Source organism: Shewanella sp. SG44-6 (assembly GCF_014164185.1).
Lineage (GTDB): Bacteria > Pseudomonadota > Gammaproteobacteria > Enterobacterales > Shewanellaceae > Shewanella > Shewanella vesiculosa.
This window is the reverse complement of sequence record NZ_JACJER010000010.1, coordinates 1-57,671: the sequence shown is the minus strand read 5'-3', so window position 1 is coordinate 57,671 and position 57,671 is coordinate 1. Positions and strand designations below refer to the sequence as shown.

Below are 57,671 nucleotides of genomic sequence, written 5' to 3'. Positions count from 1 at the left end.
GGGGCCGCTTTTAAACGGTCAAGGTGGCAATGTGAATCAATTAGCATGGGAATTCTTTCGCAACTACATTAAAAATAAAACAGATGCGCAAGAATACCTAGCTACATAGTGCAGGTCAAATCGCTAGAGGAAAGTTCGCTCGATAATAACTTTTCGATATGGTGTTTATGGCTTTCAACATCTGTTTTAATTTTAACCCCAATACCAGCAGGACGCCCACCGGATGCCCCTAATGGATTAATCCATACCACAGTGCCTTTAAATTCTGTGGCCTGGGTTGCATCAGGTAATCGATAAGCAATCGTAAGCTCTTGGCCTAAAAAATGACTTTCTGTAGTCGCAATAAATAAACCAGCAGGCTTAATAAACGGCATATAAGCACGATAGAGTTTATGTAATGTATCGTAGTGAACAACAAGATCGACCATAAGTAATTATTTTCATTCCATAAATAGGTTAGATGTTAGTATAACCAAATAGCGTTAATTGGTTAGCTTCCTAAATGCGAGAACATATTGTTGACACAATGCTTGAGTATTCACGCTGGGCATAGTTTCAAGCTTATGACACATCTTCATCACTTGCCCGCCAAGATCAATCACTTTAGCTTGAACTAACGGATTTAATGGCTGACGATCCGCTTTTACTTTACTACTTTTTAACACATATTGACGTAAGTACAAATACAAAACATTAAGTGCATCAACAATTTGTTGTTCCGACACCTTGAGTAAACTAGCACTTAAATGACCCGTTTTTAAACTGTGAGCCCAATCTTGGCGAAATGTTAGCAATTGTTGATAATGCTGACTGGTTAAACTGTTTGCTAACGCCAAAGGACCACCCACAACACTAAGACACCAAGTCACATCGTGAGTTTTACCCTCGGCATTGGCTGCAGGCAACAGCTGCTGCGCAGCTAGCCAGTGTTGGATATCTAACTTAGTCGGTTCAATAAATTTAAGAGTTTGGCAACGGCTAGTAATAGTCGCGAGTAACTGAGCTGATGTATTGGTTTGCAAAATGAGCACAACATCATCACCAGGTTCTTCAAGTGTTTTGAGTAATGCGTTTGCTGCGGCTAAATTTAAGCGCTCAGCATCAACGATTATCGCCACGCGCGCCCCACCTTGCTGAGCCGTTTGCGTTAATTTTTGACATAGCTGACGAATTTGATCAACTTTAATTTGGTTACCATCTGGCTCAATAATATACAGATCTGGATGATTACCAGCAGCCAATAGCAAACAGCTTTTACATTGACCACAAGCACCCACTGGGGTCAGTTGTTGGCAAAGTATTGTTTGTGCCGCAGCTTTAGCGAGCTTATCCCCCCCAAGCGCTCTATCAATATTGAACAAGTGGGCATGGCTAGTTTTACCGCGATAATGTTGATCAACAAAGCGCTGATGCGGCTCGGCTAACCATGGTAATTGGTCAATCTGATAATCACTCATATCGCCACATTATCCTTTTTTATAACAATCACAGCTCTGCCATAAGAACGGGCAAATGATGTTGTAATTGCATCTGTATATCATGATGAACCTGCGCCATAGATTGACTTGCATCGATAACCACTATGCTGTCATCCTCATGGGCTAATTGTAAGTAGGTACGCCTGGCTCGTTCGAAAAAATCAATCGCTTGCTGCTCAATTCTATCAAGTTTGCCGCGACTTGCCGCACGACTTAAGCCGAGTGTTGGATCGATATCTAAATACAAGGTGAGATGAGGTTTAAAGCCTCTCAAACAAGCATCACTGACCGCTTTGACTAAGGGCATTAATCCTCGGCCACCACCTTGGTAAGCCAGTGAAGATAAGTTATGCCTATCACCCAGCACCCACTTACCTGCAGCTAATGCCGGTTTGATAACATTAGCGATTAACTGTGATCGGGCAGCATAAATAAGCAAACACTCTGCTTCGTCACACAAGGGGTCAGTCTCATCAGCAATTTTAACTAAATCGCGCATTTTTTCTGCTAATGGCGTGCCGCCTGGCTCACGGGTACACACAGGAGCCTGACCAATATGGCGCTGAATAATATCATTAACCAGGGCTATCGCGCTTGATTTACCCGCACCTTCTAATCCTTCAATGACAATAAACTTGCCTTGCTGTTGACTCATTTTCTTTTTCTCTGAAATTCATTTACGGCATTGTTATGTGCTTTTAACGTGGATGAAAACACATGGCTACCATCATTACGTGACACAAAATATAAATAATTTACGTTAGCAGGATTGGCCGCTGCAAAGAGTGATGCTCGGCTAGGGGCAGCAATTGGCGTTGGTGGTAAACCATCAATAGTATAAGTATTAAATGCAGTCGCTTGGCGTAAATCTTTACGGGTAATATTGCCTTTATAACGCTCACCCATACCATAAATAACCGTCGGGTCGGTTTGCAAGCGCATGCCTTTTTTGAGTCGATTATTAAACACTGCGGAAACCCAATCACGTTCTTCAGGTTTACCAGTTTCTTTTTCAATAATAGAAGCAATAATCAATAGCTCATAGGGTGACGATAAAGCTAAATCAGGATCACGCCCTTCCCATGCTTGGGCTAAGCTCTCCTGCATCATGTTGTAACTACGATTTAATATGGTCTGTAAATTATCATCCGCATGATAATGGAATGTTTCCGGATAAAACTTACCTTCAGGCAAGCCAGATGTATCACCATGTTGTAATAACACTTGGTTAAAGTCATCTGCGTTTTTTGCTAAATGTTCAGTCGTTGCCAGAGTTTGTTGCCACTCAGCAATGGTTTTGCCTTCGATTAGGGTCACACTGAAAACCACTTGTTGGCCTAAATACAAACGTTTTAATAATGCTTCTAACGTATCGCCGGGGATCAATTGGTATAAGCCCGTCTTAATATTGGCAAACTTTGGTTCAAGTTTAACCAGGTATTTAACTTTCCAACTATCAGTAATCAATGATTGTTGCTCAAGCTGTTGCGCAAGCTTAATCACCGATGTGCCGGGCTCTACTGTCAGCGTCTGGCTTTCAGTTAACTGCAATGGCTGTTTTTGATAAGTCATTAGGCCAGATACTAGCCAATAGCCACCAATACAAGTCAAGGTGAATAAAGGAATTAAACTAGCTAATATAAATGTTTTTATTTTTTTAATCATATTATAAATTCACACTTAGAATTTGCCTGAATCGCGGTGTTTGCGTCCAACGGCTAAATTGAAAATCGTCAATGGCGGTAACATCAATCATGCCAAATAAACTGTTGGTTATAAATATATGCTCAGCAGCTTGAACATCGCTTAACGTAAGTCGTGTTGCCATCACAGCAATACCATGACAAAGCAGCGTATCAATGATGATTTCGCGCATCACGCCGCTGACACCCGCATGCGTTATTGCAGGGGTAAGTACTTGATTATTTTTGACGATAAAAAGATTAGCCATTGATGACTCAATCACATAACCATCACAATCAAACACCAACCAATCTTGATAAGTGTCAACTAGAGGTTGAGACTTAATTAGCACCTGTTCCAACCGATTAAGATGTTTTATGCCCGCTAAAAGTGGTTGTCTGCCTAGACATATCGATGATGATGCTAACGAAATGCCACTTTGCTGCCAATCAAGATAATGATCTGGAATGGCATTAACGGACACAACTTCAGTCACGTTTGAGCTTGACGGTGCTTGATAACCACGGCCGCCGACTCCGCGCGTGAGCAAAAGCTTAATACAATGTTGTGGGTATTGCCTTGCGAGTTGCTGCAGTTGCTCTATTAATAAATCACTGGCATGCCACTCAATACCCAAGCGTTCACAGCCCTGCTGCAAACGACAAATATGACCATCAAGGAATAAAATCCCTGCCGGCATATCAGCTGATGCGGTGCGCATAGTTGCAAACACACCATCACCATAAGCAACAGCACGATCAAATGGATTTATCGTGCCGTTCTCGTGATGATTAACCCAAACTGGCGCCATTATTTATCCTGGCTGATCCGGCTTGCGACAGCCTCTTGTTGATCTTTATATTTCGAACTTTTACGAGTGTTATAAGGGCGAGCGACCGCTGAACTTAAGCGCTCAAAATTAAGCGCGCCGATGGTCATGCCTGGGCGTAATGCTAATGGCAACTTGCCACTATTAAAGAACTCAAGCACGATTTTCCCTTGCCAACCAGGATCAATACGATGCGCAGTCACATGCACCATTAAACCTAAGCGTGCAAGCGATGAGCGACCATCTAACCAGCCGACAACGTCTGCAGGTAAAGTGACACTTTCATAGGTCACAGCCAAAGCTAACTCGCCAGGATGGAGGAAAAAAGCTTGGTCGTCAGCGATTTCAATTTTATCGCTCATAATTCGATCAAGGGCGATTTGCATTTCTGCACTGGGGCCACTTAAATCAATAAAAGGTGCCGTATGGTCTTTAAATACCCGAAATTGGCTGCCTAAACGGACATCGACACTGACACCTGAAATAGCTTCTATACCAGGGCGAGGATCGATGATAATGCTACCATTATCTAAACATTGCTCAATTTCTATATCGGTTAAACGCATGCGGCACTCTCTTAAATAAGGCTATCTAGCCAATAAATGCTGGATTCTAGTTTTTAAAATATCCGTTGCGATGCGGTTTTTACCACCACGAGGCACGATAATATCGGCATATTGCTTTGACGGTTCGATAAACTGTAAAAACATTGGACGTACTGTTCGTTTATATTGCGCAATAACGGTTTCCATTGTGCGGCCGCGCTCAGCAACATCACGGGTTAACCGACGTAAAAAACAAATGTCTAATGGCGTGTCCATAAACACACTGGCATCCATTAACTCACGAAGCTTAGGGTCGGTTAATAACAAAATACCTTCAAGGATAATGACTTTTTTAGGCTGCATGTTAAGCGTTTCACTGGTACGCGTATGCTCAGTATAGCTATAACAAGGAATACTAACGGCTTCACCTCGTTTTAGCTGAGTTAAATGAGTCGCTAATAATTGATGATCCAATGCTTTTGGATGATCGTAATTGGTTTTGACTCGATCTTCCATGGTCAAATGACTTTGATCCCGATAATAGGCATCCTCATTGATCACACCAATCTGATTGGTTCCTAAATCACGACACAATTCTTCAAAAATTGTTTTAGCAATTAAACTTTTACCTGAAGCCGACGCACCGGCAATCCCAATAATGACACACTGCTGAGAATTCATCTCTTAACCTTACTCGTCTTCTGATATGCTAATTTTTACGGTTGATTGTACTTGTTGAAGTGATAACTCAGCCCCAAGCTTGCGGGCAATTTCGCGATATATCCCTGACACTTCACTTTCTGGTTCGCTCATTACGCTCGGCGTACCATTGTCCATTGATTCACGAATATTGATATGCAGTGGCAGTGCGCCTAACAACGGCACGTTATAGCGTTTAGCTATTTCACTACCACCATGAGTACCAAATGGGTGTTCTTTATGACCACATTCAGGACAAAGATGGAAACTCATGTTCTCGATAATCCCAAGTACTGGGATATTGACCTTGTTAAACATGGTAATGCCTTTTTTAGCATCCGCTAAGGCAATGTCTTGTGGCGTGGTAACAATGACGGCACCGCTTACTGGCACTTTTTGCGACAAGGTTAATTGAATGTCACCGGTTCCAGGTGGCATATCGATAATCAAATAGTCTAATTCAGGCCATTGGGTTTCATTGAGTAACTGCGCTAATGCACCAGCCGCCATAGGACCACGCCATACCGCGGCTTCATCACCACTTAACATAAAACCAATTGATTGCGCAGAAATACCATGAACTAGCGCTGGCGTCATGTGCTTGCCATCTGGCGATTGTGGACGAAAATTAGGAATACCTAACATCAATGGAATAGACGGGCCATAAATGTCGGCATCCAAAATACCCACTTCAGCGCCTTCAGCTTTTAAGGCTAATGCAAGATTCACTGCGGTAGTTGATTTACCCACACCACCTTTACCTGATGCCACGGCAATAACTTGCTTTACGTTAGGAATAGGTGCAATAGCAGGCAGTGCTGAATAAACTCGAGGCTGAAAATCAATTTCACACTCCACTTCATCAATCGCGTCAAGTACAGCCAATTTATTGGTCACAGCCATCACAGTATCGCGATATTGTGTCATACACGGATAAGGATAAACTAAGCCTAATTGTAGGCGTTTTCCTTCTATCGACAGTGCGGTTACACATCCTGCACTCACTAAGCCTTTACGCAAATAAGGGTCTTCAAATGCTTCTAAAATATCTAACACTGGTGACAATAATTCATCACTTAATTGATAATTTGTATGTGTATTGACCAAAACGGCAACTCCGAAGTAGAAATTTGCTCAAGTGTATCAGAACTTGGTAAAAAAATAGCGACTATTAAGCTTTTTTAAGTCATGTTTTGGTGAAAAAAGTCTGCAAATCAGTTAGTATCAGGCAATATTTTTGGTGTAATTTGATATCGAGACAAAATGACAAAATCACAGCGTAAAATACTGGTCACAAGTGCCCTACCTTATGCCAATGGCCCGATCCACCTAGGCCACATGCTTGAGTACATCCAAACGGATATCTGGTCACGTTTTCAAAAATTACGTGGTCATGAATGCCACTACATTTGCGCCGACGATGCTCACGGCACACCGATCATGCTCAAAGCGCAACAAATGGGTATTACACCAGAAGAAATGATTGCTCAGGTTCAAAAGGAACATCAGCAAGATTTCGCCGACTTCAATATCCAGTTTGATAATTTCCACAGCACTCATAGCGAAGAAAATCGCGCCTTAGCCTGTGATATTTACCTAAAACTGCGTGATGGTGGTTACATCAAAACCAAAACCATTTCACAATTATATGACCCTGAAAAATTAATGTTCTTACCAGACCGTTTTGTTAAAGGCACCTGCCCAAAATGTAAGTCTGAAGATCAATACGGCGATAACTGTGATAATTGTGGCGCAACCTACAGCACTACCGATTTAATCAATCCTAAGTCAGCCGTATCTGGTGCAACACCGATAATGAAAGACACCGAACATTTCTTTTTTGACCTGCCTGCATTTGAAGGCATGTTAAAAGAGTGGATCCAATCAGGTTCCTTGCAACAAGAAATGGCCAACAAGCTTAATGAATGGTTTGATCAAGGCCTAAAGCAATGGGATATCTCCCGTGATGCACCTTACTTTGGATTTGAAATTCCTGACGCTCCAGGTAAGTTTTTCTATGTCTGGTTAGATGCACCTATTGGTTATATGGGGTCATTTAAAAACTTATGTAATAAGCGTGATGACTTAAACTTTGACGATTTCTGGGGCCTAGACTCAACCGCAGAGGTGTATCACTTCATCGGTAAAGACATTGTCTATTTCCACAGTTTATTCTGGCCTGCCATGCTTGAAGGCGCTGGTATTCGTAAACCAACTAGCGTGTATGCCCACGGCTATGTCACGGTTAATGGTTCAAAAATGTCGAAATCAAAAGGCACGTTTATCAAAGCGCGCACTTATCTAGACAATTTGGATCCTGAATACCTACGTTATTATTACGCCGCTAAATTAAACAGCCGCATCGATGATTTGGATTTAAACTTAGAAGATTTTGCCCAACGCGTGAACTCTGACTTGGTCGGAAAATTAGTTAACCTTGCCTCTCGTACCGCTGGTTTTATCAGTAAACGTTTTGACGGTAAATTAGCCAAGGTTACTGACAGCAGCCTGAGCGACATATTCTTAGCCAAAAGCGAGATTATTGCTGAATTATATGAAACCCGCGAATTTGGTAAAGCGATGCGTGAAATCATGGCGCTAGCAGATATTGCTAATGCTTATGTTGCTGACGCCGCACCTTGGCAATTAGTTAAGCATGAAGATAAACAACAAGAAGCACATCAGGTTTGCAGTAATGCATTAAATCTGTTCAGAATTTTGGTGACTTATCTTAAGCCTGTATTACCTAAGCTTGCCGAAAATGTTGAAGGATTTTTACAGTTAACCTTAACATGGGATAATTTGGCCCAAGATTTATCAGGCCATGAAATTGCACCATTTAAAGCCTTAATGCAACGTATCGAACCTAAGAGTATTGAAGCTATCATCGATGCCTCTAAAGAAAACTTGCAAGCCACTAATACGGACGCACCTAACACCGATGCGCCGACACAAGCCGTTAATCAATTAGAGCAAGATCCTATCAGCCCAGAAATAAGCTTTGAAGATTTTGCAAAAATTGACTTACGAATTGCTCGTATCAGCAAAGCGGAACATATCGAGAAAGCCAATAAACTACTGCGTCTAGAATTAGATTTAGGCGGCGAAACTAAGCAAGTATTTGCGGGTATAAAATCGGCTTATGCGCCTGAAGACTTAGTGGGTAAACTCACCGTAATGGTGGCAAACCTTGCCCCACGCACGATGAAGTTTGGTGATTCAGAAGGTATGGTATTAGCGGCTGGCCCGGGTGGTAAAGATTTATTTATACTTGAACCTCATGAAGGTGCGCAGCCAGGTATGCGAGTTAAATAACACTTAACTTCATAAAAAAAGACCGCTGCGGCGGTCTTTTTTTTAGTTTGCACGTTCATCAAATCAATAAGCAATTATTAATCATCAAAGCCATTGCAGCCAGTTAGCAGGTTCATCGACAATAATAAAATCATCCATTAATCATTAACGCTAACATCACCGTCAGATTTTTGGGTTAGCTTAATAGCATGCTGAAGATCAACATCTGCATGATGAGCGGCATTATCTTCATCCATTGCTTGTTTCAATCGCTCTTCATACAACATAAACAGTTTAATAAAATCGTTACTGTAGCGCTCACCTGCTGATTCTTTCAACCAAAAATCATATAAACGCTTTGAGGCTTCTTTTTCAACACGCTTATAGGTTGCCTTTCGTCTTAAAACATATTCTTCACTGTTACCAAGCAACTGTAACGAGGACACACTCAGTTCAAGTGCTGAATGATGGGTTTCTGATTCGACGATGTCAGCCCCGGCATCTTTTAACAAATGACCATGGCCTCGATCGAAGGCTCTGGCGACAATTTTCAGTTTTGGGTAAGTTTGATGCAAATATTTGACTAATTCAACGCTGCTTTCGCGATTATCGATAGCCACCACAAAAAGCGATGCTTGTTCTATACCGGCTGTTTTTAATAAGTCAGGTCGAGTGGCGTCACCATAATAGGCTTTAGTATTAATACGCCTAATAGTGTCCACTTGTGATACCTGATAATCGAGTACGACTGTTTTAATATTATTTGATATTAAAAAGCGATTGACCACTTGGCCAAAACGGCCAATACCCGCAATAATAACAGTGCCCTCATCATCGATATTATCTTGCTCACGTTGATTAGTTTTCACTTGAAAGCGCGGGTAAATGACTTTATCAAATAAAATGAATAGTCCAGGGGTTAAAAACATCGATAGTGCTACTACGATAGACAAGGTCTGAGCTAAGTCAGTTGGAATAACATGTTGTTGCACGCTAAAATTTAGCAATACAAAGCCAAACTCACCCGCTTGAGCTAGACATAAGGTGAATAACCAACGATCGCTGCCTTTAATCCTGAAAATCAATGCTAGCACGTACAACACCATCGCTTTTATCAACATCACACTTAAGGTGATGGCAATGATTTCAGCAAAATCAGCAAACAACACCGAAAAATCTATCCCGGCACCCACGGTGATAAAAAACAAGCCTAACAACAAGCCTTTAAACGGACCTATATTTGCTTCAAGCTCATGCTTAAACTCACTGTTTGCTAGCACCACGCCCGCTAAAAAGGTACCTAATGCAGGCGAGATCCCCACCAAACTCATTAATGCGGCAATGCCTATGACTAACATAAGTGCTGCAGCTGTTGATATTTCACGCGCACCAGACTCAGCAACGATTTTAAATAAAGGTCGGCTTAAATAATGGCCGCCCAACACCACGACACTAATGGCTAACAACAATACAATCGCATACGCCCACCCAGGTAGAGATGCCACTAAACTTAGCTGCTCGTGTTGTTCACTCATACTGCTTACAGCAGCTTGGGCTTGCTCAACTAATTCAGGTAAAGCCAATAACGGAATAAAGGCCAACATGGGAATAACGGCAATGTCTTGAAACAACAATACCGAAAAGGCATTTTTACCTGCATGAGTCTTATTGAGACGTTTTTCAGATAACGTTTGTAATACAATTGCGGTAGAAGACAGAGAAAAAATTAACCCGATAGTTAATGCAATACTCAATTGATAGCCAGCATAAATAGCACAGGCCATAACCGCCACAACCGACCCCACAACTTGCAGACCACCCAGTCCGAGTAAACGATTTCGCATCGCCCACAACATTTTTGGTTCAAGTTCTAAGCCAACCAAAAAGAGCATCATCACAACACCAAATTCAGCAAAATGTTGGATAGTGTTGGTTTCACTGCCCACTAAACCAATAATAGGTCCAATAACAACCCCAGCAATGAGGTATCCGAGTACCGACCCCAATCCCAATTTATTTGCTAAAGGGACGGCGATAACGGCAGCGGTTAAATAAATAAAGGCTTGTAAAAAATACTCGGTCATTTACTCAATCTCAAAGAAAGCAATATCATCCGCACACGCTCTATCATCAATGATACCGGCCACATTCAACATCAATGACCCAGTAACCTTGCCAGAGCGTCGCTACAACCATTTGTTATCTACACGATAGCAAAGTCTTTAAAACCATGCAGAACACAGTCAACACCGCTAAGCGCCAAGTTATTAATCCAGCTATACCGGATTTACAATATCAATAAAATGATGCTCTATATTGTATTTTTCCGCTAAGTGATTGCCTAACGCTTGAATGCCAAATAACTCAGTCGCATGGTGACCAGCAGCAAAATAATGTAAACCTTGCTCGATTGCGGTGTGAAATGTGCGCTCTGATACTTCGCCGCTAATAAACGCATCAACGCCCATTTGTGCAGCTTGATCAATATAGTCTTGCGCGCCGCCAGTACACCAAGCCAAGGTCGAAATCATTTTCGTTTCATCCCCTATGTGCAAAGGTTTACGGTTTAATACTGTATTAAGTAACTCGCTAAACTCTGCAACCGTCATTGGGTGTTCCAAATGACCATGCCATAATAAATCTTGAGCTACCTGCTCATAAACTCTTGGGCTAATAATGCCTAACTGTTGGGCTAATTGAGCATTGTTACCAACACCATGATGAGCATCTAACGGTAAGTGATAACCAAATAAACTGATATCATTTTCTATTAAGGCCTTGATCCGTCGATATTTCATGCCGGTGATCACTTCGGGCTCATTTTTCCAAAAAAAACCATGATGAACCAAAATAGCATCAGCGTTGACCTTTATCGCCGCATCAATTAATGCTTGGCATGCAGTGACACCGGTGACAATGGTGCGAATATCCGACTTGCCTTCGACCTGTAACCCATTTGGTGCATAGTCTTTAAAGGCAGAAACATTTAAAAAACTATCAAGATAAGACGCTAATGCTTGGCGAGAAACAACTGATGTCTGATGATGTGTGGACATAAAACCCCTAGAAATTAACTAATCTTAAGCAACAAAGATATAAACTTATTCGTATAAACCATGCGGACTTAACCGATATTCACTCAGACGATAGCGATCCATACTGTACACCATGGCGATATCATCAGTTTAACCGAATACTGTCGCTCTCGCGAAGAATATCCAAGCTAAAAATTAATTTAAAAAACAAAAATAACCACCAAATAAATTAGGCTTGAGCCGCCAATAAGTACAGTCGATTGTCAAATTCAATCAATATTAAATCCAGATTAAATCGAAACCTAATGATGCTGAAATATCACTCTACTCGCTGATAAAATCAACTTCCGGATGGAAAATCCGCCAATTTATAGCTCAATTGGACTTTTGATGCATTAACACTTTAAAATTAGCGACAACCTTAATTTAACATGACAACCAATAGGTTATTTACTATGACAACATTGAATAAAGAAGAGGTCATCAGCCAACTACAAACGGCACTAGAACGACAATCTGGTAACACAGTATCAATTGAGCAAGCAGGCAGTTGGTACAAAATTGACGGCCAGAAATCTGTGCGCTTTAGCGAACTTGAAACAATGCTTACACAACTTACTGCCTCGACGACAAATAAACAGCCTGCGGCAGAGATGCACAAACCTATCGCTAAACCTGCAGCCAAGCCAATCAACAATGCGGCAGCAAAAAAATCACCCAATCGCCAAGCTCAAATAACTTCAGGCGGTTTAACGCCTAAGCAGTTATGGCGTCAAAAGCTCGAGCACACTTCAGGTAAGCAAACATTACCTCGTGGGTTTTAATCACTTTAGCAAAGTAGCCAATGTACTGTTGCAAATGGATTTTGCCCTTGTAATACACAAAAGGAGCCTAGGCTCCTTTTTGTTTTATTGCGTATGTCATCACATCGCCAAATCAACCCTGACATAACCGCTTAAATAAACCACTCTCACTTCATCACCGGCAGCAAAACGCATCCCCGGATCTGCATCTTGGATAACCATAACTTGGCTTCCGTCTTCTTGTTTTATCATGAGTTCAACTAATTTAGTTTCAAGATAATACTGTTGGTTTCCATGCTGACTGCCTATACCGCCACCAATTAATGCCCCTAAAACGGTAGCTACATCTTGGCCTGAACCGCCACCGAACTGATGCCCTATAACTCCACCGACTAAGGCGCCACCAAAAGTTTTCCAGCCGCTATGGCTGTCTTCAACGAGCTGTTTTTCAGTGATGTTTTTGACCGATTCAATCTGACCATAGATGACTTTTTCCACGGGTACGGCTTGATTTCGCTCATAAGCAGCTTGGCTTTGACCACAAAACAAGCACATAGTCAGTAAAACTACAAAAATACTCTTCACATTGACAGTTATGATTTTAAACATGATCAATATCCGCTAAGTTAACGATAAGGTATGCCAAATAATATACTCATTTTGAACTCACTGTCTTATTTAAATCAATCCATCGACTTCCCGCCACCAGAGCTGGCGCTTATCGATCCCAATGGCTTATTAGCCATTGGGGGAGATTTACGTCCAGAGCGCTTAGCAGAAGCCTATTATCAAGGTATTTTCCCTTGGTTTAATGTCAGTGATCCCATTTTATGGTGGTCACCAGATCCTCGAGCGGTATTTGAACCTCGTCATCCATTTGGCAGCAAAAGCTTGATTAAGTTTCTTAAAAAATCCACCTGGCGATACACTATCAATCATGCCTTTTTAGATGTCTTAGCCGGTTGCGCTCAGCCACGAAGTTCACAGGATGGCACGTGGATTTCTGCCGAAATCCAAATGGCTTATTATGAACTTCATCTGCAAGGTCTTGCGCATTCTATTGAAGTCTGGGATGGCGACGATTTAGTGGGTGGGCTTTACGGTATTCCAGTGGGCAGTGTTTTTTGCGGTGAATCGATGTTTCATCGGCAAACTAATGCATCAAAAGCTGCATTTGCTATACTGAATCAACACTTGGTGAAACATGATTTTCAACTAATTGACGCGCAAGTAATGAATCCACATTTATTAAGTCTTGGGGCTATGGCGATACCAAGAAGTGAGTTTTTATCCATACTTCACTGCGGCCGCGATCAAACAAAGTCAGCATCCATATGGATCAAACAAGAGGTGTTTATTGAATTCTAAATCGGTTAGTGTCGGCATAAGCCAACCTTTTGATTGCAACTATATTGAAGGCAATAAAGAGCAATTATTGGTAATCCAAGAACCACAAATAGACCCATCGCTGTTTGAACAACTTCTTGCGATGGGGTTTCGTCGCAACGGTAACGCAATTTATAAACCACGCTGCCCGAGTTGCCAATCTTGCCAATCTATTCGACTGAATGTGAATGATTTTGTGTTGTCCAAACGCCAAAAAAGAACCTTAAAAAACAACCGAGACTTGCATTGGAAGATCAGTCATACATCACGGCCAGAGCACTATGACTTATACCAACGCTATATCAATGAACGCCATAGTGATGGCCCTATGTACCCGGCATCACAAGCTCAATATGATGATTTTTTACTATCAGATTGGTTACCGCCAATGTTTATTGAACTGTTTGATAAAGACCAATTAATTGGCGTGGCGGTGACCGATGAGATGGCGCAAAGTTTCTCGGCCATATACAGCTATTTCGACCCAGACTACGCAGAACGATCACTGGGTTCGTTGATGATTTTAATTCAATGCCAATTGGCTAAGTCGTTAGGTAAACGATTTTTGTATTTGGGCTATCAAATTGATCAAAATAGAAAAATGAGTTACAAACGCCAATATCGTCCATATCAAATTTTAACGGCTCTTGGTTGGCAAGTTGGCGAAAATCTTACGCCTCTTTCTTGTTAACGGCCTTTACAGTTCGGCGTTTTTGGGGCATGATACGCCCGATTTTTTCATATTTGAAGGCTAATGGGATAACTAATTAATGGCGAAAGAAGACAACATTGAAATGCAGGGCACTATCCTTGAGACCTTGCCAAATACAATGTTCCGCGTAGAGCTTGAAAATGGACATGTGGTGATAGCCCACATCTCTGGCAAAATGCGCAAAAACTACATCCGTATTTTAACGGGTGACAAAGTCACTGTACAGTTGACACCTTATGACTTATCTAAAGGTCGTATCGTCTTCCGCGCACGTTAATCGCTAGCCTCAACAATGTAAAAACCGACTGCCTGTCGGTTTTTTTGTTGTTATACCAAACTGCATAAATACAGTGTATTCAACGTAACGCAACACGCATCAAACAAGACGAATGTTCAACGTAATGGGTAACCCTTTTATCAGACATTCAACCAAGCATCGCGATGGTTGTAATCCGTTTTGCAGAAGCACCTCATACGATCCACTGCTATGTTTATTGATTTAAAAGGGGATACCCATTTTGTTATCAATACCCATTGAATTGAACAGTAAGAAATGCTTTACCTTGATGACTGATTTATTGAAGCAACGGTAATAGGCGCAATTAACACGCATAAAAAAAGATGACCCATGGGTCATCTTTTTTAATAGCATATTGTGAATCAAATTGATTATTACGAGACTTTTTCCAACGACTCGCAATCGATGTTGATCTCACCATCTTTGACGTCAATATGCGCAATACCACCTCGTTCAAGCACACCGAACAAGATTTCATCGGCTAACGGACGTTTAATCAATTCTGTCACCACACGTGACATTGGGCGCGCACCCATTGATTTATCATAGCCCTTCTCAGCCAGCAAGGTTCGCGCTTCATCACTGACATCCAGGGTGACACGTTTATCATCTAGCTGTGCCTGCAATTCCACTAAGAACTTATCCACCACTTTGGCAATAACTGTCATGTCTAAATGGTTAAACCAGACGATTGAATCTAAACGGTTACGGAACTCAGGTGAAAACATCTTATTGATTTCAGCTAACGCATCTTGGGTGTGATCTTGCTGTCTAAAACCAATCGATTTACGAATAGTTTCTTGTACACCAGCATTGGTGGTCATCACTAAGGTGACATTTCTAAAATCAGCTTTGCGACCGTTGTTGTCGGTCAATGTCCCGTGATCCATGACTTGCAATAGTAAATTGAATACATCCGGGTGTGCCTTTTCAATCTCATCAAGCAACACCACACAATGCGGATTTTTAATCACAGCGTCGGTGAGCATGCCACCTTGATCATAACCAACGTAGCCAGGAGGCGCACCGATTAAGCGTGACACGGTATGACGTTCCATGTACTCAGACATATCAAAGCGGATCAGTTTAAGGTTAAGACAATTGGCCAATTGATTGGTCACTTCTGTTTTACCTACCCCTGTTGGGCCTGCAAACATAAAGCTTCCTACTGGCTTTTTCTCAGAACCTAAACCACTGCGCGATAAGCGTATGGCAGCGCTAAGGCTCTCAATCGCTTTGTCTTGACCAAATACAACCATCTTAAGGTTACGTTCAAGGTTGCGCAGCATATCCTTGTCAGTCGACGATACCGACTTCTCAGGAATACGGGCTAACTTAGCAATGATGGCTTCAATTTCAGCTTGGCCAATGGTCTTTTTACGTTTGCTTTGCGGCATCATCACCATACGAGCACCGGCTTCATCAATCACATCAATCGCTTTGTCAGGTAAATGACGATCGTTGATGTGCTTCGCCGATAAAATAGCCGCACTGCTGATAGCTGCTTGGGTATAACGCACACCATGATATTCTTCGTACTTGGATTTAAGCCCCATCAATATTTTGGTGGTTTCGGCCACAGAAGGCTCATTGATATCAATTTTTTGGAAGCGACGAGCTAAAGCGCGGTCTTTCTCAAAAATACTTTGATACTCTTGGAATGTAGTCGATCCCATGCAGCGTAACTTACCACTAGACAATAATGGCTTGAGTAAGTTAGAGGCATCCATGACACCACCAGACGCGGCGCCAGCACCAATAATGGTATGGATTTCATCAATAAATAAAATCGCATGTTCATCTGCAGCCAATTCTTTCAACAAGCTTTTAAAACGCTTTTCAAAATCACCACGATATTTAGTGCCCGCTAATAACGAGCCTAAATCTAGCGAGTACACGGTGGCATTAGCCATCACATCTGGCACTTGTTTATTGACAATCCGATAAGCCAAACCTTCTGCAATAGCCGTCTTACCGACGCCAGCTTCACCCACAAGCAAGGGATTATTCTTGCGGCGACGACACAGGGTTTGAATTGCACGCTCAATTTCAGCATCACGCCCAATAAGTGGATCGATAATACCGTCTTGCGCAAGTTGGTTTAAATTGGCGGCAAATTGCGCCAACATGCTGCGATCTTCGGCAGTTTCAGATTGGTCTTCAACACGTTCTTGATCTGGTGATTCACCAGAATCATCTTCTTTAGCCATGCCATGAGAAATAAAATTCACTACATCTAGGCGAGTAATATCACAACGGCGCAACAAATAAACCGCTTGTGATTCTTGCTCACTAAAAATAGCCACCAGCACATTGGCACCGGAGACTTCGTTGCGACCAGATGATTGCACATGGAACACCGCACGCTGCAGAACACGTTGAAATCCCAAGGTAGGTTGAGTTTCACGTTCTTCAGTCGATTCAGCAATAATCGGCGTGGTTTGTTGAATGAAATTAGCCACTTCTTCACGTAAACGATTCACATCCGCACCACAAGCAATTAATGCTTCGTAGGCAGAGGGATTGTCGATCAGCGCTAATAATAAATGTTCTACCGTCATGTATTCATGACGTGAATCTCTAGCTTGCTGAAACGCTAGGTTCAAGGTGACTTCCAGGTCTTTGTTCAGCATAAGCACCTCTTAAATTTAACCACAGACTATGAGAAATCGATATTATGCTTTCTCTAACGTACACAGTAACGGATGTTGGTTTTCTCTTGCAAACTGATTTACTTGAAAAACTTTTGTTTCTGCTATTCCAAATGGAAATACACCACACAATCCTTTACCTTGATTATGAATAGCTAACATTATATCAACAGCTTGCTGTTCATTTTTCTCAAAGAATCGTTGTAATACTTCTACCACAAAATCCATTGGGGTGTAATCATCATTATTTAACACCACTTTATACATATTGGGCGGTTGTAGTTCAGATTCAACCTTTTCCGCAATATGTTCTACGTTGCCTAATTTAGCCATTGTTTAATACTAGCCTCTCGTTTGGTTCCCGACCACTTGATATTGTTAAATTAATTAAATGTTGCCTTTTTGTTAATTAGCTCTTGACTTCTTTTCGTACAAATTTCATTCTGTTTGCTAGGCGGCGAATACTAGACCGCTGGATAATAAGTTTTACTATCTTACTGGTAAGTAGACAACAGAAGGAAGTGGAAGTATGGCAAACGGAACTGTTAAATGGTTCAACAACGCCAAAGGATTCGGGTTTATTTGCCCTGATCAGGGTGGTGAAGATGTATTTGCGCACTATTCAACTATCGAAATGGAAGGTTATCGTACCTTAAAAGCAGGTCAACCTGTATGCTTCGAAGTTGAAGAAGGCCCTAAAGGAATGCATGCTTCAGCCATCTCGCCAACAATTTAATTGGTGAGACTATAAAACAAAAAGACAGGGATTTTAATCCCTGTCTTTTTTTATTATCTAAAAAACGTCAAATTTATCAATTTAACACCTTGATACCAAGATGGATTCATTAAACAAAAATCACGTTTAGTGAGCGGTTATGCCCTTAACCAATAACAAATTGGTTTAATGTTGCACTAGGACGCATGGCGTGTTCGGCTTTAGTTGCATCTAAACGGTAATAACCACCTAAATCAACTGCAGGACCTTGTGAACCATTCAACTCAGCAAGGATAACCGTTTCATTTATAGCCAATGATTGGGCGAGTGGAGCAAAATGCGCTGCCAGCTCTGCATCCTCAGTTTGCTCTGTTAATGCTTGTGCCCAATACATCGCTAGGTAGAAGTGACTACCACGGTTATCGAGTTCGCCTACGCGACGAGAAGGTGATTTATTGGTGTCAAGGAACACGCCAATAGCCACATCTAAGGTATCTGCTAGCACTTGCGCTTTAGCATTGTTTGTTGTTTGGCTTAAGTGCTCTAAAGAAGCCGCTAGTGCCAAAAACTCACCTAATGAATCCCAACGTAAGTGACCTTCTTTCTCGACTTGTTGCACGTGCTTAGGCGCTGAACCACCGGCACCTGTTTCAAATAAGCCACCGCCACTCATCAATGGAACGATAGACAACATCTTTGCACTGGTACCCAGCTCAAGAATTGGGAATAAGTCTGTTAAGTAGTCACGTAATACGTTACCCGTTACAGAAATAGTATCTTCACCTTTAATAATGCGCTCTAAAGTAAAACGAGTCGCATCTTCTGGAGTCATGATTTGGATGTCTAAACCTGCGGTATCTTGCTCGGCAAGATATACAGTCACTTTCTTAATTAACTCAGCATCGTGAGCACGATTGCTGTCCAACCAGAATACTGCAGGTGTGTTGCTTAAACGCGAGCGCTTAACGGCTAGCTTAACCCAGTCGCGAATAGGCGCATCTTTCACTTGGCACATACGGTAAATATCGCCAGCTTCAACGTTATGACTCATTAATACATCGCCAGCTTGATTAATTACATTAACCGTACCTGCAGCTTTAATTTCAAACGTTTTATCATGGCTACCGTATTCTTCTGCTTTTTGAGCCATTAAGCCCACGTTAGGCACGCTGCCCATAGTGGTCGGGTCAAATGCACCGTGCTTTTTACAGAACGAAATAGTTTCTTGATAAACACCGGCGTAACTACGATCTGGGATCATTGCTTTGGTGTCTTGCAACTGGCCATCTGGGCCCCACATTTTACCAGAAGAGCGAATCGCTGCTGGCATTGAAGCATCAATAATGATGTCGCTTGGTACGTGTAAGTTGGTGATACCTTTGTCTGAATCTACCATTGCAAGTGCTGGACGAGCAGCATAAACAGCAGCAATATCAGCTTCAATTTCGTTGCGCTTAGCTTCTGGTAAAGTACTGATTTTGGCATAGACATCACCAAAGCCATTGTTTACATCTACGCCGAGCTCAGCAAATAATGCGCCATGCTTATCAAATACATCTTTAAAGAACACTTTCACTGCCAAACCGAATAATATTGGGTCAGATACTTTCATCATGGTGGCTTTAAGGTGTAAAGATAATAAAATATCTTCAGATTTTGCCGCTTCAATTTCACGAGTATAAAATTCTACAAGGGCTTTTTTACTCATTACTGAAGAATCAATCACTTCGTCAGCCAATAGTGCTAAACCACTTTTCAGAACAACGTCTTTACCGTCTTGCTGAGTCAATACGATATTGACTTTATCTGCTGTTGCTAAGGTTACAGACTGTTCGCTACCGTAGAAGTCACCTTCGCTCATATGAGCAACGTGAGACTTAGAATCACTGGCCCATTTACCCATTGAATGAGGGTTTTTCTTGGCGTAGTTTTTCACTGAGGTTGGTGCACGACGGTCAGAGTTACCTTCACGTAATACTGGGTTTACTGCACTGCCTTTAATTTTGTCGTAACGTGACTGCGCTTCAACTTCAGCGTCATTTTTAGGCTCATCAGTATAATTAGGAATGTCATAGCCTTTTGCTTGAAGTTCAGCAATACATGCTTTTAACTGAGGCACTGACGCACTGATGTTAGGTAACTTAATGATGTTGGCTTCTGGCTTGTTAGCCAATTCACCTAATTCTGTTAACGCATCGGCAATTTTTTGCTCTGCGGTTAATTTTTCAGGGAAGTTAGCAATAACACGACCCGACAAAGAAATATCACGCGTTTCAACTTTCACACCTGCTGCGTCAGTAAAAGTACGGATAATAGGCAATAAAGATAGCGTAGCAAGTGCCGGCGCTTCATCAGTTTCTGTGTATATGATCGTTGGAGTGTTATCTTTCATTTTATTTCCTACATTATTGTAAATTAATAATTTATTAGAATAAATTGCGTAAGCATTTGACGGGCTTTGATGGATAACACTCGCATAAGTAAGCCAAGATCAGCGATCTAGGTCCACTTGTTATCAGCCAAGTATGTGAAATCCCCTATCCCATTTTTTATTATATTTTGTTCTCAAACCTCTGAGATTTGACGGTTAAATTCGCCAGCTCAGAATGATAAATTAGGCACAGATCACAATTTTTAGGCGGACATCATAGATCATTCTTAATAATTTTCAAATTCCACTAAGGGCGAATACGCAGTAAACTAACATAAATTGATTTATATTCGCTTACTTATCACTCACTCGTATTAGCAAAGGATGTTAACCATACCTTTATGGCAAAAATCGGTAAATTGAGTCCATTCAAAAAAACATCTCCCTACAAAGCAGACATGTCGACAAAAGCTGGCAATCGCAGCAGGGTGAAATCGCGTCCGCCGCAAAAACCTCGACCTGAAAATCCACTCATTGTGTTATTTAATAAACCTTTTGATGTGTTGTGCCAATTTACCGATGAAGCAGGCCGGCAAACATTAAAAGACTTTATTCCAGTTGCAGATGTTTATGCTGCCGGGCGTTTAGACCGTGACAGTGAAGGTTTATTGTTACTCACCAACGACGGGCAATTGCAGGCAAAGTTGACTCATCCAGCTAAAAAAACCTTCAAAACCTATTGGGTCCAAGTTGAAGGTGAGCCGTCAATTGACACCATTAACGCACTTTGTAATGGCGTAGAATTAAAAGATGGTATGACCTTACCTGCAAAAGTCAGTCTGATGGACTCACCCGCGGTTTGGCCCAGAAACCCACCAGTGCGTGAGCGCAAAGCCATTCCAACAAGCTGGCTAGAAGTACAGATTTGTGAAGGTCGAAATCGCCAAGTAAGGCGCATGACGGCACATGTCGGCCATCCAACCTTAAGACTAATCCGTTATAAAATAGGCCAATGGTGTCTAGATGATTTACCAAATGGTGAATATAAACTGATCAACACACCAAAGTAATCGCTGGCAGACACTGTATACAAGAGGACAAGATGACTGAACGTTATAAACCTAATACCACTGTCGCTTGCGTGATCCACTGCCAAGGTAAATTTTTATTGGTTGAAGAACGCATTAACGGTGCCATTAAATTTAATCAACCGGCTGGGCATTTAGAGGCAAATGAATCGATAATTGAAGCATGTGCTCGTGAAATAGTCGAGGAAACCGGACTCGCGTTATCACCTCAAGCCATTGTCGGCATCTACCAATTTAGCGCCTCGGACGAGTTAGCCTTTGTGCGCTATACATTTTGTATCGAACTGTCTGAGCAACGCCAAGCGCTTCCTCTGGACAGTGCCATTATAACCACGCACTGGCTAAGCCTAGCTGAAATCATTGCCCTTGGTAGCCAGCTTCGTAGCCCGCTAGTGGTAAAAAGTATTGCAGACTTTGTGCAGCAAGCCGATAAAAACCACCCATCACAGCACACCCCTCTGTCACTGCTGAATGTCGATTACTTTTAATGACTGGTGTCAGGCAATTTGCCTGCACCTCAAGATAGCCCATTAAGCGAATGCGTGATAGAATATGCGCCGCACAAATGTCATGTTTACTCAGCATTATCGGAATCAATCGGTTCAATACGTGCAAGCAACAATATCCAACATCTCGACCAACAAAAATCGAGTGCAATTGCCTTGAAACATTGGCATTGCGGCACCATATACACACTATCTATCTTCAAGGTTTTTAGGATTTATGACATCAATCAACCCAGCATCAAACGGTAAAAAAGTCATTGTCGGTATGTCCGGCGGCGTAGACTCTTCAGTATCAGCTTACTTGTTAATGCAGCAAGGCTACGAGGTTGAAGGTCTGTTTATGAAAAACTGGGAAGAAGACGACACTGATGAATATTGCGCAGCGGCCGATGATTTAAAAGATGCACAATCGGTATGTGACAAGCTCGGAATTAAAATGCATACCGTTAATTTTGCTGCAGAATACTGGGACAATGTATTTGAATACTTTTTAGCAGAATACAAAGCGGGCCGTACACCGAACCCTGACATTATGTGCAATAAAGAAATCAAATTTAAAGCCTTTCTTGAGTTTGCCGACGACATTTTAGACGCCGATTACATCGCCATGGGCCATTATGTCCGCCGTCGAGACAACAGTGATGGCAGCGTTGAAATGCTCCGCGGTGTTGATGGTAATAAAGATCAGAGCTATTTTTTATACACCTTAAGTCATGAACAAGTCAGTCGCAGCTTATTCCCGGTTGGCGAACTTGAAAAACATCAAGTTCGCGAAATAGCACAAAAACTGGGATTAATTACTCACGACAAAAAAGACAGCACTGGCATATGCTTTATCGGTGAACGCAAATTTACCGACTTTTTAGCCACCTATTTACCTGCACAGCCTGGAGATATTGAAACCTCTGAAGGCGAAGTCATTGGAACTCACCAAGGTTTGATGTACCACACGCTTGGACAACGCAAAGGCCTTGGCATTGGTGGACTTAAAAACAGTAATGAAGACCCATGGTATGTGGTTGAAAAAGATTTAGTCCGTAATGTGTTGATTGTAGCGCAAGGGGGCAACCACCCTCGCCTGATGTCCAACGGCATGACAGTTAATCAACTGCATTGGGTCGATCGAAAAGGTCCCGCCAATCATTGCCATATCACAGTTAAAACTCGTTATCGTCAACGTGATGTCGGCTGCACACTCTCTTATGATGACGCCGAAAACATTACCGTGATGTTTGATGAACCCGTTGCCGCTGTGACCCCAGGGCAATCAGCAGTATTTTATGATGGTGACATCTGTTTAGGTGGCGGCATAATCGATACCTTAATCCGAGGATAATCCGTGAGCCAAACTCCAGACAACATCTTGTTTGAACGCACTATGGCTTTTGCCGGTATTTTACAAGCTATCGGTCAAGTGCAGTATTTAGCCCGCCACGGTGAAAGTGACAAAGACGCCTTAGCGGCAACTCTTAACACTATTTTAGTCACCGAACCAGAATCCACGGCAGATGTGTATCAGGATAAAACCATTTTAGATAATGGTTACCAATTGATCCAAAATCAGCTTGGGGATGGCAGCAACAAAGATGTCGAAACCACTCGTTACCTTGTTGGGGTGTTAACCCTGGAACGAAAGCTTGCACGCTCGCCAAATGGTTTGGGCATGCTTGCCGAGCGCATCAATCAAGTGCATCGCCAATTAGCACACTTTGCCATTACCGATGAGCAAGTCCTGGCCAATTTTGCCAGTATTTATAGTGATGTCATCAGCGAATTAGGGCCTAAATTACAAATATCGGGTAATCCCGATTGCCTAAAACAACCTCAGGTGCAACATAAAATTCGTGCATTGCTGCTTGCAGCAATGCGCAGTGCAGTATTATGGCGTCAATTAGGTGGCAAACGCCGCCATCTGGTGTTTGCTCGCAAGGCAATATTTGACACAGCAAAACAAAGCCAAAATAACAATTAATCGAATCACCCTACAACTAAGTTCATCAAGGAGCTTCAAATGGATCTTTCCGCACTAACTGCTATCTCTCCGATAGACGGTCGTTATGGTAGCAAAACCGCCTCATTACGAGGGATTTTCAGCGAGTTCGGTCTTACTAAGTACCGTGTTCAAGTTGAAATCAATTGGTTAAAGCTATTATCTAGCTGCCCAGAGATTGAAGAAGTTCCCCCTTTTAGCGAAACCGCCCTCGCCTTGTTAGACAGCATCAAAGACAATTTTAGCGAACAAGACGCCCTGCGTATTAAGGCGATTGAAAGCACCACTAATCACGATGTAAAAGCGGTTGAGTATTTCATTAAAGAGCAAATTGCCGACAACGCCGAGCTAGTTGCTATCGATGAATTTGTGCACTTTGCCTGTACTTCTGAAGACATCAACAACTTATCTCATGGCTTAATGTTAAAAGAAGCGCGCGAGCAAGTGTTAGTACCACAGTGTCAGCAAATTATTGATGCTATCAAAAAATTAGCGCATGACAATAAAAGCGTACCGCTAATGTCGCGAACCCATGGCCAGCCAGCATCGCCATCAACACTTGGTAAAGAAATGGCTAACGTTGCTGTGCGTTTAGACCGTCAATTAAACCAAATCAACGCAGTTGAAATCATGGGTAAAATTAACGGTGCTGTGGGTAACTATAATGCCCACATTTCAGCCTACCCTGAAGTTAACTGGCATGAGCTGTCGCAACGTTTTGTAACCAGTCTTGGTATTAATTGGAACGCGTATACCACCCAAATTGAGCCGCATGATTACATTGCTGAATTGTTCGATGCCATTGCTCGTTTCAACACCATCCTAATCGATTTTGATCGTGATATTTGGGGTTATGTTGCACTAGGCCACTTTAAGCAGCGCACTATCGCTGGCGAAATTGGTTCATCAACCATGCCGCACAAAGTCAATCCAATTGATTTTGAAAACTCCGAAGGTAACTTAGGTATCGCTAACGCGCTAATGCAACACTTAGCGGCTAAATTACCGGTATCAAGATGGCAACGTGACCTAACTGACTCAACCGTATTACGTAACTTAGGCGTAGGTATGGCTCACTCGTTAATAGCTTATCAGGCGACCTTAAAAGGCATTAGCAAGTTAGAAGTCAATGAAGCACAACTTTTAGCTGAATTAGACAAAAACTGGGAAGTTCTGGCAGAACCAGTACAAACCGTTATGCGTCGTTACGGCATTGAAAAACCGTATGAGAAACTAAAAGAACTGACACGTGGTAAGCGTATTGATGCGGCACAACTTGCAGTATTTATTGATGGTCTTGAATTACCAGAACACGTAAAAGTTGAATTGAAAAAAATGACCCCAGCAAACTATATTGGCCGCGCAGAAGCCTTTGTTGATGAGCTAAAATAGTCTTACACGCTTTATGCATAACATGAGCGGTCGCATATGTGGCCGCTTTTTTATTGTATGAAATACCTGTTATTATTCTGCTGAAAATACGTTATTGTTCATTAAGACTCACTAATCTCAACTCGGATTAAGAAATGGGCTAAGTAAGCTAAATCAGAATATTGCACCTATTTATTATCCCGATCTGAGATTAACCATGTACACATTAAATATTGATACCCAAGCCTTTATTAAACAGCATTGGCAACAAAAACCACTTGTGATCAAACAGGCTTTTGTCGACTTTGACGACCCTATCGCAGCAGATGAACTTGCTGGACTTGCCTGTGAAGAAGAAATATCGTCACGTGTTGTGGTGACCAAAGGTGATGACTGGGACGTTGTTCAAGGTCCATTTGAAGACTACGACCAATTTGGTGAAGACAACTGGCAATTATTAGTCCAAGCCGTCAATCATTGGTACCCAGATTCGCAAGCTTTAGTCGAAGCGTTCCGATTTTTACCAGACTGGCGCTTTGACGACTTAATGGCATCATTTGCCACACCTGGTGGTGGTGTTGGCCCGCATATCGATAATTACGATGTGTTTATCATTCAAGGAGACGGGGAACGTCGTTGGAAAGTGGGCGATAAAGGGCAACATAAGCGCCGCGGCGATAATCCAAACTCGCCTTTGGTTGACGATTTTGAGCCGATTATTGATGTGATTTTACAAAAAGGTGATGTACTTTATATTCCACCAGGATACCCACATTGCGGCGAAACATTATCACTGGCTATGTCGTATTCCATTGGATTTAGAGCCCCAAGTCAGCAAGAGCTATTAACTGAATTAGCTGACGCGTTAATTGACAGCAACCAGGGGCAGAAGCGTTTCACGTCATCTGACGAGCCAGCAGAACCCGGCCTTATCAGCCAAACTCATCAACAAGGCATCATGGATTTATTGACGCAGTTGGCACAAGATCCTGCCAGCTACCAGACTATGTTAGGTAAATTACTCAGTCAAAATCGTTTTGAACTGGATATTTGTGAAGGCGAAGAGCCATTAACGGCTGATGATTTATTAGAAGCCATTGAACAAGGTGCGGTTATTCAACGTATCGGTGGTCTAAAAGTCTTGCGCTTAGAAAATGATAACCTACCACGTTTGTTTATTAACGGTGAAGTGTACACCTTTGCTGATGCGCCGAATGACATGCTACAACTTTTGGCCAATCAAGTGAGCATTCCCCCTAATGAGGCTCATTTATTCACTGACAATGTGGCAGCGCTAGATGTCATCACGGGATTACTCAATCAAGGATTATTCTACTTAGCAGAAGACGATTGCGAATAAGCGTCTGAGCAATAGCGTATAAGCGACTAAGCTGAGTGATGGTCATTAATCTCGCTTAGCTAAAATAATAAAAAAGGCACTAACAGTGCCTTTTTTGTGTCTGTTACGTTAGTTTGGTGACTCAGGCTGTTACGCCCACAATTTTTCATCTTGATGCATTTTATATAGACTTTCTGCACGCGACACCAATAACTGCGCAAATTTCAGTTGGGTAGCATCTTTGGTGACACCTGACTTATGCAAGTTTTCCGCTTTAAGTTGCCACATCATCGAAAAATGTCTAATCGCGTCACGAGCCGTTGCGGCCACTTTCACATCAACATAGTCCGACGGTAAATCGCCTGACATCACCCAAAAGGTTTGTTTTTTAGGTTGTTTCGATTCCATCTTCCAAATAGCTAAATAAGGTGCAAGATAACGACTTTCGTCAGCAAGGACTTTGCTTGGGATCACCCCTTTTTCAGCCAAAAAACGATTCGCCTTTTGGAATTGAGTTCGCACCCATTCTTGTCTTAATGCTTCTGGCTCTGGTGTTGGCTGTGCAACCTGTTCTGCAACTTCTTCAGTCATAATACTTCCTATCTTATTGTTATAATGCAGATTAGAACAAAAAACTTACCTGCGATTTAATCAAAAAACAATTACGTAACACAAAATACTTTACGTTTACGTAAAGTGGCAAGCTAAATTGCCACACTAATCACAAAAATAACTAAATCATGCTTTGTTGAGAGTATCTCTAAATGCTATCTTGCTGCAATAAATATAACAAGCAGTCGTTAGCACCTTATGTACTCAATTGCGTCAGGTGCCAAAACTTTACTTTAACAAGCTAGTAAACGGAGATGTCACGTGGCAGTTTTTAATCATGTTTCGTTCGATGAACACGAACAGGTGGTCTTTTGTCATGATAAGCAAAGTGGTTTAAAAGCCATCATTGCCGTACACAACACTAACCTCGGCCCAGCGGTAGGTGGTTGTCGTATGTGGAATTATCAATCGGATGATGAAGCTTTAACAGACGTATTACGCCTTTCTCGCGGTATGACTTATAAGAATGCATTGGCCGGTCTTACTATGGGTGGTGGTAAAGCGGTTATTATTGCCGATCCGAAAACCACCGACCGCGAAGCGTTATTTCTTGCATTCGGACGCTTTGTGAACAGTTTAGGCGGAAAATATTACTCAGCTGAAGATGTTGGTGTTTCAACGTCAGACATGATGATAGCCAATCGTGAAACTGAATTCGTAGCAGGTCTGGAAGGTAAATCAGGTGATCCATCACCTCTGACCGCCTTAGGCACTTACCTTGGTATTAAAGCTGCGATAAAACATCAACGAGGTATCGACAGCCTACAAGGCATTAAAGTGTCAGTGCAAGGAGTCGGTCACGTGGGTTACTACTTGTGTAAGCATTTACACGAAGCAGGCGCTGAGCTGATTGTAACCGACATTCATCAAGCTTCACTTGACCGTGTTGCTAGCGAATTTGGTGCAACTCTTGTCGCACCGCAAGATATCTATACCCAAGATGTTGATGTATATGCGCCATGCGCATTAGGTGCAACACTTAACGATACGACCTTACCATTACTCAAAGCCACCATAGTTGCCGGTTGTGCCAACAACCAGTTAGCTGAAGTTCGCCATGGTGAAAAACTCAAGCAAATGGGTATTTTGTACGCACCAGATTATGTGATAAACGCTGGCGGTATTATCAATGTGTCGTTCGAGAAAAACTATGATGCTATAGCGTCAACCGCCAAAGTAGAACAGATTTACAATACGCTACTGACCATTTTTGAGCGTGCTGATGCTGAAGATCGCACCACAGGCTCAGTTGCAGATGAAATGGCTAAAGCGATTATCGACGCGGCTCGTTAATATCAATCATTAATATGCTTGATTAAGAGTGATTTTTACTCTGATGTACAAGGAAATGCTCAGGCATTTCCTTTTTTTATGACCCAACTTAAGCAGCAAGCTTAATCAAGTTGCAACAAATCGTTCACCTTAGCGTCAAATAACTGCCCTACTCTAAGTTAACACTGACGCAATCTGTGTATTAGGGTGAAGGCAGATGAACTCCCACAGCAATAAGAGTAACCAGCAACGCCAACCGTTATCTCATTTAACTACGTCTGGGAAAATCCAGCATTTTCATGCACTGTGGATTTCTGATGTGCATTTAGGCAGCATAGATTGCAAAGCAGAATTTTTATTACATTTTCTAAATCATAGCCAGTGCCAATATTTGTATCTGGTGGGCGATATTATTGATATTTGGGCATTAAAAAAACGGGTCTTTTGGCCTGAAAGTCATAACAACGTCATCCAGAAAATCCTCGAACTGGCCAGTAATGGCACTCAAGTTATCTATATCCCCGGTAATCACGATGAAGCGTTTAAAAGCTACGCAGATAGTCACTTTAGAGGCATTACCCTCGCCAAACAGTATGTCCATCAGTCCATTAATGGCAAACGCTTTTTAATTCTTCATGGTGATCAATTTGACGCCCAAGTTTGTGTCAGCAGGATCTACGCTAAATTAGGTGACCATTTATATGATGTTTTACTTTGGTCAAACCGCCAATTACACAGTGTTAGAAGCTGTTTAGGATATCCGTATTGGTCATTAGCCAGCTATATAAAGCTGCGGGTCAATAAAGCCCAACAAGCCATTAATCAGTATCGAGATGCAGTACTTCGCTATTGTGCTAAACAACAGGTCGACATGGTTATCTGTGGTCATATCCATCAACCAGAGTTATCACAGCACACTATCAATAATCGCACTATCACCTATGCCAATGATGGCGACTGGGTCGAAAATTGTACCTTAATTGCTGAAACCCTGACGGGTAACGTGGAGTTGCTCAAGTGGGATGAGCAAACGTTACAAGCAAAAGTTGTCAACACGATTTATTTCGGCGCTTCACAAACCGAGTTAATCATTACGCCTCAGCCCCAACACGTTGCATAAATAAGGCTAAAATATGATATTTTCTGTCGATAATGTAGTAGAAAAAAACCTGCCCAATGTGCATAACAAGCCTTGGTTAGCCGTGCCAACAAGAGCAATGTTGCGCTATTTACTGCATGAAAAGCAGTGTAACGACATGGCCAATGAACACGCGCATTTATCCGGCGTCGATTTTGTTGAACAAATTCTTGCATGTTTAAATTTCAGTTACAGTGTGCCTAATAACGAAATTGAAAATATTCCTATCGAAGGCCGTGTGGTGATCTATGCTAATCACCCTATTGGTTCGTTAGACGCATTAGCGTTAATCAAATTAATTAGCCAAGTTAGACCAGACATCAAAGTCGTTGCCAATGAATTACTCATGGCCATTAAGCCACTGCATTCAATTTTATTGCCAGTACGCAATATGACTGGCGGTACGCCGAAACAGCACTTAAATGAAATCCATCATCACCTTAACAACGAAGGTGCGGTGTTAATTTTCCCCTCAGGTGAAGTATCACGCTTGCGCCCTACAGGCGTAACAGACTTACATTGGCACAGTGGTTTTTTGAAAATGGCCCGCGCGTGTAATGCACCGCTTTTACCTATATTTGTTGATGCAAAAAACTCAGCCACATTTTATGGTGCATCAATGATCTACAAACCATTAGCCACCTTGCTGCTGGTTAAAGAAATGTTTAAGCAGATGGACCATGTGATGCCGGTGAGAATTGGGCAATTAATTGCCAAGGAAGTGGTCGGCAGCCAAGACTTCCCCCTTAAAACCAAAGTAAAACTGCTTAAAAATCATTTATACCGCATTGGTAAAAATCGCAGCCCATTATTTATAACTCAGAATGCCATTGCCCATCCAGAAAAACGCAGTGAGCTTCAACAAGCGCTACAACAATGTGAATTACTGGGGCAGACCCAAGACAACAAACAAATCTATTTATACAAGCATAGTCAAAGCAGTGCGATTATGCGTGAGATTGGCAGGCTTCGTGAAATTGCATTTAGAGCGGTGGGCGAAGGTACAGGTAAGCGACGTGATACCGACAAATATGATAATCATTACTATCATTTAGTGTTATGGGACAAGGATGAGTTAGAGATTGTTGGCTCTTACCGTTTTGCCAGTGCCAAAATGCTACATGAAACCATTGGTAAAAACAGCCTCTATAGTCAGTCATTATTTGAATACCACGATGCGTTTGCTCCCTATTTTGACCAAGGACTCGAGCTAGGTCGCAGTTTTGTGCAACCTAAATATTGGGGGCGTCGTAGCTTAGAATATTTATGGCAAGGTATTGGGGCATTTTTAATTAACAATCCCCAGTATCGTTTCCTCTTTGGTCCAGTATCATTAAGCGACAATTTACCCGTACAAGCCAAAGAAATGTTGGTGTTTTTTTATAAACATCAATTTGCTACCCAAGATGTTTTAGCCAGCTCATTTAATTCATATCAATTCACTGACGAACGTCAGCATCAATTACACCAGCTATTTAATGGCAGTGACTATGCTGAAAACTTTAAAATACTCAAACGGACACTTGCAAATATGGCTGTATCAGTACCGACACTATTTAAGCAATATGGTGAACTGTGTGATAACCAAGGCGTTCAGTTTTTAGACTTTGGTATTGATGCAGAGTTTGGTGACTGTATCGATGGTTTAGTGTTAGTCGATATCCATCAATTAAAACCGATTAAATATCAAAAATATTTAGCGGGGCATTTACCCGAAAACAAAATTGCATCGTGAGCCAATCGCGCACTAACCTGAGTAAGCAACTGTCATTGGCCGTTAAATGATTGTTACACTGATATTTATCTGATATAAAAGAATAAATATGTGGAGAATCGCTTATGACAACTTCTACCGAAATGCTGACAGAGACATTATCAGATAGCACGACTAACCGTATCAGTGTCTCGGACATCATGACAACTCGAGTGGTTACCATAGAAATGGATGATCGCCTGGTACTTGCCAAAGAAATTTTTGACAATGTCAGCTTTCATCATTTGCTCGTGGTTGATAACGAGAAATTGAGTGGCATCTTGTCTCATCGGGACTTTTTACGGGCGCTTAGTCCTAATATTGGTACCGCAGCTGAGCTCATTCGAGACACAGAAACCCTGCAAAAAAGGGTTCATCAAGTCATGACTCACAACCCGATCACTATTGCCCCTCATTGCGATATTAACCAAGCAACTAAAATGATTCTAGACAATGATATAGGCTGCTTACCAGTATTAGAAAACAACATCATTGTCGGTATTATTACTTGGAAAGATCTATTAAATGCCTATTGCGTTCGATAAATTCTGATGACCATCTCGCTGAAGCGATGGCTAATATTAGCAATCAACGTCATAGCAAAATCTAATTAACCCTCCAGATATACTACTCGTAATGCTGCTGTTTGAATTATGCTTGTCGTCGCTTTTTTACCCGCTAACTTAATTGCTTATTGTGCCACTCCCGGCACGCTTAATTCATCATAGATAGCTAATATTAAGGCGTACATAAAACCCATTTTTGCAACCGAATCTGTAAAAAATAAATATTATTAAGCTGGCCAACTAGATAGCTACATTTCGTAAATTGTTCATATTTATATGCTGGAAAATGTCACATTACTCTGCTTTTATTGTACACAGGGCTCGCGAGTATCATGTGATAAGGACGGCATTATGATTAAGTTTACTTACCATCTCAATCAAGACAATATTGAGCTACAAGCAAGTAATTGGTGTGGACTAGAGCGGGTATTTATTAACGGCAAAGTCGTGTCACGAAAATTCAACTTTGGCCTACAAAGTATGCATGACGTGCTGCTTAATAATGGTAAAAAATGCCGATTCCAATTAATTGTTGATCCACAGACAGAATTAGTCTCGTGCCGTATTTATAAACAAAACCAACTCGTTACTATTTTAAAGCAAGGTAAAAAACAGCTACAAAAAAGCCAGTTTCTGATTGAAACTAGCTTTGTTGTCTTGTGCATTGCCATGTTGAGCGTGTATTGGCTGAGTTAACTAAACATATCTAATGGGATTAGTATAAAACCAGCTGATTGAGCTATTAACCTATAGTGAACTCAAGCTGGACAGTAGACTTTGCTTCTGTTGGCTTGCCATCAACAAATTTAGGTGCATAACGCCACTGGCTAAGTGCTTCTATCGATTCTTTTTCAAACTGGACACCACCTTTAGAGTCAATAATCTCCGGCGATTTAACAAAGCCATTTGCATCAACCGTAAACTCAACTTGCACCCAACCAGATTTTCTTCTTTGGGCATATGATTGAGGGTAATTAGGTGGTTTTCTAAATAACGGGGTTTGTTCTTGTTGGTCATTCCATGGAGTCATTTTACCAATTGCAACGCAATGCTCAGTAGCTTTATCGCCAAGGCCTTTTTGTTCATACAGTTTCACTAACAAGGCATGCGCACGAAGCTCATAGGGATGACTATAAGGCAATGCCTGATATTGTTTGATAACTTCAACTAAATTGTCGATAGCTTGAGTTGGCTTACCCATAGCTTCATATAACGCACCAGCTAGGTAAGTAGCATCAACTCGTTTTATGGCATCTTCTGGTAATTTACGGCTATAAATATCATAAGCATCAAACGCAAAATCTCTCACTTTACGAGTATAATACTCGGTGCGTGATAAGCGATGAAACGCGATGAGTTTCACTTCGGCAACCGTCAACTGATTGTCAGCTTTATCAGCAATCTCAATTGCTTCAAATAATAACGTTTTCGCGTATTTATCATCTGTTGTCGATTCAGCTAACCCAACCAAAGGATCAATTAACTCGATGCCATTATCCGTCACGTTTTCTCGGTATACGGCTAATGCAGATGTAAATAATTGATGCGCCTTAAGTGTCGCTTCATCTTCAATAACACGACCCTGATTGTTGTTCTTTGGTTCAACCATTAACGCATTTGCATAATTGATGGCTAACTTAGCGCTATCAAAGCTATCTTGACCAAACTTGATTTGGCCTAACTCATAGGCTTGTTGCGCATATTTCAGCGTATCTTGGTTATTGTGGCTTTCAAGAGAAACATTGTATTGCTGGTAAGCTTGAGAAAAGCTGTCTATGTCGGCAGGTTCTGCATAAGCAAACTGACTCACAAACGCCGCGGCTATTGATATACGTAAAAGTGTTTTCATTACTGTCTAAATCCTTTTTATTTTTTATCCTTGGCCCTTCGTCATTCTTTGCACAATGTGAGCCATTATCGATATCTTAAACAGTTTGGATCATTTTTATGACTCACGTCAACTTAATGAAAACTTTTGTAAACAATATGTTGTTTAATCTCTCTTAATTGCCAAACTGAATGACGCCGCCTACGATGGTATAGGCCCATATAATAACACCGGCACCAATGATAATAATGACCAAAAACTACAGGAGCCAAGATGTCAGCCATCATGAAATTGCTCCACGCCATGCTAAGCAGTTTTAAAGATCTTATTCCGATTATCTTAGTGGTCAGTTTTTTTGAACTATTTGTACTTCATCAAGCACCGGCAGAACTTGGCTCTATTCTTGTGGGGATAGTGTTTGTTGTATTAGGCTTGACCTTTTTTGTCTTTGGTTTAGAAATGGGCTTATTTCCTATAGGCGAATCACTTGCAGAAGCCCTGGCCCGAAAAGGCAGTGTATTTTGGTTAATTATTTTCTCTTTCTCATTAGGTTTTGGGACCACATTAGCAGAGCCAGCACTGACTGCCGTGGCAAACGAAGCCGCACAGGTTGCCGCTGATGCTGGCGCCATAGAATCCAATGGACAAGCAATGAGCTCATATTCCATGGGATTAAGGTTAACTGTTGCCGTTTCGGTTGGGCTCGCGATTTTACTGGGGGTGATCCGTATCCTTAAAGGTTGGCCAATTCATTATCTTATTATTGGCGGTTACGTATTGGTGATGATCCTTACCAGCTTTGCTCCAGCTAATATCATAGGTATTGCTTACGACTCTGGCGGCGTCACTACATCGACCATTACGGTTCCGTTAGTCACCGCTCTGGGCGTTGGCTTAGCCAGCGTCATTAAAGGCCGTAATCCGATGATTGATGGCTTTGGTTTGATTGCTTTTGCCAGCCTTAGTCCGATGATTTTTGTATTGCTGTACGGCATGGTATTTTTAAATTAAGTAGTATCATCAAAAGAAGAAGGCGTATATTTGTTTAATGAACTGATGTCCACTCTGTTACTGACCGCTCGCGATGTGATCCCCATTGCGGTGATTTTGTTTGGCTTTCAATTAGGCGTACTAAAACGTCCCGTTAGCCAATGGCGCAAAGTACTACTCGGCTTTGTGTATGTCATTATTGGGCTAACATTTTTCTTAGTAGGCTTACAACTTGCGCTATTCCCTATTGGTGAAAGCATGGCCAATCAACTCACCACCAGCGCATTTTTACATCCTGACGGTAATAATACGCCGTTCATTTGGCAAGACTATTTTTGGGTGTATGTATTTGCTGCAGCAATAGGTTTTAGTACCACAATTGCTGAACCCTCACTCATAGCTGTGGCCATTAAAGCTAACCAAGTGTCCGGTGGCACCATAGGCATTCAAGGTTTGCGAATGTCAGTGGCACTTGGAGTCGCTATCGGCATCACTTTAGGCTGTTTTCGCATTGTGGTTGGCGACCCCATTCATTACTACATTATGGCCGGCTACGTGGTGGTGGTGATCCAAACATTTTACGCCCCTAAAATGATTGTGCCATTAGCCTATGACTCCGGAGGCGTAACAACCTCTACTGTGACTGTTCCGCTTGTCGCCGCATTAGGCCTTGGGCTTGCTACTAATGTTGAAGGGCGTAATCCATTGATTGATGGGTTTGGTTTAATCGCCTTTGCCAGCTTATTTCCGATGATCACTGTGATGGGCTATGCCCAAGTGGTTGATTACTTATCAAAACGAAAAGCCATTAAGGAGTAACCTATGCGCTTTAAATTAATTGTCGCCTTTGTCGATGATGACTGTACCGACAAGGTACTCGATGCAGCGCGTATCGCTGGCGCAACTGGCGCTACGGTAATTAATCATGCCCGAGGTGAAGGATTAGAAAAAAAGAAAACCTTTATGGGACTGACCTTAGATGTGCAGCGGGATGTGATCTTATGGCTGGTAGAAGAACACATGAGTCGGCATATTCTAGAAACTATTGCAAAAGTAGGTGAATTTGACACCAATTCTGGTAAAGGTATTGCGATTCAAATTGATGTTGAAGACGCCGTTGGTGTGGCGCATCAAGTTGAAAAGCTAAGTAAAGACATTGAGGATCAAATATGAGTAGCACAATCCCGACTCGCAATCGCGATGTAATGAATAACCATTACGCTATGATCGATGGAATGCATACGGTAGCAGAAGCCATTGAAGTTGCCGTCAGTAAAAAAGTGAACATTTTAGTGGTCAATAAGCGCAATGAACATGACGAATATGGCATGGTATTAATGAGTGATATTGCCCGAAAAGTTTTAGCCAGGGACAAATCACCTGAGCGCACCAACATTTATGAAATCATGATTAAACCGGTATTTGCTGTTTCTGCAGACATGGATGTGCGCTATACCGCACGCTTATTTGAACGTTTCAATATAAACAAAGCTCCAGTGATTGAATCTGGTAATATTTTAGGCTTTGTCGCTTACGATGACATAGTATTAAAAGGAATGTTCAACCCATAATCTTATGCCAATGTATTGTTAATTGATTGACGATAAAGATAACCACTGTTGTGAGCCTTAGCGGTATTAGAAGGCAGCACTAGTCACCACACCACTAAAAGCTAAACACTCATTGATTCGCTGTTGTTGCACTGCAGGTAGATCGGCAACAGCGAAATAAGCATATTCACTGTGTTCATCACTTAAGATAATTTGAGCCGACTCTGGTAGCTGGCAACGAAATATAAACGCTTGAGATTGATAAGCACTGTGAAAGTACACCCCAGAGAGATAATTTATCGTCACAGCATAACCCAGCTCTTCCATACATTCACGCTGCAGCGCCTGATGTATGGTTTCATTAGGATCAAGCCCACCACCAGGCAGACCCCAATGTTTATTACCATAATTGGCTTTTAACAACAGCACTTGTCCATCGTCATTGGTGATCACCGCATGGGAACTGAGTCTAAATAAATCGTTAAAAGCCATGATGGTTTTCTCATTAGAAATAGATATGGTTACTGGCTAACTTCCATTCAATAAATGAATAAATGAGCATCGCGATAAATGATGTACAAAAATGCGGGGGGCTGCAAAAAACCTTGGTTGATCCTTGTTGCTCGCCCTTTAGCTATTGCAGGATAGAAACTGGCAAGCTTCATTTTGCCTCGGTGAAGCCCTATGGTCTTAGTAACCAAAAACAATATGTTATTGGTTAAATTTATTCACTTTATTCAACAAACGCATAAACTCGTACTGCTCAGAATCTGTCAGCGCTTCTAAAAATCGTTCATTAACCCACGCAGCCTCGTGAAGTAAATCTTGTTGCAACGCTTTACCGTTGTCGGTTAGAAATATTTGAAATGCACGGCGGTTGTCCGCTTCTTGATGACGGGTAATGAACCCCTGAACTTGCAGATGGTCGAGCAGACGGGTCATGGTGTAATTTGCCACATCACAACGTTTAGAAAGCTCAGTTTGGCTTAAGCCCTCTTCTTGCCACAAGGTAAACAATACCGGCCAAAGTTTACTGTCTAAATCGTAGCGCTTTAAGCGCGTATCGATTTCTTGCTGCAAAGCAATATTCAGATGAGAAATCAGGTAACTTAAACTTTCAAAGCGTTTCAAATGAAACCTCCTACATCGTCAGTGGGATGTTTTGGCCCTATTACCATATTGGCCTATACAGCAGCTAACCACACTTGAACATGTTTACATTACCATCTCTATACGTTAAAAAAAGCGCTTTTAGTCAAAAGATAAATATTCATTAATATAACGATAGTAGCAGGCTCGATTCAATTGCCCGACCAAGCCGCGAACTAATGGTACATATATACCATCATCGGTGACTATGATATCAGCACGATCAACAACGGAATGCTGTTTACCTATGCTATTGGTAAATATCAGCTTAATACTGTCATTAACATCAACAGAATTAGCTTGATAGTCCACCAGCAGTAAAGGATATGCCTCAACAGAGACTCTCACCTTCTCCACCGGAGTCATTAAGAAATACTCGCCATCGATACAATGTAAAATACTGCTGAATAAAGCCGCAAATTTTGCGGGCAACGGACTGTCTAAATATAACCAATCGCCATTAGCTTGGATGTGAAACAGTGCATCATCATTGCACAGCGCCACTCCATCAGGCTGGGTAAACGAAGCTAATGCTGCTGTTTCATCTGTCATTATGCTGATACCTTTATGCCATTAACTTGAGCAAGGCTTCAATTGGGTGCTGAGGTTTAAAGCCTGCAAAGCGCTTAACTTGACTACGACAAGAATAGCCCGACACCAAAACTTGACTTTGTTCAGCTATTTTTTCAATGCTAGATTGCCAAGACATTTCAAACAGTTTTTCAGAGCGTTCAAGGTTTTCAAGTTCATGGCCGTAGGTGCCAGCCATCCCACAACAGCCTAAATTAACACTGCTCAAGTTTGCGCCAAAATGATTAAAAATGGCTTTCCATTCATTAGCGGTATTAGGCTTTGCGGTAGATTCTGTACAATGACTAAACCAGGTATATTGTGGCGCATCATTGGCTAACGTTGTCGCTTCTTTTCGATTTGCAACAACATCCATTAACCATTCATTGGCTAATAGCACCTCAAAGGGACCACGGCGCATGCCGAGGGCTTCTTTATACTCATCGCGATAACACAATACCAAAGCAGGGTCTAAGCCGACCATCGGCATACCAAGGGCATGTACACGGTTTAAGAAATCAGCACTGTTTTGCGCTGTTTTGGCAAACTTGTCTAAAAAGCCTTTTATATGGGTCGGTTTACCATTGGGTTTAAATGGCAGTAAAACCGGCTTAAAGCCGAGCTTTTCGATTAATTGAATAAAGCGATAAACTAAGTCAGCATCATAAAAGCTGTTAAACGGGTCTTGTACAACTAGCACATACTGATTGCGCTGGTCTTCTGGGATGGTGTACAAAGAATCCAAATCATAACCACGACTAGAATGCCCGTCTAAACGCTGTTTAAGTGTCGGCACAGATAGTTGGGGGGCATCAACATACCCAATCGTTTTTTTAATCACCCATTTACTCAACGGATTTTGCGAAGCTAAATTAGTCAATTTAGGCATAGCTGCCATTAACGGCAATGAATCTTCGATTCCTGCAACCAGATAATCTTTAGCCGGACGCAAATAACGTTTGTAGTAAATATTGAAAAACTGCGCCCTAAACTTTGGTACATCGACCTTAACCGGACACTGACCTGAACAAGCTTTACAGGCTAAACAGCCTTTAAGAGATTCCATGACTTCGTGCGAATAGTCATAATCACGTTGGTTATTTAAGGTATTTTGAGTACGTTGCATCCAGCCAAGTGGCTTCGACTTTGCCAGCGCGTCAACATCAACGCCTTCAGCTTCAAGCAAACGTAACCATTCACGCATTAACCCGGCACGCCCTTTTGGTGATTGTACTCGATCACCAGTGACCTTAAACGACGGACACATAGGCGAATAGCTGCTGTAGTTAAAACACAATCCATTACCATTACAGTTCATCACGTCAGGAAAAGCATTACGCACTTGCACTGGGATTTGTCTATCGAAACTGCCACGTTTGGCACTGTCAACATTAAACAGTAGTGGGCCAGATTGAGGTGGCGCGACTAATTTACCAGGGTTTAAGCGATTGTCAGGGTCAAATAATCCTTTAATCTGTTCAAGTACTCCGTAGAGTTCTTCGCCAAACACCGCGGGGCCATATTCACCGCGAACCCCTTTGCCGTGTTCGCCCCACATTAAACCGCCATATTTTAGCGTTAATGCAGCCACTTGATCAGATATCACTTTGAGTAATTGTTCATCGGCGACATCGCACATATCAAGCGCCGGACGCACATGAAGTACGCCTGCATCGACATGACCAAACATGCCGTACTGCAAATTATGGCTATCAAGCAGTGCCCGAAACTCCATAATATAGTCGGCTAAGTGTTCTGGAGGCACCGCGGTATCTTCAGCAAAGGCTAGCGGCTTACGGGTGCCTTTGGTGGCACCTAATAAGCCAACGGCCTTTTTACGCATGGCGTAAATACTGTCAATATCACTTCTGTGGGTAATGATTTGAAAACCGACTAAACCAAACTGAGGTTGACTGAGTTGTCCGCTGAGCATTTCTTCTAATAGGGAAACTTTATGTTTAACTTCATCATCTTCACCAGCAAATTCAACCATGTTAAGACCTTCGATGATCTTATTCGGTACGGCTTTAATGTGATCGGCCACCGAGTGCCAAATAATGTCTTCGCGAGCAAGGTTAAGTACCTTGGAATCAACAGTCTCAACAACTGTGGCACTGGCTTTAACTAATGATGGGGCATGACGTAACGCTGACTCAAAGGAGTCATACTTAATATTCACCATCATGCGCGTTTTCGGTAATGGCGTTAGATTAAGCTTGGTTTCGGTGAGCACCGCCAGCGTCCCTTCGGAGCCAGCTAAAATGCGCGATAAATCAAACTGGCTTAGGTCGTCATTCCACACGTGCTTTAAATCATAACCAGTTAAAAATCGGTTCAATTTAGGGAAACGTTCAATAATGGTGTCACGTTTTTGTAAGCATAAAGCTGCTACTTGGCTAGCAATGGCATTGCCAAGTTGATTAGCAGCAAAAGGGTGTTGATCAACTTTGTCATGATCTATCGGCGTAGTAGTGAGTACACTGCCATCAATGAGAACACTGGTTAGTCCTAAGACATGATCCGATGTTTTACCGTAAACCAGTGACCCCGCACCAGAGGCATCGGTGTTAACCATGCCGCCAACTGTCGCGCGGTTTGACGTAGATAAATCTGGACTAAAAAAGAAGCCGTGCGGGCGCAAAGCATCATTTAACGCATCTTTGACTACGCCTGCTTGTACCCTAGCCCAACCCTCTTTGACATTAATCTCGAGTACTTGGTTCATGTGCCGCGACACATCTAAAATCAAGCCGTGGGTTAATGACTGGCCATTAGTTCCCGTTCCACCGCCGCGCGCACTGAAAGTCACAGCTTTGTATTGAGGTTGCGCCGCTAACGATAATACCAACTCGACATCTTGTTGATGTAAAGGATAAATCACCGCTTGTGGCAAAAATTGATACACAGAATTATCGGTTGCCTGAATAAGCCGCGCACTGTAGCGCTTGTCTATTTCACCTTCAAACTCGCTTTGCTCCAGCGCGTCAAGATACTCAAGATAGATAGGTTCTAATGTTTGTTTATGTGATAGTAAAGGTAACATAGAGGACTTATTATTTATTGGCATATTGCAGCCATTATAAACAAAAAAAAGCCGCTAAAAAGCGGCTTTTCTAACAACTTGATAAAATTGCATGTTAGGCAGACAATCCACCAGCAATTTTTAGCATAATTTAGCCATGAGCTTCAGCTAAATATAACCAAGTATCGATAACGGTATCAGGATTAAGCGATACAGAATCAATACCTTGCTCAACTAACCATGCAGCAAAATCAGAATGGTCTGAAGGACCTTGACCACAAATACCGACGTAAGCACCTTTCGCTTTAGCCGCTTTAATCGCCATGGCTAATAATGCTTTAACCGCATCATTACGCTCATCAAACAAGTGACTGATGATTCCTGAGTCACGATCAAGCCCTAATGTTAACTGAGTTAAATCGTTTGAACCGATAGAGAAACCATCAAAATGCTCAAGGAACTGGTCAGCTAGCAAGGCGTTTGAAGGTAGTTCACACATCATGATAACGCGTAAGCCATCTTTACCGCGCTCTAAGCCTTGTTCTTTTAGTAACTCAATAACTTGAGATGCTTCGTTTACGGTACGCACAAATGGGATCATCACTTCAACATTGGTTAAGCCCATTTGATTACGAACACGTTTAATCGCTTCACATTCGAGCGCGAAACAATCGCGGAATGATTCAGAAATATAACGGCTCGCACCACGGAAGCCCAACATTGGATTTTCTTCATCTGGCTCGTAACGATCACCACCGACTAAGTTTGCATACTCGTTAGACTTAAAGTCTGACATACGTACGATAACTTTCTTCGGATAAAAAGCCGATGCGATAGTCGCGATACCTTCAACTAGACGCGCAACATAAAACTCAACTGGCGAGTCATACCCAGCGATCATTTCATTAATTTCGGTCTGTAGCTCAGCAGTTTGGCCATTGAAGTCAAGCAACGCTTTAGGATGAATACCAATCATGCGGTTAATGATAAACTCTAAACGCGCTAAACCCACACCTTCGTTAGGTAAACGAGCAAAGTCAAATGCACGATCAGGGTTACCCACATTCATCATAATTTTCATTGGTAAAGGCGGTAAGGTATCAACACGGTTAGTGACGATTTCAAACTCTTGTTTACCCGAGAAAATTAAGCCAGTATCACCTTCAGCACAAGATACGGTAACTATGTCGCCAGTCTTAATGCGGTCAGTCACATCACCACAACCTACAACAGCAGGAACACCTAGTTCACGTGCAATAATCGCAGCATGGCAAGTACGGCCACCACGGTTGGTTACAATGGCACTAGCACGTTTCATGATAGGTTCCCAATCTGGGTCTGTCATGTCAGTCACTAACACATCACCTGGCTCAATTTGATCCATCTGGTCGATAGAGGTTAATACCTTGGCGACACCAGTACCAATCTTATGGCCAATAGCACGACCTTCACAGATCACCTCGCCTTTGGTTTTTAAGTGATAACGTTCAATTAACTGCACATCTTCACGGCTACGAACGGTTTCTGGACGAGCTTGGACAATATATAACTTTCCGTCGTTACCGTCTTTGGCCCATTCGATATCCATTGCACGACCATAATGCTTTTCAATCACCATGGCTTGCTTAGCAAGCTCCATGACTTCTTCATCATTAATCGAGAATACACGACGTTGCTCTGCAGCAACGTCTTCAATTTTAACTTGCTTACCATGGCCTGCATCATCAGAGTAAACCATCTGAATCAACTTACTGCCGATGTTACGACGCACAACAGCCTGATGGCCTTGCGCTAAAATAGGTTTGTGCACATAGAATTCATCAGGGTTAACAGCACCTTGTACAACCATTTCACCTAAACCAAAAGATGAAGTGATAAATACGACGTCATTATTACCTGACTCAGTATCCATAGTGAACATCACCCCAGATGCGGCTTTGTCTGAACGGACCATACGTTGTACGCCAGCAGATAAAGCGACACCTTGATGTTCATAACCTTGGTGGACACGGTAAGAAATTGCACGGTCGTTAAACAGTGATGCGTATACATGCTTAATTGCCAGCATAACAGCATCGAACCCTTTAACGTTGAGGAAGGTTTCTTGTTGACCAGCAAAAGATGCATCAGGCATATCTTCAGCAGTGGCTGAAGAACGCACAGCAAATGATGCTTCTTTCGTTTCGCTCGACAATTGCTCGTAAGCTTCGCGAATCGCGTCTTCTAATGCGGGTTGAAATGGGGTTTCAATAACCCATTGTCTGATCTGGGCACCTACTTTTGCCAGTTCATTGACATCATCAACATCCAATGTCGCCAGAATGTCAAAAATTTTCTGGTTAACTCCACTTTGTTCAAGGAACTCATTGAACGCATGAGAGGTCGTTGCAAAACCGCCAGGAACTTGAACCCCTGCATTAGCCAGATTGCTGATCATCTCACCAAGGGATGCGTTTTTACCGCCAACCTTGTTTACATCACCCATGCCTAATTCTTGATACCAGAGTACGTATTGCTGCACAGTTTTATCTCCGCAAGTTTTTATTTCAGTGGCCACTTCACACGAGGGCAATAGCATCTTACACTCCCATACAACACGCGTAAATCTATAATTTTATTTGTAATTTTATTACTACAAGAGGTCAGAATGACACCAAAAGTATTCTACATTTCAGATGGGACCGCGATCACAGCTGAGGTTTTTGGGCATGCGGTGCTTTCGCAATTTCCCATAGAATTTGAAGCACTTACGATTCCGTTTGTGGAAACGATTCAGAAAGCACAAAAAGTGAAGCAACAAATAAATGATTGTTTTATTACAACAGGTGTAAGACCACTTGTGTTCCACTCAATCATTAATCCGGAAATCCGCAATGTGATTTTTTCAAGCGAATGTGTCGATTATGACTTTTTGAATACCTTTGTTGCTCCATTAGAACAACACTTGGGCGTGCAAGCGAAGCCTTTATTGCATCGAACTCATGGTAAAAGTAACCACGGTTACGAAACTCGTATAGATGCGATTAACTACACAATGGAAAACGACGATGGCCAAACCATGAAACACATGGATAAAGCCGATATCATTTTATTGGGCGTATCTCGCTGTGGTAAAACCCCCTCCAGTTTATATCTGTCGATGCAGTTTGGTATAAAGGCTGCAAACTACCCGTTTACTGAAGATGATATGGATAACCTTCAGCTACCTGAGGCATTAAAACGCAATAAATCCAAATTATTTGGCTTAACAATCGACCCCCATCGTTTGCATGAAATTCGTCAAAGCCGAATGGAAAACAGCCGTTACTCATCATTAAGACAATGCAAGCTTGAAGTGAAAGAAGTGGAAATGATGTATAAAAAAGAACGTATCCCCTTTGTGAATACCACCAATCATTCGGTTGAAGAAATTGCCACAAAAATTATTGATATAACCGGTTTAGAACGTCACATGTTCTAATTTATAAACAATAAAATACGCTGTAAATAGGCTTTCAAACCCAGACTGACTCGCTTAATTCGGGTAAGCCGTTTACAGCAATCTGTTTATTCAGCCAGAGAATCCGAGGCTAAGCCTCGCATCTTGAACTTCTTTGGGTATATAATCCCGAGTAATATGATGCTGATGCATCTCACGATTTCTCGGTAATATGCATGACAATTAAAACAGATGAACTACGAACTACCCTTTTAAGCAAAGTCATTTCACCCGCTCAACTGGCATCAGAATACCCTTTGACTCAAGATGCTGCAGACTATCTTGTTGCACAGCGCCGAGAAGTTGAAGCCATTATTGCCGGTGAAGACCAACGCTTATTAGTCATTATTGGCCCTTGTTCAATTCACGATACCAAAGCGGCACTTGAATATGCCGAGCGCTTATCGGCACTTCACCACGAACTAAAAGATGACTTATGCATTCTGATGCGGGTCTATTTTGAAAAGCCTCGCACTATTGTTGGCTGGAAGGGATTAATTTCGGATCCTGATTTAGACGGCAGCTTTAGCCCCAACAAAGGCTTGCGCTTGGCGCGTGAGCTATTGCAGCAGATCACCGAATTAAAACTGCCTATCGCCACTGAATTTTTAGACATGGTAAACGGTCAATATATTGCTGACTTAATCACTTGGGGCGCTATTGGCGCACGTACCACCGAAAGCCAAATTCACCGTGAAATGGCGTCTGCGTTGTCCTGTCCTGTGGGCTTTAAAAATGGTACCGACGGTAACATTAATATCGCTGTTGACGCCGTTCGCGCAGCCCAAGCTCCACATATTTTTTATTCTCCGGATAAAGATGGCGCCATGGCGGTATATCGTACTCACGGCAATCCATTTGGGCATATTATTTTACGTGGTGGCAAAACACCAAACTATTGTGCAGAGGACATTGAAGTGGCTCGCGCCCAACTTGAACAAGTGGGTGTAACTCAGCGTATGGTGGTTGACTTTAGCCACGGCAACAGTGAAAAACAGCATAAAAATCAGTTAAATGTTGCCGATAGCATCATAGCGCAACTGCGCAGTGGTAGCACAGCTATCGCCGGTATTATGGCAGAAAGCTTTATGATTGAAGGTAATCAAAAAGTCGTTAAAGGCGAACCTTTAGTTTATGGTCAAAGTATTACCGATGCCTGTTTACATTGGGCTGATTCAGAAAAACTGTTACGTGATTTAGCTCAAGCATCAAGAGAGCGTAAAGCCTTACTCGCACAATAAGTCCTTACTGACTTATTCGCTAGTTGAGCAGCTTGATGAACGTTTACCAATGCCAGTCATTTATGACTGGCATTGTCATTTATAGTCTTAAATCCATCCTATTACTCTTGTTCTAGTAAAGAGGCTTTAGACAATACGGCAAACTGTTCACTGATCATCACCAAGCTGTCGACTAACTCAGGGTCAAAATGTTTACCTTTACCTTCTAAAATAAGCGTCATCGCTTCTTCATGGCTAAATGGCCTCTTGTAACAGCGTGGTGATGTTAATGCGTCATATACATCAACCAGAGCCACTATTCTCGCAGACAAGGGAATGGCATCACCGATTAACCCCTTAGGATAGCCGCTGCCATCCCACTTTTCATGGTGAGCTCCGGCAATGTCGCGCCCCATCCGAATAAATGAACATTCTGGGGCATAGGCTAATAGACTATTCAGTACTTTTTCACCTATCACTGGATGCGCCTTAATTTGCTCGAACTCTTCTGCCGTTAAGCGTCCAGGTTTTAATAAGATATGATCGGCAATACCCACTTTACCTATATCATGCAAAATGGCTGAGAGGCTTATTTCTTGAATAAAAGCTTCGGTTAATTCTTGTGGAACATGCTCATCAGTTAATCGTTGTTTTGCCAGCATATTGGCATACTGCTGCATTCTGATTAAATGCGCCCCCGTTTCATTATCACGGTACTCAGCTAACTTAGCTAATCCCATCACAGTGGCTTTACGTGAGGCCAAAGTAGATGCTAACGAATGCGTTAATTTACCCAACAAATAAGATATAGACTGAGTCACAATGGCATTAGTTACTAAAAAGTTAATCGCTACCACATACCAGATCAAGATTGAAAATCCACTCACATCAGGCCAATGAACTAGTTGGTATTGATAGGCGATACCGATTAGTAATAGCGATATCGCGTTGACAACTTGAGCCCATAGCGCCATTTTTTCGCCGAGCAAAATGCTGCACAGTGGAGGGAAAGCAAATAGCCAAAAAAAGCCTGCGCCAGAGGGGCCGATAGCAATGACAAAACCAATACCGATACCAAACGCAAGGTAACATCCTACGATAAATTTTTGCCTATCAGTAATGCGAGGATAAAACAAAATGAATAACAATATTCCATAAGCGAGAGTATCAAATATTGCCATGCCCCATAAGTTTTTAACGACGCACAAATAGACACTGGTGATGTAAACCGGAATACACAATAAAGCTAATATGCTAAATAATCGTTGAAAAATCACTCGACGCCATGCTGGTAATGAATCATCAAACCCATGAAGAATAAGCTGTGCGGTTAACCGAGAAGACATATTAATTCCTTTAAGACGAGGTTGTGCTCACAGCATTGAGTTTTTTTAATATAGTAAATTGAATAGCTTAAAACGTTATCCAAGTGATAAAGGCAATATAGCAATTGTGTTATTTGCGCTTGTAAGTATTGTTGCAACACTGACAATACGCAAAAAATAGGATTAAAAATAATCCATAAAACTAATATTGAGTCCATATTCGATTATGATCGCCCTTCATTGGACTGACGATGATTGTTGATAGTGCCTTATTTGACCATAATGATGCCCTTATATGATAATGAGGTACTTCTATTCATTCTCTGCAACAAAGAGTCACCTTCGTCGAGCCACACTGTTACCTATTAATAAGGATGTTGTTATGCAAAGTTCGTCTCGTAGTGCTGCTGTTTTTGGAATATTCATTGCGCTGGGCTTTGGTGCTTTGGGTCTGTTACTCAAACAAGCCATTGTTGAATACAAATTACTTGAGCGCAGTGTCACAGTTAAAGGCTTAGCAGAAAATGAATATCCTGCTGACATTGTGATCTGGCCTATCCAATTTACTGCAGCCAATAATAATCTCGATGAACTGTATAAACAGCTGGAAGCACAAAACAACCAAGTGGTCAGTTTTTTAACTGAGCAACATATCGATCCAAAAGAAATTACCCTCACAGCGCCGACAATTACCGATAAATTGGCGCAACAATATGGTGGTAATCAACCAATAGAATTGCGTTATACCGCGACACAAACCATTACGGTTTATTCTAATGACATCGATAAAGTGCGTGGTGTCATGCCGCAATTAACTGAGCTGGGGAAAACAGGCATTGTATTCTCGCAGAATAACTATGATGCCCAAGTCGAGTATATTTTCAGCCGATTAAATGACGTTAAGCCAAAAATGATTGAAGAATCGACCACCAATGCCCGCTCAGTGGCCGAAAAATTTGCTAAAGATTCTCAAAGCCGATTAGGAAAAATTAAAAAAGCTACTCAAGGGCAATTCAGTATCAGTAACAGAGATAAGAATACGCCCTACATTAAGCAAGTGCGTGTGGTATCAACCATCGAATATTACTTAGCGGATTAACCATATGAAACAGATAATCACCAGCATACTGATTGGTTTGATGAGCTTTATGAGCATATCAATAATGGCACAGTCGCCAGAATCGGCATCAGTTGATCTTAACCATAAAGGGGCCACAAGTAATCACGTTATCTTTATCGTTAGGCATGCAGAAAAACGTACTGGTAAAAATCCCAGTTTGTCTGCCCAAGGACAATTACGAGCCTTACGTTTAGCAACAGTGTTATCGGCGACCCCATTACAAAAAGTCTACACCACTGATTATAATCGTACCCGTGAAACAGCCAAGCAAGTCGCTCAAGATCAACACCTGGAGCTAAGTGTTTATGATCCTCAAAATATGGCAAACTTTGCCCAGCAGTTATTAACCGAACAGGGTAATATTTTAGTGGTAGGCCACAGTAATACTTCGACAGATTTAGTTGAAAAACTCGGGGCAAAGCAACAAATACCGATTGATGACGCCAGTGAATTTGATCGTTTATATATTGTGACCCTAAATGCCAACAAACAAATAGTATCAACGGTATTGCTTCGTTATTAATTAGCCTGTGCAGAATAGACATCAACTCAATCGACAACTGCATTTAAGCACATTAGGTTAATCAAATAATTCAGTTGTTACTATTAAACAACATATTGTCCATAAGGTTGCACAATCGTGAGGCCTTATCGACAAATAAGCACCACAACATCGACACGAATACGCTCAATACAGTACAATGCGCGGCTTTTTCGCTTAATTCTTTATTGAACCGCATAACATTAGGTCGTTGTATGTCCCTTGCTCAAAACCCAGCACAAACTCAAAACCATTTCCCTGATGACATTGCAGCACGTATTGCTCAATCAGAAGCCCGCGTTATTAAGGCTATTTTCCCATCTAATACTAATCACCATAACACCTTATTTGGTGGTGATGCATTAGCCTGGATGGATGAAACAGCATTTATTGCCGCTACACGTTTTTGTCGTAAATCATTAGTAACCGTGAGTTCTGATAGGATTGATTTCAAAAAAGCGATACCCGCTGGCAGCTTGGCTGAGCTGATTGCAAATGTGATCCATGTTGGTAACACATCGCTAAAAGTTGAAGTGAATATTTATGTTGAAGATATGTACCGCGATCATAGGGAACATGCAATACGTGGCGTGTTTACTTTTGTTGCGGTAGATGAAAATCGCAACCCGACCCAAGTGTGGCCACATAATTAATAACACCCCAGTAAATGCAGTCAGATAGATGGCTGCATCATCATTTCGCTCACTAGACTAAAGTCTATAGTTTGATTGTTTTTATTCAAATCAATGATAATCTTGCACAAAGCAATAGAATACTCGATTACTTTTCTGTTACATTGAGTTTATCTTCACGTGCAACATAGAATAAAAAACGCCATGAAGCTCGAAAATTTAAATATCATTATTGCAGATGACCATCCATTATTCCGTAATGCCTTAAGGCTAGCGCTGAGTAATGCCTTTGAACACACGCAATGGTTTGAGGCTGATAGTGCCGAAGCATTACAACATGTTCTTGATGAGAAAGACCAACCGTTTGACTTAATCTTACTTGACCTACAGATGCCGGGCTCTCACGGTTATTCAACGTTAATCCACCTTAGAACCCATCATCCAGACATTCCTGTGGTGGTGATTTCTGCCCACGAAGACATCAATACCATAAGCCGAGCAATACATTATGGTAGTAGCGGATTCATACCGAAATCAGCGTCTATGGAAGTGTTGGAAGAAGCGTTAAACGCGGTGTTATACGGTGATATTTGGTTACCCAAAGGTACCCAAATTGTGCCGGTTTCTGATGATCCAACCGATAAAATGGCCTCACGCCTATCTGATTTAACCCCACAGCAATATCGCGTACTGCAGATGTTTGCCGAAGGATTACTCAACAAACAAATTGCTTATGATTTTGGGGTATCAGAAGCCACCATCAAGGCTCATGCAACGGCAATATTTCGCAAATTGGGTGTTCGCAATCGCACTCAAGCGGTGATAGCATTACAGCAATTAGAAATGGATAGAATTGATATCTCGTAATGCCTCAATCATTAACGTTACAACAGCTACCTTTTTCGCAAGCTTGTGAAAATAACCAGCAGCCTATATTAACGCTATTAACAAAGTGGCTTCCTAGTTGCGTTCATTTGCTTGAAATAGGCAGTGGTACTGGCCAGCATAGCGTGTATTTTGCTAACCATCTTCCGCATATCCGCTGGCAACCAAGCGATCAACGGCATTATCTGCCTAATTTGCAAGCTCGTCTCAATTTGCAAGCATCACCAAACTTACAGCCGGCTATTGAATTAGATGTCACCCAGCCTTGGCCGCAACTGACATCAAATGTCGATGCGATATTCAGTGCTAATACTCTGCATATTATGAGTAAGACTATGGTTGAAGCATTTTTTATTGGCGTGGGTAATCTATTGGTAAACGCTGGCTCATTAGTTATTTATGGTCCGTTCAATTACCAAGGCCAATTTACCAGTGACAGTAATCGACAGTTCAATATGTCTTTACAACACAATAATCCCCAAAGCGGCATCCGCGATATCGAATGGATCTGTCAATTAGCACAGCAGCAAGGGCTAACGCTTCGAGAAGACATTGCTATGCCAGCCAATAATCGTTTACTGCATTTTATTAAGTAAGCCCAAATCATTTAACCAATAAGCCAATTGCTTCTGTTCATTTATAAGCTATCGGCTTGGATTAACACATATAAGGACACAGATTATGGGTTCAGTTACCACCAAGAGACATGCCAATGGTCTCGATTATGTTGCTGTCGATACCGCGTTTTGCCAAGCGCGTATTTTTTTGCAAGGGGCGCAAATAGATCAATTTACACCCAGTGGAAAATCACCACTTTTATGGGTATCAAGTGCCGACGATTACCAACCAGGCAATGGCATAAGAGGTGGAATTCCAGTTTGTTGGCCTTGGTTTGGGATGAGCGATATCCAAGGCTTTCCGCAGCATGGTTTTGCGCGCAATAAGATTTGGTCATTAGAATCCATCAACATGGGCGATCAATCTGTTGAGTTGCTGTTTGCCCTGCCCGCCAGCGAAATAGATAAGCAGTATTGGCCGCATAATACCCAAGTGAAGGTGCTATTTAACTTAGGTGAAACATTATCGGTAAGCATCATCAATATTAACAATGCAGATTACGACATCGAGCTCACACAAGCATTGCATAGCTATTTCCCCATAGAAGATATTCACCTACTTAAGGCCAGTGGATTTGGCGGTTCACAATACATTGAATTTGATCAAGGACCTTTTGAACAAGTCGACGATGTGGTTAAATTTGATCGAGAAACCGATAGAGTTTATACCAAACTAGCGCCCATTCAGGAATTACATACTCCAAATGGAACGATTGTGGTGAGCCGGGAAAACAGCCAATCCGCAGTGTTATGGAATCCTTGGATAGACAAGTCAACCCGCCTATCTCGGTTTAATCATGATGATTACTTAACCATGGTCTGTTTAGAAGCAGCCAACGTGAGAGACGACAGCATAGTGTTAGCGCCAGGACAAACCCACACGTTAACCACTCATATCGGTTGGAAATAAATAGGTTGGAAATAAATAGGCTGGAAATAATATCACTTAATTGTGGCTAATCACGTCAGCCATAGACTGATGAAACACGCAGTTATCAAGCTAATTTGACTTGAGCATAATCAAAAGGCAGCCTCGGCTGCCAGTTGATTATCACATGTTGCTTAGTAGCATTCAGGATATCGATCACATAAAGCTAATCGCTTATCGTAAAATGACTAATCAGCTTAGCGGTTAGAATTAACTAATGGTTCGATTGGTAGATTTTCGAAACAAACCAAACCAAAAAGCGGTTTCAAGTAATCCTCCAGCCACAAAAAAAGTCACCGCCCCGGTTTGGCTGCCGGCTAAATAACATGTCAACGCCAGCGCAATTAATGCGATTAAGACCACGACTCTGTAGATACCTGTCATATTAATTATCTCTCAACCCAATCAATGAACTGTTCATCAGTCACTATATTCTCCAATCACATTAGCCCTTTAATCCACTGTAAGTCAACTAAATAGCAGCCAATAAAAAAGGCAGCTTCAGCTGCCTTTTTTGCAATCGTACCTTTGGTCGAGATAAGAAATGGTTATACCATCTGTTTACCCAAATTGAGGCTAATTAGTTTGCTGTTACTTCACAACCTAGTGGGCTGTTTGAGTTTTCATAAACAATGTCACCCATTGGAGCATAATCTGCAGCCGCAATAGTGCCTTTATCTTTGAAGAAAGTGTATAACACTTCTGCATCAACATAACCTGTTTGAATTGGTGCAAGCTCAGGATAGCCATCACCACCAGCAGCATTGAAGCTTGGTACAGTAAAGCTGTATGAGTCAGTGGCACTGTAATCTTTACCATTGATTTCACTGATAGCAACTGTTTGAGCAGTACAATCTACTGTCATTTTCACACCGGTGATTTGTGCATATGCGCCAGAACCACGTTGGAAAGATGCTACAGTGTTTAAGTACTCAGTGACTTCTGCACCTGTCATAGTGCTTAACGTTACCATGTTGCCAAAAGGCTGCACGGTTAACACGTCACGGTAAGAGATATCACCTTCAGCAATTGAAGCACGCACACCACCAGAGTTCATTACACCGATATCGGCACCGACTTTAGTGCGTTGCGCTTCTGCAACCAAACGGCCTAAATTAGTTTGCATATTACGTACATTTGCACGTTCGCCGTCTAATAAACCATCGGTGGTAGCAATCACTTCACTAAGTTGGCCTTGACCACGTTCTTGATAATAAGAAAGTAGTTGTTTTAAGTCTGCATCTGCGGCGATTTCATCAGCAACCAATACTTTCGTTTTATTGCCATCTGCATCAGTCACTGATGTTTTCAAATTAACCGGGATTAACTTGTAACTAGCAAGGTGAAGCTCGCCATTGAAATATTCAAAATCAGCACGACCGACATACTTACCCCACTCGTGAGCTTGCATAATGTAAGTGCCATTTTGCATATCAGGCGTACAGTCATCGCCAGGAGCAAAGTCAGCGTAATCGTTTGTACCTGGTTCCATACATACTGGGTTTTGTGAATGACCACCAATAATGGCATTCAAATCACCTTCTGCTAGAGCACGAGCCATGGCGACGTCGCCAGGGGCGTTACTACCATTCATTGCATCAGCATAGTGACCCATATGAGTGGTTGCAAAAATAAGATCCGCAGTATCTGCAGCTTTAATTTCTGCAATCACTTTTGCTGCTTCAGTGGTTGGATCGGTAAAGGTTAAATCTTTGATAAATTCTGGGTTACCAATCTTCGCAGTGTCTTCAGTGGTTAAACCGATCACAGCAATGCGCAAACCATTTATATTAAATACTTTGTAAGCATCAAAGTAGCGAGTGCCATCAGCTTTATAAATGTTAGCCGCTAACATTGGGAAGTTAGCAATTGAGCGTTGTGAATCTAATACCGCAAGTGGATTATCAAACTCATGGTTACCGACTGCCATTGCGTCATAAGCAATTTCATTCATACCGATAAAATCTGGAACTGCGTCTTGTAAGTCTGACTCAGGGACGCCAGTGTTGATATCTCCGCCCGAAAGTAAAATAGTTTCACCGCCGTTTGAGCTAACTTCAGCACGGATCTGGTCAATCAGCGTTTTACGTGCTGCCATACCGTATTCGCCGTCACCGTTTTCCCAAAAACGACCGTGGTTGTCATTGGTATGTAATACTGTAAATATTTTACAATCTGCACCAGCTTCGGCACACGTCGTCGGTGCAACGACAGCGGTATTGTCGTCGTCACTGCCACAACCGGTCAACGCTGCTAGTACAGCCGTTGCGACCAATCCTTTAATTAACATATTTGTCATGATTTACCCCGATGTTATAATTTATATTTTTAAATCCGTGAATTATCCTATTCACGGCCAGAATGATAACAAAGATTGACGGTTTTTGATGTCACTTTTATGACAGAATGTGATTTTTAATACATTATTTAACAATAACTTACACCTCAATAGTTCCCAGTAAAAAACAATTGCCATGTTAACGGGTATGTTAAAGTAAAGTAAAAAAAATGGCTTAAGCATTTTTGCTGCTAAGCCATTTAAATAGATTGATTTTTTTATATAAAGACAATAACGATTATTGTCTTTATATAAGAACAGTGATGAGCTTGCGTTATTTCAACACTTGCTGCAACCATTGACCAATATCAGCAAGTTGATTAGGCAATACACTGTGAGCCATCGGATAAGTTTTCCAGGTACTCTGATAACCTGCCGCAATCAGTGCGTCATAAGCCATTTTACCAGCAAACATCGGGACAACATCATCTTGCTCACCATGATGTTGTAAAATAGCAGTATGAGCATTAGCATCAGCAAGTTGCTCTGGCAATGTTTCGCCACCGGGTAAATAACATGATAACGCCATAATACCGGCCAGTTTTTGTTCAAAACGCAGCCCGGTGAACAAACTCATGACCCCACCTTGACTAAAACCAGCTAAAACGATTTTATCAGCAGGTATACCACTATTAATCTGCTCGACAATTAACTGACGGATGGCTTGCTCAGACGCCATAACACCTTGTATATCGGCGCGATCGTGTAAATCCATGCTTTTAATATCGTACCATGAGCGCATAACAAAACCGCCATTGATGGTCACTGCTTGTTCTGGTGCATGAGGAAAAATAAAACGAATACTGTGCTGACCAGCTAAGCCTAATACGGGGACGACGGGCGCAAAGCCAGCACCTGAATCACCCAATCCATGAAGCCAAATAACGCATGCTGTCGCAGGTGTTTGCGGCTCGATTACAATTTTTTCTAGCTTAAAAGACATATATATCAATCCTATCAATGCAATAAAATATTGCAGGCTATATTACGTCAATTGATTTTTAACATCGATCTATTCACACCCCATCACCACAAATAATCAACCTTGACGGCAATGTAATTAATTTAATCGAACAAAACTAGCGATTAATTACACTTTTATTCGATTTTATTTGTTGTAACCTAAGACTAAAGCCACTAAGGAGATGAGAGATATGGGATTACTACAAAATGGCCAGTGGGTCGATCAATGGTATGCAACCGAAGAAAATGGCGGTGAGTTTGTTCGAGAAGATGCGCAATTACGTCATTGGGTAACTGCGGATGGCCAAGCTGGCCCCTCTGGCGATGCAGGCTTTGTTGCAGAAGCAGGCCGCTATCATTTGTATGTGTCTCTAGCCTGCCCTTGGGCGCACCGCACCCTTATCTTTAGAGAATTAAAGCAATTACAATCACTTATTGATGTTACTGTTGTTGAAGCACATATGCGGGAAAACGGCTGGGAGTTTGCCAATGCTGTTGATGGCAAAATTGGTCAACACATAGCAGGGGCTCAAGCCGATCCTTTACATCAAAAAGACTTTTTATACCAAATCTATCAATTAGCGAAACCACACTACAATGGTCGAGTCACAGTACCAGTATTGTGGGACAAAAAAACCAACACTATCGTCAGTAATGAATCATCTGAAATCATTAGAATGTTCAATACCGCCTTTAATGATATTACCGGCAATACACTCGATTATTATCCTCAAGCCTTACAACCGCAGATAAACCAACTCAATGAGTTCATTTACGAAAAAATCAATAATGGGGTTTATCGCTGTGGTTTTGCTACCTCACAAGCCGCTTATGAAGAAGCTTATGATGCCTTATTCTCGGCGCTGGACACCATCGAGACCCGCTTAAGCACAAAACGGTATTTATTGGGCGATAGCATTACTGAAGCGGATTGGCGTCTATTTACTACCCTGATCCGTTTTGACAATGTGTATGTCGGCCATTTTAAAACCAACCGCAATACAATCGAAAGCATGACCTATATTTCAGATTATTTACGTGATTTATATCAACAACCTGGGATTGCTGCCACAGTCGATATGGATCATATCAAGCAGCATTATTACTTTAGCCATCAACAAATTAATCCGACTCAAATCGTCCCTGCCGGGCCTGATATTGACTTTTTACGCCCACATAACCGTGAGCAACTAATGACGTCAACATCTCACCCACAAGGTTAATCTGTCATAGGTTTTTGAACACGCTTTGGGAGTTTAATGGACTCGCGGCAATATGCAGTCAGAAGTACAGCGAAAACGGCAGCAATAATATAAGCCACAAACTGTGGGTTAGCTTTGGTTGGAGGTTAAATAGACAGTAATCGTATTGACATGTCATGCATCGCTCAGAGCATGTCAATACCTTCCGCTTGTCATTCAAGTTGAATCAAGGCTCATAGCCGAGCAGCCTATTCCCATTCATCTTGCCACTAAGCCGATACAAATTAAGTTATTGCGCTTGAATGCCAGTGTGTTGCAATAGCGCGTCTAATTGCGCTGGATTATCCAGTTTAATACTCCACCTCACCGTTCCTGCATCGGCAACAATCACTAAGCCTTGATGAAAACAGCTAATGTCATCCATGGATGCGGTAAGCACTAATTGGCTATCATGAAACCGGCACTGAATTTCATGCACAGTGACAATAATTTTACCTAATGAGAAATCAATAATCATATCTACTCTCTTAAAACAAAAAATCCCAAGTCTTCACTTGGGATCGGTACAGGGTTAAACCATAAGTAAATATCAATTTACCCAAGCGGTCCCCTACTAGTGGTGATGACCACCAGCTCCATGGGCATGACCATGGGCAATTTCTTCATCAGATGCATCGCGGGCACCGACAATTTCAATGTCGAAAGTTAATTCACGGCCAGCAAGTGGATGATTAACATCAACCGTCGCCATAAACTTACCGACTTTAATAATGGTCACTTGACGCTGGCCTTGCTCAGTATTCACCACGGCAGCCATGCCCGGTTTCCATACTTTAGCACCTACAAGGTGTTTAACCGACACGCGCTGCTCAGAATCTGGTTGACGTTCGCCATAAGTATCTGCAGCTGGCGGAGTAATAGTGAATTTCTCGCCAATTTCTTTGCCATTAATCGCATCTTCAATACCAGGCATCATGTTGTCATGACCATGCAAATAGGCAATCGCCTCACGACCTTCGTTTGATTCAAGTACTTCGCCTTTTTCATCACGTAGCGTGTAATTAAACTGCACGACCATATTGTCTTTAATGCTCATTATCGTTCCTTAATTCAAAAATTTGCCGAAGCTTAGCAAAAGCGTACTAATGCATCCACAAAAAATGCTCATAAAAATACTGA

General features: G+C 41.9%; 58 protein-coding genes (1 of these 58 running past the window's edge). 30 read left to right on the top strand and 28 right to left on the bottom strand.

The window, feature by feature from the left end; genetic code table 11:
• The 9 genes in view from H5185_RS03435 to apbC are tightly spaced (at most 54 nt apart) and all read right to left on the bottom strand, a layout consistent with a single transcriptional unit that may run on beyond the window.
• On the bottom strand, nucleotides 1-47 hold the 5' end (the start) of the coding sequence (locus tag H5185_RS03435; RefSeq protein WP_124015886.1) for a TatD family hydrolase. Its footprint begins 742 nt before the window's first position; only the first 47 of its 789 coding nucleotides appear in the window; the start codon lies at nucleotides 45-47; its stop codon lies off the left edge, out of view.
• Between the two features lie 54 nt (nucleotides 48-101).
• Nucleotides 102-428: a PilZ domain-containing protein gene (locus H5185_RS03430; RefSeq protein ID WP_124015885.1), complete on the bottom strand. Its 327-nt coding sequence runs from the start codon at nucleotides 426-428 to the stop codon at nucleotides 102-104.
• Nucleotides 429-482: 54 nt separating this feature from the next.
• Nucleotides 483-1,457 (bottom strand): DNA polymerase III subunit delta', encoded by a 975-nt coding sequence (gene holB, locus H5185_RS03425; protein WP_182741359.1) that lies wholly within the window; start codon nucleotides 1,455-1,457, stop codon nucleotides 483-485.
• 28 nt (nucleotides 1,458-1,485) lie between these two features.
• Nucleotides 1,486-2,133 (bottom strand): dTMP kinase, encoded by a 648-nt coding sequence (gene tmk, locus H5185_RS03420; protein WP_182741358.1) that lies wholly within the window; start codon nucleotides 2,131-2,133, stop codon nucleotides 1,486-1,488.
• Nucleotides 2,130-3,140, bottom strand: a complete 1,011-nt coding sequence (gene mltG / locus H5185_RS03415; protein WP_404948298.1) for an endolytic transglycosylase MltG — start codon at nucleotides 3,138-3,140, stop codon at nucleotides 2,130-2,132. The genes tmk and mltG overlap by 4 nt, the downstream gene beginning before the upstream one ends.
• 4 nt (nucleotides 3,141-3,144) lie before the next feature.
• A complete protein-coding gene (gene pabC, locus H5185_RS03410; RefSeq protein ID WP_182722775.1) occupies nucleotides 3,145-3,972 on the bottom strand; it encodes an aminodeoxychorismate lyase in 828 nt (275 codons plus the stop codon).
• A complete protein-coding gene (gene dcd / locus H5185_RS03405) occupies nucleotides 3,972-4,556 on the bottom strand; it encodes a dCTP deaminase (protein ID WP_124015880.1) in 585 nt (194 codons plus the stop codon). Before dcd ends, pabC begins: the two co-directional genes overlap by 1 nt.
• A 21-nt stretch (nucleotides 4,557-4,577) precedes the next feature.
• Nucleotides 4,578-5,216 carry a uridine kinase gene (udk, locus tag H5185_RS03400; protein ID WP_124015879.1) on the bottom strand — a complete coding sequence of 213 codons (639 nt, stop codon included), beginning with the start codon at nucleotides 5,214-5,216 and terminating at the stop codon, nucleotides 4,578-4,580.
• A 9-nt stretch (nucleotides 5,217-5,225) separates the two neighbouring features.
• The gene (gene apbC / locus H5185_RS03395; RefSeq protein WP_182722773.1) at nucleotides 5,226-6,341 is read right to left on the bottom strand and encodes an iron-sulfur cluster carrier protein ApbC; all 1,116 of its coding nucleotides are present in this window, start codon (nucleotides 6,339-6,341) and stop codon (nucleotides 5,226-5,228) included.
• A gap of 156 nt (nucleotides 6,342-6,497) precedes the next feature.
• Here apbC and metG point away from each other — a divergent pair, with 156 nt between their 5' ends.
• Nucleotides 6,498-8,549: a methionine--tRNA ligase gene (gene metG / locus H5185_RS03390; protein ID WP_182697149.1), complete on the top strand. Its 2,052-nt coding sequence runs from the start codon at nucleotides 6,498-6,500 to the stop codon at nucleotides 8,547-8,549.
• A gap of 137 nt (nucleotides 8,550-8,686) precedes the next feature.
• Here the strand turns inward: metG and H5185_RS03385 are convergent, their stop codons facing one another.
• Together H5185_RS03385 and H5185_RS03380 are read right to left on the bottom strand one after the other, a co-directional pair.
• The gene (locus tag H5185_RS03385) at nucleotides 8,687-10,612 is read right to left on the bottom strand and encodes a monovalent cation:proton antiporter-2 (CPA2) family protein (RefSeq protein ID WP_182697148.1); all 1,926 of its coding nucleotides are present in this window, start codon (nucleotides 10,610-10,612) and stop codon (nucleotides 8,687-8,689) included.
• A 192-nt stretch (nucleotides 10,613-10,804) separates the two neighbouring features.
• The gene (locus H5185_RS03380) at nucleotides 10,805-11,584 is read right to left on the bottom strand and encodes a Nif3-like dinuclear metal center hexameric protein (RefSeq protein WP_182741357.1); all 780 of its coding nucleotides are present in this window, start codon (nucleotides 11,582-11,584) and stop codon (nucleotides 10,805-10,807) included.
• A gap of 434 nt (nucleotides 11,585-12,018) precedes the next feature.
• Here H5185_RS03380 and H5185_RS03375 point away from each other — a divergent pair, with 434 nt between their 5' ends.
• A complete protein-coding gene (locus tag H5185_RS03375; RefSeq protein ID WP_182741356.1) occupies nucleotides 12,019-12,387 on the top strand; it encodes a hypothetical protein in 369 nt (122 codons plus the stop codon).
• A 99-nt stretch (nucleotides 12,388-12,486) separates the two neighbouring features.
• Here the strand turns inward: H5185_RS03375 and H5185_RS03370 are convergent, their stop codons facing one another.
• Nucleotides 12,487-12,921, bottom strand: a complete 435-nt coding sequence (locus tag H5185_RS03370) for a glycine zipper 2TM domain-containing protein (RefSeq protein WP_124016006.1) — start codon at nucleotides 12,919-12,921, stop codon at nucleotides 12,487-12,489.
• Between the two features lie 105 nt (nucleotides 12,922-13,026).
• Here H5185_RS03370 and aat point away from each other — a divergent pair, with 105 nt between their 5' ends.
• The 3 genes from aat (at nucleotide 13,027) to infA (ending at nucleotide 14,741) form a co-directional block, all read left to right on the top strand.
• Nucleotides 13,027-13,734 carry a leucyl/phenylalanyl-tRNA--protein transferase gene (gene aat, locus H5185_RS03365; RefSeq protein WP_182722833.1) on the top strand — a complete coding sequence of 236 codons (708 nt, stop codon included), beginning with the start codon at nucleotides 13,027-13,029 and terminating at the stop codon, nucleotides 13,732-13,734.
• Nucleotides 13,724-14,443, top strand: a complete 720-nt coding sequence (locus H5185_RS03360) for an arginyltransferase (protein WP_124015873.1) — start codon at nucleotides 13,724-13,726, stop codon at nucleotides 14,441-14,443. Before aat ends, H5185_RS03360 begins: the two co-directional genes overlap by 11 nt.
• Before the next feature lie 79 nt (nucleotides 14,444-14,522).
• A complete protein-coding gene (gene infA, locus H5185_RS03355) occupies nucleotides 14,523-14,741 on the top strand; it encodes a translation initiation factor IF-1 (RefSeq protein ID WP_011496276.1) in 219 nt (72 codons plus the stop codon).
• Between the two features lie 395 nt (nucleotides 14,742-15,136).
• On the opposite strand, the gene clpA is transcribed toward infA, so the two are convergent.
• Both clpA and clpS read right to left on the bottom strand, forming a co-directional pair.
• Complete coding sequence (gene clpA, locus H5185_RS03350) at nucleotides 15,137-17,395, bottom strand: ATP-dependent Clp protease ATP-binding subunit ClpA (protein ID WP_124015872.1); 2,259 nt, start codon at nucleotides 17,393-17,395, stop codon at nucleotides 15,137-15,139.
• Between the two features lie 42 nt (nucleotides 17,396-17,437).
• Entirely contained in the window at nucleotides 17,438-17,746 is a 309-nt protein-coding gene (gene clpS / locus H5185_RS03345; protein ID WP_124015871.1) for an ATP-dependent Clp protease adapter ClpS, read from the bottom strand.
• A 196-nt stretch (nucleotides 17,747-17,942) separates the two neighbouring features.
• Between clpS and cspD the strand changes: the two genes are divergently transcribed.
• Entirely contained in the window at nucleotides 17,943-18,149 is a 207-nt protein-coding gene (gene cspD, locus H5185_RS03340) for a cold shock domain-containing protein CspD (protein WP_011637711.1), read from the top strand.
• A 145-nt stretch (nucleotides 18,150-18,294) separates the two neighbouring features.
• On the opposite strand, the gene H5185_RS03335 is transcribed toward cspD, so the two are convergent.
• Entirely contained in the window at nucleotides 18,295-20,520 is a 2,226-nt protein-coding gene (locus H5185_RS03335; protein WP_182697144.1) for an NADP-dependent isocitrate dehydrogenase, read from the bottom strand.
• Nucleotides 20,521-20,957: 437 nt separating this feature from the next.
• Between H5185_RS03335 and H5185_RS03330 the strand changes: the two genes are divergently transcribed.
• The 6 genes from H5185_RS03330 (at nucleotide 20,958) to H5185_RS03305 (ending at nucleotide 26,814) form a co-directional block, all read left to right on the top strand.
• On the top strand, nucleotides 20,958-21,569 hold the full coding sequence (locus H5185_RS03330; protein ID WP_259396148.1) for a pseudouridine synthase: 612 nt from the start codon (nucleotides 20,958-20,960) through the stop codon (nucleotides 21,567-21,569).
• 32 nt (nucleotides 21,570-21,601) lie between these two features.
• The gene (locus tag H5185_RS03325; RefSeq protein WP_182697142.1) at nucleotides 21,602-22,075 is read left to right on the top strand and encodes an NUDIX hydrolase; all 474 of its coding nucleotides are present in this window, start codon (nucleotides 21,602-21,604) and stop codon (nucleotides 22,073-22,075) included.
• A 235-nt stretch (nucleotides 22,076-22,310) separates the two neighbouring features.
• Nucleotides 22,311-23,429: a tRNA 2-thiouridine(34) synthase MnmA gene (gene mnmA, locus H5185_RS03320; protein ID WP_124015867.1), complete on the top strand. Its 1,119-nt coding sequence runs from the start codon at nucleotides 22,311-22,313 to the stop codon at nucleotides 23,427-23,429.
• A gap of 3 nt (nucleotides 23,430-23,432) precedes the next feature.
• Complete coding sequence (gene hflD, locus H5185_RS03315; RefSeq protein ID WP_273057104.1) at nucleotides 23,433-24,065, top strand: high frequency lysogenization protein HflD; 633 nt, start codon at nucleotides 23,433-23,435, stop codon at nucleotides 24,063-24,065.
• 39 nt (nucleotides 24,066-24,104) lie between these two features.
• Nucleotides 24,105-25,475 (top strand): adenylosuccinate lyase, encoded by a 1,371-nt coding sequence (gene purB / locus H5185_RS03310; protein WP_124015866.1) that lies wholly within the window; start codon nucleotides 24,105-24,107, stop codon nucleotides 25,473-25,475.
• A gap of 196 nt (nucleotides 25,476-25,671) precedes the next feature.
• On the top strand, nucleotides 25,672-26,814 hold the full coding sequence (locus H5185_RS03305; protein ID WP_182741354.1) for a cupin domain-containing protein: 1,143 nt from the start codon (nucleotides 25,672-25,674) through the stop codon (nucleotides 26,812-26,814).
• 129 nt (nucleotides 26,815-26,943) lie between these two features.
• Here the strand turns inward: H5185_RS03305 and H5185_RS03300 are convergent, their stop codons facing one another.
• A complete protein-coding gene (locus H5185_RS03300; RefSeq protein ID WP_124015864.1) occupies nucleotides 26,944-27,384 on the bottom strand; it encodes a DUF4826 family protein in 441 nt (146 codons plus the stop codon).
• Between the two features lie 282 nt (nucleotides 27,385-27,666).
• Between H5185_RS03300 and H5185_RS03295 the strand changes: the two genes are divergently transcribed.
• From H5185_RS03295 to H5185_RS03275, 5 genes are all read left to right on the top strand, one after another.
• Complete coding sequence (locus tag H5185_RS03295) at nucleotides 27,667-28,698, top strand: Glu/Leu/Phe/Val dehydrogenase dimerization domain-containing protein (RefSeq protein WP_124015863.1); 1,032 nt, start codon at nucleotides 27,667-27,669, stop codon at nucleotides 28,696-28,698.
• Nucleotides 28,699-28,894: 196 nt separating this feature from the next.
• A complete protein-coding gene (locus H5185_RS03290) occupies nucleotides 28,895-29,797 on the top strand; it encodes a UDP-2,3-diacylglucosamine diphosphatase (protein WP_182722766.1) in 903 nt (300 codons plus the stop codon).
• Between the two features lie 13 nt (nucleotides 29,798-29,810).
• Entirely contained in the window at nucleotides 29,811-31,550 is a 1,740-nt protein-coding gene (locus H5185_RS03285; protein WP_124015861.1) for a lysophospholipid acyltransferase family protein, read from the top strand.
• Between the two features lie 104 nt (nucleotides 31,551-31,654).
• A complete protein-coding gene (locus H5185_RS03280; RefSeq protein ID WP_182697138.1) occupies nucleotides 31,655-32,113 on the top strand; it encodes a CBS domain-containing protein in 459 nt (152 codons plus the stop codon).
• Between the two features lie 372 nt (nucleotides 32,114-32,485).
• On the top strand, nucleotides 32,486-32,830 hold the full coding sequence (locus tag H5185_RS03275) for a hypothetical protein (protein WP_124015859.1): 345 nt from the start codon (nucleotides 32,486-32,488) through the stop codon (nucleotides 32,828-32,830).
• Nucleotides 32,831-32,876: 46 nt separating this feature from the next.
• On the opposite strand, the gene H5185_RS03270 is transcribed toward H5185_RS03275, so the two are convergent.
• Nucleotides 32,877-33,983 carry an energy transducer TonB gene (locus tag H5185_RS03270; RefSeq protein ID WP_182741353.1) on the bottom strand — a complete coding sequence of 369 codons (1,107 nt, stop codon included), beginning with the start codon at nucleotides 33,981-33,983 and terminating at the stop codon, nucleotides 32,877-32,879.
• A 252-nt stretch (nucleotides 33,984-34,235) separates the two neighbouring features.
• Between H5185_RS03270 and H5185_RS03265 the strand changes: the two genes are divergently transcribed.
• Genes H5185_RS03265 through H5185_RS03250 form a run of 4 tightly spaced genes read left to right on the top strand, consistent with a single transcriptional unit; the run spans nucleotide 34,236 to nucleotide 36,523 of the window.
• Nucleotides 34,236-34,973, top strand: coding sequence for a DUF1538 domain-containing protein (locus H5185_RS03265; protein WP_182741352.1), 738 nt, complete (start codon nucleotides 34,236-34,238; stop codon nucleotides 34,971-34,973).
• Nucleotides 34,974-35,018: 45 nt separating this feature from the next.
• Entirely contained in the window at nucleotides 35,019-35,771 is a 753-nt protein-coding gene (locus H5185_RS03260; protein WP_182722832.1) for a DUF1538 domain-containing protein, read from the top strand.
• Between the two features lie 3 nt (nucleotides 35,772-35,774).
• Nucleotides 35,775-36,125 carry a P-II family nitrogen regulator gene (locus H5185_RS03255; RefSeq protein ID WP_124015856.1) on the top strand — a complete coding sequence of 117 codons (351 nt, stop codon included), beginning with the start codon at nucleotides 35,775-35,777 and terminating at the stop codon, nucleotides 36,123-36,125.
• A complete protein-coding gene (locus H5185_RS03250) occupies nucleotides 36,122-36,523 on the top strand; it encodes a CBS domain-containing protein (RefSeq protein ID WP_124015855.1) in 402 nt (133 codons plus the stop codon). The genes H5185_RS03255 and H5185_RS03250 overlap by 4 nt, the downstream gene beginning before the upstream one ends.
• Nucleotides 36,524-36,589: 66 nt before the next feature.
• Here H5185_RS03250 and H5185_RS03245 read toward each other — a convergent pair whose 3' ends face one another.
• The 5 genes from H5185_RS03245 to ppsA form a co-directional block, all read right to left on the bottom strand.
• Nucleotides 36,590-36,994, bottom strand: coding sequence for an NUDIX hydrolase (locus H5185_RS03245; RefSeq protein WP_124015854.1), 405 nt, complete (start codon nucleotides 36,992-36,994; stop codon nucleotides 36,590-36,592).
• Between the two features lie 219 nt (nucleotides 36,995-37,213).
• Nucleotides 37,214-37,633 carry a MarR family winged helix-turn-helix transcriptional regulator gene (locus tag H5185_RS03240; RefSeq protein ID WP_182741351.1) on the bottom strand — a complete coding sequence of 140 codons (420 nt, stop codon included), beginning with the start codon at nucleotides 37,631-37,633 and terminating at the stop codon, nucleotides 37,214-37,216.
• Between the two features lie 120 nt (nucleotides 37,634-37,753).
• Nucleotides 37,754-38,203 (bottom strand): DUF1285 domain-containing protein, encoded by a 450-nt coding sequence (locus H5185_RS03235; protein ID WP_182741350.1) that lies wholly within the window; start codon nucleotides 38,201-38,203, stop codon nucleotides 37,754-37,756.
• Nucleotides 38,204-38,216: 13 nt separating this feature from the next.
• Nucleotides 38,217-41,264, bottom strand: coding sequence for an FAD-binding and (Fe-S)-binding domain-containing protein (locus H5185_RS03230; protein ID WP_182741363.1), 3,048 nt, complete (start codon nucleotides 41,262-41,264; stop codon nucleotides 38,217-38,219).
• A 130-nt stretch (nucleotides 41,265-41,394) separates the two neighbouring features.
• Entirely contained in the window at nucleotides 41,395-43,764 is a 2,370-nt protein-coding gene (gene ppsA / locus H5185_RS03225; protein WP_124016001.1) for a phosphoenolpyruvate synthase, read from the bottom strand.
• 126 nt (nucleotides 43,765-43,890) lie between these two features.
• On the opposite strand from ppsA, the gene H5185_RS03220 reads away from it, so the two are divergent.
• Both H5185_RS03220 and H5185_RS03215 read left to right on the top strand, forming a co-directional pair.
• Nucleotides 43,891-44,703, top strand: a complete 813-nt coding sequence (locus tag H5185_RS03220; RefSeq protein ID WP_124015851.1) for a pyruvate, water dikinase regulatory protein — start codon at nucleotides 43,891-43,893, stop codon at nucleotides 44,701-44,703.
• Between the two features lie 194 nt (nucleotides 44,704-44,897).
• Entirely contained in the window at nucleotides 44,898-45,962 is a 1,065-nt protein-coding gene (locus tag H5185_RS03215; protein ID WP_124015850.1) for a 3-deoxy-7-phosphoheptulonate synthase, read from the top strand.
• A gap of 101 nt (nucleotides 45,963-46,063) precedes the next feature.
• On the opposite strand, the gene H5185_RS03210 is transcribed toward H5185_RS03215, so the two are convergent.
• Entirely contained in the window at nucleotides 46,064-47,287 is a 1,224-nt protein-coding gene (locus H5185_RS03210; RefSeq protein ID WP_182741349.1) for an HD-GYP domain-containing protein, read from the bottom strand.
• Between the two features lie 361 nt (nucleotides 47,288-47,648).
• Between H5185_RS03210 and H5185_RS03205 the strand changes: the two genes are divergently transcribed.
• The 6 genes from H5185_RS03205 to H5185_RS03180 all read left to right on the top strand — a co-directional run bounded on the left by H5185_RS03205 (nucleotide 47,649) and on the right by H5185_RS03180 (nucleotide 51,971).
• Nucleotides 47,649-48,365: an SIMPL domain-containing protein gene (locus H5185_RS03205; RefSeq protein ID WP_124015848.1), complete on the top strand. Its 717-nt coding sequence runs from the start codon at nucleotides 47,649-47,651 to the stop codon at nucleotides 48,363-48,365.
• 4 nt (nucleotides 48,366-48,369) lie between these two features.
• Nucleotides 48,370-48,909, top strand: coding sequence for a histidine phosphatase family protein (locus tag H5185_RS03200; RefSeq protein ID WP_182741348.1), 540 nt, complete (start codon nucleotides 48,370-48,372; stop codon nucleotides 48,907-48,909).
• A gap of 233 nt (nucleotides 48,910-49,142) precedes the next feature.
• Nucleotides 49,143-49,580, top strand: coding sequence for an acyl-CoA thioesterase (locus H5185_RS03195; protein WP_124015846.1), 438 nt, complete (start codon nucleotides 49,143-49,145; stop codon nucleotides 49,578-49,580).
• A 183-nt stretch (nucleotides 49,581-49,763) separates the two neighbouring features.
• Complete coding sequence (locus H5185_RS03190) at nucleotides 49,764-50,426, top strand: response regulator transcription factor (RefSeq protein WP_182697130.1); 663 nt, start codon at nucleotides 49,764-49,766, stop codon at nucleotides 50,424-50,426.
• Nucleotides 50,426-51,040, top strand: a complete 615-nt coding sequence (locus tag H5185_RS03185) for a DUF938 domain-containing protein (protein WP_182722756.1) — start codon at nucleotides 50,426-50,428, stop codon at nucleotides 51,038-51,040. The genes H5185_RS03190 and H5185_RS03185 overlap by 1 nt, the downstream gene beginning before the upstream one ends.
• 85 nt (nucleotides 51,041-51,125) lie before the next feature.
• Nucleotides 51,126-51,971, top strand: coding sequence for a D-hexose-6-phosphate mutarotase (locus H5185_RS03180; protein WP_182741347.1), 846 nt, complete (start codon nucleotides 51,126-51,128; stop codon nucleotides 51,969-51,971).
• A 228-nt stretch (nucleotides 51,972-52,199) separates the two neighbouring features.
• Here the strand turns inward: H5185_RS03180 and H5185_RS03175 are convergent, their stop codons facing one another.
• From H5185_RS03175 to H5185_RS03165, 3 genes are all read right to left on the bottom strand, one after another.
• Nucleotides 52,200-52,373, bottom strand: a complete 174-nt coding sequence (locus H5185_RS03175; protein ID WP_165870071.1) for a hypothetical protein — start codon at nucleotides 52,371-52,373, stop codon at nucleotides 52,200-52,202.
• 196 nt (nucleotides 52,374-52,569) lie between these two features.
• Nucleotides 52,570-54,288: a bifunctional UDP-sugar hydrolase/5'-nucleotidase UshA gene (gene ushA / locus H5185_RS03170; protein ID WP_124015842.1), complete on the bottom strand. Its 1,719-nt coding sequence runs from the start codon at nucleotides 54,286-54,288 to the stop codon at nucleotides 52,570-52,572.
• A gap of 313 nt (nucleotides 54,289-54,601) precedes the next feature.
• Nucleotides 54,602-55,270 carry an alpha/beta hydrolase gene (locus H5185_RS03165; RefSeq protein ID WP_124015841.1) on the bottom strand — a complete coding sequence of 223 codons (669 nt, stop codon included), beginning with the start codon at nucleotides 55,268-55,270 and terminating at the stop codon, nucleotides 54,602-54,604.
• 211 nt (nucleotides 55,271-55,481) lie between these two features.
• Between H5185_RS03165 and H5185_RS03160 the strand changes: the two genes are divergently transcribed.
• On the top strand, nucleotides 55,482-56,513 hold the full coding sequence (locus tag H5185_RS03160; RefSeq protein ID WP_182697126.1) for a glutathione S-transferase family protein: 1,032 nt from the start codon (nucleotides 55,482-55,484) through the stop codon (nucleotides 56,511-56,513).
• A gap of 268 nt (nucleotides 56,514-56,781) precedes the next feature.
• Here the strand turns inward: H5185_RS03160 and H5185_RS03155 are convergent, their stop codons facing one another.
• Together H5185_RS03155 and H5185_RS03150 are read right to left on the bottom strand one after the other, a co-directional pair.
• Nucleotides 56,782-57,009, bottom strand: a complete 228-nt coding sequence (locus tag H5185_RS03155; RefSeq protein WP_124015839.1) for a DUF3389 domain-containing protein — start codon at nucleotides 57,007-57,009, stop codon at nucleotides 56,782-56,784.
• A 96-nt stretch (nucleotides 57,010-57,105) separates the two neighbouring features.
• Nucleotides 57,106-57,588, bottom strand: a complete 483-nt coding sequence (locus H5185_RS03150) for a peptidylprolyl isomerase (protein ID WP_124015838.1) — start codon at nucleotides 57,586-57,588, stop codon at nucleotides 57,106-57,108.
• Between the last annotated feature and the right edge of the window lie 83 nt (nucleotides 57,589-57,671).

Excerpts from the sequence above, each read along its gene's own strand:
- H5185_RS03325 (WP_182697142.1), top strand. The coding sequence starts at position 21,602 with ATGACTGAACGTTATAAACCTAATACCACTGTCGCTTGCGTGATCCAC.
- H5185_RS03250 (WP_124015855.1), top strand. The coding sequence starts at position 36,122 with ATGAGTAGCACAATCCCGACTCGCAATCGCGATGTAATGAATAACCAT.
- H5185_RS03210 (WP_182741349.1), bottom strand. The coding sequence starts at position 47,287 with ATGTCTTCTCGGTTAACCGCACAGCTTATTCTTCATGGGTTTGATGAT.
- H5185_RS03195 (WP_124015846.1), top strand. The coding sequence starts at position 49,143 with ATGTCCCTTGCTCAAAACCCAGCACAAACTCAAAACCATTTCCCTGAT.
- ushA (WP_124015842.1), bottom strand. The coding sequence starts at position 54,288 with ATGACAAATATGTTAATTAAAGGATTGGTCGCAACGGCTGTACTAGCA.
- purB (WP_124015866.1), top strand. The coding sequence starts at position 24,105 with ATGGATCTTTCCGCACTAACTGCTATCTCTCCGATAGACGGTCGTTAT.
- H5185_RS03215 (WP_124015850.1), top strand. The coding sequence starts at position 44,898 with ATGACAATTAAAACAGATGAACTACGAACTACCCTTTTAAGCAAAGTC.
- H5185_RS03230 (WP_182741363.1), bottom strand. The coding sequence starts at position 41,264 with ATGTTACCTTTACTATCACATAAACAAACATTAGAACCTATCTATCTT.
- H5185_RS03205 (WP_124015848.1), top strand. The coding sequence starts at position 47,649 with ATGCAAAGTTCGTCTCGTAGTGCTGCTGTTTTTGGAATATTCATTGCG.
- H5185_RS03380 (WP_182741357.1), bottom strand. The coding sequence starts at position 11,584 with ATGTCCACACATCATCAGACATCAGTTGTTTCTCGCCAAGCATTAGCG.
- cspD (WP_011637711.1), top strand. The coding sequence starts at position 17,943 with ATGGCAAACGGAACTGTTAAATGGTTCAACAACGCCAAAGGATTCGGG.
- H5185_RS03280 (WP_182697138.1), top strand. The coding sequence starts at position 31,655 with ATGACAACTTCTACCGAAATGCTGACAGAGACATTATCAGATAGCACG.
- H5185_RS03150 (WP_124015838.1), bottom strand. The coding sequence starts at position 57,588 with ATGAGCATTAAAGACAATATGGTCGTGCAGTTTAATTACACGCTACGT.
- H5185_RS03270 (WP_182741353.1), bottom strand. The coding sequence starts at position 33,983 with ATGAAAACACTTTTACGTATATCAATAGCCGCGGCGTTTGTGAGTCAG.
- H5185_RS03265 (WP_182741352.1), top strand. The coding sequence starts at position 34,236 with ATGTCAGCCATCATGAAATTGCTCCACGCCATGCTAAGCAGTTTTAAA.
- H5185_RS03185 (WP_182722756.1), top strand. The coding sequence starts at position 50,426 with ATGCCTCAATCATTAACGTTACAACAGCTACCTTTTTCGCAAGCTTGT.
- dcd (WP_124015880.1), bottom strand. The coding sequence starts at position 4,556 with ATGCGTTTAACCGATATAGAAATTGAGCAATGTTTAGATAATGGTAGC.
- H5185_RS03160 (WP_182697126.1), top strand. The coding sequence starts at position 55,482 with ATGGGATTACTACAAAATGGCCAGTGGGTCGATCAATGGTATGCAACC.
- clpS (WP_124015871.1), bottom strand. The coding sequence starts at position 17,746 with ATGGCTAAATTAGGCAACGTAGAACATATTGCGGAAAAGGTTGAATCT.
- tmk (WP_182741358.1), bottom strand. The coding sequence starts at position 2,133 with ATGAGTCAACAGCAAGGCAAGTTTATTGTCATTGAAGGATTAGAAGGT.
- H5185_RS03260 (WP_182722832.1), top strand. The coding sequence starts at position 35,019 with ATGTCCACTCTGTTACTGACCGCTCGCGATGTGATCCCCATTGCGGTG.
- H5185_RS03220 (WP_124015851.1), top strand. The coding sequence starts at position 43,891 with ATGACACCAAAAGTATTCTACATTTCAGATGGGACCGCGATCACAGCT.
- pabC (WP_182722775.1), bottom strand. The coding sequence starts at position 3,972 with ATGGCGCCAGTTTGGGTTAATCATCACGAGAACGGCACGATAAATCCA.
- H5185_RS03175 (WP_165870071.1), bottom strand. The coding sequence starts at position 52,373 with ATGACAGGTATCTACAGAGTCGTGGTCTTAATCGCATTAATTGCGCTG.
- infA (WP_011496276.1), top strand. The coding sequence starts at position 14,523 with ATGGCGAAAGAAGACAACATTGAAATGCAGGGCACTATCCTTGAGACC.
- H5185_RS03200 (WP_182741348.1), top strand. The coding sequence starts at position 48,370 with ATGAAACAGATAATCACCAGCATACTGATTGGTTTGATGAGCTTTATG.
- H5185_RS03385 (WP_182697148.1), bottom strand. The coding sequence starts at position 10,612 with ATGACCGAGTATTTTTTACAAGCCTTTATTTATTTAACCGCTGCCGTT.
- H5185_RS03190 (WP_182697130.1), top strand. The coding sequence starts at position 49,764 with ATGAAGCTCGAAAATTTAAATATCATTATTGCAGATGACCATCCATTA.
- H5185_RS03430 (WP_124015885.1), bottom strand. The coding sequence starts at position 428 with ATGGTCGATCTTGTTGTTCACTACGATACATTACATAAACTCTATCGT.
- H5185_RS03290 (WP_182722766.1), top strand. The coding sequence starts at position 28,895 with ATGAACTCCCACAGCAATAAGAGTAACCAGCAACGCCAACCGTTATCT.
- H5185_RS03370 (WP_124016006.1), bottom strand. The coding sequence starts at position 12,921 with ATGTGCTTGTTTTGTGGTCAAAGCCAAGCTGCTTATGAGCGAAATCAA.
- H5185_RS03180 (WP_182741347.1), top strand. The coding sequence starts at position 51,126 with ATGGGTTCAGTTACCACCAAGAGACATGCCAATGGTCTCGATTATGTT.
- H5185_RS03285 (WP_124015861.1), top strand. The coding sequence starts at position 29,811 with ATGATATTTTCTGTCGATAATGTAGTAGAAAAAAACCTGCCCAATGTG.
- udk (WP_124015879.1), bottom strand. The coding sequence starts at position 5,216 with ATGAATTCTCAGCAGTGTGTCATTATTGGGATTGCCGGTGCGTCGGCT.
- holB (WP_182741359.1), bottom strand. The coding sequence starts at position 1,457 with ATGAGTGATTATCAGATTGACCAATTACCATGGTTAGCCGAGCCGCAT.
- H5185_RS03375 (WP_182741356.1), top strand. The coding sequence starts at position 12,019 with ATGACAACATTGAATAAAGAAGAGGTCATCAGCCAACTACAAACGGCA.
- H5185_RS03300 (WP_124015864.1), bottom strand. The coding sequence starts at position 27,384 with ATGACTGAAGAAGTTGCAGAACAGGTTGCACAGCCAACACCAGAGCCA.
- H5185_RS03305 (WP_182741354.1), top strand. The coding sequence starts at position 25,672 with ATGTACACATTAAATATTGATACCCAAGCCTTTATTAAACAGCATTGG.
- H5185_RS03155 (WP_124015839.1), bottom strand. The coding sequence starts at position 57,009 with ATGATTATTGATTTCTCATTAGGTAAAATTATTGTCACTGTGCATGAA.
- H5185_RS03235 (WP_182741350.1), bottom strand. The coding sequence starts at position 38,203 with ATGACAGATGAAACAGCAGCATTAGCTTCGTTTACCCAGCCTGATGGA.
- H5185_RS03245 (WP_124015854.1), bottom strand. The coding sequence starts at position 36,994 with ATGGCTTTTAACGATTTATTTAGACTCAGTTCCCATGCGGTGATCACC.
- H5185_RS03255 (WP_124015856.1), top strand. The coding sequence starts at position 35,775 with ATGCGCTTTAAATTAATTGTCGCCTTTGTCGATGATGACTGTACCGAC.
- H5185_RS03165 (WP_124015841.1), bottom strand. The coding sequence starts at position 55,270 with ATGTCTTTTAAGCTAGAAAAAATTGTAATCGAGCCGCAAACACCTGCG.
- H5185_RS03330 (WP_259396148.1), top strand. The coding sequence starts at position 20,958 with ATGTCGACAAAAGCTGGCAATCGCAGCAGGGTGAAATCGCGTCCGCCG.
- H5185_RS03275 (WP_124015859.1), top strand. The coding sequence starts at position 32,486 with ATGATTAAGTTTACTTACCATCTCAATCAAGACAATATTGAGCTACAA.
- metG (WP_182697149.1), top strand. The coding sequence starts at position 6,498 with ATGACAAAATCACAGCGTAAAATACTGGTCACAAGTGCCCTACCTTAT.
- H5185_RS03335 (WP_182697144.1), bottom strand. The coding sequence starts at position 20,520 with ATGAAAGATAACACTCCAACGATCATATACACAGAAACTGATGAAGCG.
- clpA (WP_124015872.1), bottom strand. The coding sequence starts at position 17,395 with ATGCTGAACAAAGACCTGGAAGTCACCTTGAACCTAGCGTTTCAGCAA.
- mnmA (WP_124015867.1), top strand. The coding sequence starts at position 22,311 with ATGACATCAATCAACCCAGCATCAAACGGTAAAAAAGTCATTGTCGGT.